Source organism: Microbacterium sp. GCS4, from assembly GCF_001262495.1.
Classification (GTDB): Bacteria; Actinomycetota; Actinomycetes; order Actinomycetales; family Microbacteriaceae; genus Microbacterium.
This window is the reverse complement of record NZ_LGYE01000004.1, coordinates 224,940-279,974: the sequence shown is the minus strand read 5'-3', so window position 1 is coordinate 279,974 and position 55,035 is coordinate 224,940. Positions and strand designations below refer to the sequence as shown.

The window sequence follows — 55,035 nt, the reverse complement described above, 5'->3', positions numbered from 1 at the left end:
CGGCTGTCTCCGCAGACTCTGCCCGAATCCGAACGACGCCTGCTCGCCCTGTGGGCAGCCGCCTGCGCGGAGCGGGTGCTCTGGCTGTTCGAGCGGGACGCACCCGACGACGACCGACCGCGCGACGCGATCGCCCGAGCCCGGGCGTACGGCCGCGGAGAACTCGACACCGCGGGCCAGATCCGCCGCCGACTCGAGGCGGGACGTGCTGCGGCGAGCGCGACGACCCCGGCGGGAGTCGCCGCAGCGCGATCCGCCGCCCAAGCGGCCGGTGTCGCTCACATGGGCGCGCACGCCCTCGGCGCGGCGGCCTACGCGATCGAGGCCGTGAGTCTCAGCGCGCCGGAGCAGGCCCCCGACGAGATCGATGCGCAGCTGCGTCTGCTCGACCACGCGTCGGCGACGGCTCTCGGTCGACTCCCCCTCCTCGGCGACGACGTGGCGGGGCCCCTCGGCCCGGGACTGCTGGCGCGAGGAGTCCGCGGCGATGCCGTCCGCGCGATCCAGGCACGGCTGCGACCCTGAGGACCGAACGCTCACCACTCCCACTCGAGCACGATGCTGCCCGGGCCGAAATCGAACTCGACATGCGACGCGCTGTTCCCGACGAGCGGCACGGTGAAGCTGCGCTCCGGTCCGTCCTCCTGCACGGTCACGACGCAGCGTCGGGGGAGGAACTCCGGATCGAAGTAGATGAACACGCCGACCTCGACCTCGGGGCGCACCGCGACCAGACCCTGCACCGTACTGGTCGCTCCGGGCTCGTATCGATGATCCGTCGTCTCCCATTCCGTCATCGCGATCTCACCCCGCTGCAGGGGAGAATGCAACCGCACGGTGGGCCGCACGAGCCGCTGCTGCCAGTCGACGACGATGTCGACCAGCTCGCATCCGATCAGCCCGCGGAGCACAGGGGCCGCCACCTCCGCCGGCTCGATGGTGGTGAACGCCGCGACCTCCTGGGCGCCGTCGATCCGCGCCTGCCAGGCGTTGCGAAGGACATTGCGCGTCAGCTGACCGCTCGCGTCGATGTACGAGATCATCATCGCCGACCGCTCGGACAGCTCACGCGAGGCTCCCTCGTCGGTGACCTCATTGTGGCCGAGGCCGACGAAGCTCGCGAACGGCACGTTGCGGTCCTCCGGCACCCGTCGACGTCGGGTCAGCAGCCCGGCCAGCGCCGCCTCCTTCAGACCCAGCAGCTCCTCCAGCTCGCGCACCACGTCCGCCGACGCGTCCGTCCCCGGCCGCCGGGCCCCCGACTGCCAGAGCGACAGCGTCGCGACGCTGACCTCATGGCCCCGATGCCGCAGACGCTGCTGCAGGCTGCGCAACGAGACACCCCGTCGCCGTACGGCGTCTCGCAGGGCATCGGCGAACTCCTGCGGCCCATGACCGGAGGGCGGCTCCTCGACAGCATCCACTTCGCGATCCCCTTCGCGTCAGAGACACGGCGTGTCCCCCGCCGATGCCCCGATTGTCGCAGACGCCGCGGCTTCAGCCCTGATTCAGCGTGCGCACGCCACACTGGAGGCATGCGGATCCTGGTGGTGGACGACGAGGTGCGTCTGGCGGATGCCGTGCGCCGAGGCCTCGAAGCCGAGGGCTTCGCGGTCGACGTCGCCCACGACGGCGTCGACGGCCTGTGGCGCGCGCGAGAGAACCGCTACGACGCGATCGTGCTCGACCTCATGATGCCCGGCATGAGCGGCTGGAAGGTCTGCGAGGCGCTGCGCGCCGAGGAGAACTGGACCCCCGTGCTCATGCTCACCGCGAAGGACGGCGAGTGGGACCAGGTCGAGGCACTCGAGACCGGCGCGGACGACTACGTCACCAAGCCGTTCTCGTTCGCGATCCTCGTCGCCCGACTGCGTGCCCTCGTGCGGCACGGAGCCGTCGCTCGTCCGACGATCCTCGAGGCGGGCGACCTCCGCCTCGATCCCGCTGCCCACCGCGTGTGGCGCGGCGACACCCTCATCCCGCTGACCGCCCGCGAGTTCGCGGTGCTCGAGCACCTGATGCGCCATCGCGGCCAGGTGCTGTCGAAGCGGGCGCTCATCGACGGCGTGTGGGACGACGACTTCGACGGCGACCCCAACATCGTCGAGGTCTACGTGGGCCATCTGCGGCGCAAGCTCGACAAGCCGTTCGGCCGCGAGGCGATCGAGACCATCCGCGGCGCGGGTTACCGGCTGGCGGCCGACGGTGGGTAGTCGCGGCTGGCGCTCCGTCCGCGGCAGGACGACTCTCGGCGCGACCGCCGTCGTCGCGGTGGCGCTGCTGGTCGGGGCGTTCACGTTCTACGGCATCCTGGGCGCCAGCCTCCGTTCCAACGCGGAGCGCGCCGCCGAGCAGCGCGCGGAAGAACTCGCCGATCGCCTCGACGGACCCGGAGGTCGCGAGATCGGCATGCTGGACGACGAGATCGTGCAGGTGATCGATCGCAGCGGAGCCGTGCGGGCCGCAAGCGAGGAGGCGCAGGATGAGAGGGGAACCTCGCCCCTGCCGTTCGGCGACGACCCCCGCACCGTGACGATCGACGACAAGCCGATGCTCGTCGTGTCGGAGGATCTCAAGGGCGACGAGACCCTCGTGCTCGCGGTGCCGCTCGACGACGACGATGACGCGTTGCAGACCGTCGCGCTGCTGCTCGCGGTCGCGGTGCCGTTGCTGCTCGTCCTCGTGGCGATCACGACCTGGCTCGTGGTCGGCCGGGCGCTCAGACCGGTGACCCGCATCCGCGAGGAGGTCGACGGCATCACCGCAGAGCGCCTCCACCGACGGGTCGAGGTGCCGGCGTCTGCCGACGAGATCGCCGCGCTCGCCACCACCATGAACGGCATGCTCGATCGGCTCGACGCCGCAGCGACCGCCCAGAGGCGGTTCGTCTCGGATGCCTCGCACGAGCTGCGCTCCCCGCTGGCGACGATCCGTCAGCACGCCGAACTCGCCCAGGCGCACCCCGCGACCACGAGCATCGGCGAGCTGGCCGAGGTCGTGTCGGACGAGGGCCTTCGGCTGCAGGGAATCGTGGAGTCGCTGCTGCTGCTCGCCCGCCTCGACGAAGGAGCGACGAGCCTCACGGAATCGGTCGACCTCGACGACGTCGCCCTGAGCGAGGTGCGGCGGCTCCGCGCGCGCGGTCTCGACGTCGACGGCTCGGGGATCCAGGCGGCGCGGGTGCACGCGGATCCGCGGTTGATGGGACAGCTGCTGCGCAACCTCGCCGACAACGCCGCCCGGCACAGCGTCGGGCGCATCGCGATCGGGGTGACGGAGTCCGCAGGGACCGTGTCCGTCACGGTCGAGGACGACGGACACGGCGTTCCCCCTGCGGAGCGCGAGCGGATCTTCGAGCGGTTCGTCCGTCTCGACGAGGCACGCAGCAGGGATGCCGGGGGCAGCGGCCTCGGGCTCGCGATCGCCCGCGGCATCGCCGGCGCGAGCGGCGGATCCGTGACGATCGACGACTCGCGCTGGGGCGGGGCGCGGTTCGTCGTCCGCCTCCCGTCGGCCTGACGCGGCCCCGCGCGTTTCGTCTCGCTCCGCTCGCTCAACGACCAGGCCCGCCTCCCCGGTCGTTGAGCGAGGAGCGCAGCGACGAGAGGAAACGCGCGCTCCGCATCCTGAAGACGCCTTCAGGTCGTTTCAGGAACGCTTCAGCGCTCCCCGGGCACCATCGGAGACATGAACGACAAGAACCCCACCCCGGACGAGTCCTCGACCCCGGATGCGCCGACGGTTCCCGTCGCCCCGGCATCCGACCTCCCGACCCAGCCGCAGACGCCGATCGCCGAGCAGCCCGCTGCCGAGCAGCCCGCTGCCGAGCAGCCCGCTGCCGATGCGACGCCCGCTCCGGCCGCCGCTCCGAAGAAGACGGGCCTCACCCGTGGCCTGCTCATCGGCGGAGGCATCGCGGCCGCCGTGATCCTCGTCGGCGGCGGCATCGCCGTCGGCGCCGCGATCGCGGACGAGCACGACGACGACCGCGCGCCGTTCTCGGACGGCCCGCGCGACGACGACCAGGACCGCGGCGACCGCGGTCAGGGCCAGGATGACCGACCAGGGGACGGTCCTCGCGACGACGGCCCTGGCGGGCCCGGCGCCGGCGGGCCCGTCACCGGCATCGGCTCCGACTCCGCCGACGAGATCGTCGAGATCGCGAACGCCGCGCGAGGCGCAGCCGACGGCGAGGTCACCTCGATCGACGCCAAGCGCGACGGATCCTGGGAGGTCCAGCTCACCGGATCGACCGGAGGCGAGACCGAGGTCCGCGTCACGGCCGACGGCACCGCGACCGTGGTGTCCTCCGACGACGAGGACGACGACGACACCGCCCCGACCCACGTGCTCGACGAGGCGGCCATCCGCGCCCTCGTCGCAGCCGCGCTCGACGAGGCCGACGGGCTCCTCACCGACCTCGACGCCGACGACGACACCTCCAGCCCCTACGACGTCCGCGTCGTGACCGACGACCGGCGCTCGATCGAGATCGACTTCAGCGCCGACTTCGCCGTCGTCGGGACCGACACCGACGACTGACCGGATGCCGCGGCGCACCGCCGGGCATCCGTCCCCTCCCCCCGGGGAACCGTGCCGCCGACCACCCGAGGTCGGCGGCACGGTCGTGCGCGGCGCCGTCGCCCGCGACTACGCTGGCACTCATGGCCACCCCCGAACCGACCGACGTGTCCATCGGCGGCGAGATGATCCGCCTCGGACAGTTCCTGAAGTACTCCGGGCTGCTCGACTCCGGCGGCGACGCCAAGGAGGTCGTGATCGACGGATTCGTGAAGGTCAACGGCGAGGTCGATCGACGGCGAGGACGCCAGCTGCACGACGGCGACCTCGTGTCATTCGAGGGCCGCACGGTCCGCGTCCGGCCCTGACCGCGCAGAACCCCCTCTTCGGCACGCACGCGTGTAACCCACGCCCCGCCCTGCGCGCAAGGCGTTTGCGGGCTCACGGCGGCAGATCGACCATGGACGCATGCCCGCCGTCCACGCCGCCCGCCCGATCGAGTCGTACGCGCCGATCGGCGACGGACGCACGGTCGCGCTGATCGCCGACGACGGGCGCATCGACTGGTTGCCGCTGCCGGGCCTCACCGATCTGCCGGTGTTCGCGCGGCTGCTCGACGACACGACCGGCGGATGCCTGGAGCTGCGGCCCGACGGGGACTTCCGCAGCACCCGGCGCTATGTGCCGGACACGAACGTCCTCGAGACGACGTTCACGACCGACGACGGCTCCGTGCGCGTGACCGACGCGCTCGTGTCCGGCGTCGCCGGGCGGCTGCCCTGGGCCGAGCTCGCGCGGCGCATCGACGGACTCGAGGGCCGCGTGCGGATGCGGTGGCACGTGCAGCCCGGATCCTCCCTGCAGACCGCATCCCCCTGGCTCGAGCGCACGGAGCACGGCGAGATCATCCGCAGCGGCGAGACCGCGCTCGCTGTGGTCGGCTTCGAGCACGGCCCCGCGAAGGCCGACGGAGAGGGCCACTCGGGGCCGGTGCTCGACGGCTCGTTCACGACCTCGCCGGGTTCCCGGCACCTGATCGCCCTCGCGGCCACGCACGACGAGCCGCTGCACCTCCCCGACCCGCACAACGTCGACGACGGCATCGATCGCACGATCGCGAACTGGCAGCACTGGTCGCGCGTGTTCTCGTACGACGGACCGTGGCGCGACATGGTGCAGCGCAGCGCCCTCGCCCTGAAGCTGCTCATCCACAGCCCCTCCGGCGCGATCGCCGCCGCGGCGACCACATCGCTCCCCGAGAACCCCGCGGGCGGCAAGAACTGGGACTACCGGCACGCCTGGGTGCGCGACCTGGCGTACACCGCGCACGCGCTCGTGCGGTTCGGTCTGCGCGAGGAGACGCACGCCGCCCTGTCGTGGCTGCTGCGCACGATCCGCGCCCACGGCTCGGACCTGCACGTCATGTACACGCTCGACGGCGGACTCGTCCCCGAGCCCACCGAGTACGACGTCTCGGGCTGGCAGGGCATCGGCCCGGTCGTGACGGGCAACCCCGCCGGCGAGCAGCTGCAGCTGGGCGTCTACGGCGATCTGCTGGCGATCTGCCGCACGTACGTCGACGCCGGCAACGTGCTCGACGTCGAGACCGGGCGGATGCTGTCGCGCATCGCCGACCGCACGTGCGACGTGTGGCGCAACCCCGACTCGGGCATGTGGGAGCTGCCCGAGGAGCGTCACTACACCTCGTCGAAGATGGGGTGCTGGAAGGCGCTGGAGGACGCGATCGCCCTCGCCGAGGCGGACGCGATCCCGGGCAATGCCGAGCGCTGGCGCGCGGAGCGCGAGCGCATCCGCTCCTGGATCGACGAACACTGCTGGTCGGAGGCGCGCGGAGCCTACGTCTTCTACTCGGGAAGCGACGAGCTCGACGCATCCGTGCTGCTGCACGCGCCGAGCGGCTTCGATCGCGGCGAGCGCATGTCGTCGACGATCGACGCGCTGAGCGTCGAACTCGGCGTCGGCTCGCTGCTCTACCGCTACAGCGGGGTGTCGGCCGAGGAGAAGACGTTCGTCGCCTGCGCGTTCTGGCGGGTCGAGGCCCTCGCGTGCGTGGGTCGCCACGACGAGGCGATCGAGCGCATGGAGAAGCTGCTCACGCTCGCGAACGACGTCGGGATCTACGCCGAGATGATCGACGCCGACGACGGCTCCGCCTGGGGCAACACTCCGCAGGCGCTCAGCCATCTGGCGTTCCTGACCGCCGCGATGACCATGCGCGAGGTCATGCCCGACGACCTGCTGCCCGACAGCTGAGCACCCACAGACCGACCACTGACCACCCACAGACCGGAAAACAAGGAGAGGACACACCATGTCTCGTGACCAGTACACCTTCGTGAACCCCGCCGAGCTCTACGCCGACATCCAGCCCGAGAAGCAGCACATGCCCGAGCCGGGCCTCGACGCCGACCTCACGCCGAAGGCGGACCTCGGCGAGGACAGCTACCGCGGCTCCGGCCGCCTCGCCGGCCGCAAGGCCCTCATCACCGGCGGCGACTCCGGCATCGGCGCCGCCACCGCGATCGCGTTCGCCCGCGAGGGCGCTCACGTCGCCCTGTCGTACCTTCCCGAGGAGCAGAAGGACGCCGACCGGATCGCGGGCATCGCCAGGGAGGCGGGCGTGACCGTCGCGCAGATCCCCGGAGACCTGCGCGACGCCGAGTACTGCCGCACGCTGGTGGCGGAGGCGGTGGGCGCTCTCGGCGGACTCGACATCCTGGTGAACAACGGCGGCAAGCAGATCTACCAGGAGTCGCTGACCGACATCACCGACGAGCAGTTCGACGACACGTTCAAGACCAACGTGTACGCGATGTTCTGGATCACGAAGGCCGCGCTGCCGCACCTGGCCCCCGGGTCGACCATCATCAACACGACGTCGATCCAGGCGTACTCGCCGTCCGGCATCCTGGTCGACTACGCGTCGACGAAGGCGACGATCAACGCCTTCACGAAGGGACTGGCCGACCAGCTCGCTCCGAAGGGGATCCGCGTGAACGCGGTCGCTCCAGGACCGATCTGGACCCCGCTGCAGCCGAGCGACGGACAGCCTCAGGAGAAGATCGACCAGTTCGGCGAGGAGACGCCGCTGGGCCGCATGGGACAGCCCGCCGAGCTCGCCCCCGCCTACGTGTTCCTGGCATCCGCGGAGTCGAGCTACGTCGCGGGCGAGACGCTCAACGTCAACGGCGGCATGCCGACTCCCTGAGTCGTCGCCGGCTCTCGACGCCCCGGCTGAGTTGCGACGCCCCTGCTCGTTCACGTGAACGAGCAGGGGCGTCGTCGTCCAGCGGGGGCGTCGGCATCAGTGTCGCGGATGCATGTCGGCGGGACGCGGCAGGATGGGGCCATGGCCGCCGACGGATACGACCTCGACTTCCTGCCCACCCCCGTGCCGCTCCCCCTGCCGTCGCAGGCGGTGCGGGAGCTGACCTATCCGCGCTTCACCGTGCTGCTCGATCCCGCACGTCGACTCGCGGCCGTCACCGGCGTCAACATCGACGGCGGGATGCTGCGCGAGGTGCCCCGCACGGGCGACTGGCGGCTCGACCCCCGCGTCGACGAGGACCAGCAGGCCGGCGCCGCCGTGTACGCCCGCAACGACCTCGACCGAGGGCACCTCGTGCGACGCCGCGACCCCGGATGGGGCGATGCGGCTGAGGCCCGCGCCGCCACGGAGGCGACGTTCTACTACCCGAACGCCGCGCCCCAGGCAGCCGGCTTCAATCAGTCGAAGGAGCTGTGGCTCGGGCTCGAGGATCATGTGATCGCGTACGCCGAGTCGACGGATCAGCGGGTATCGGTCTTCACCGCGCCCGTTCTCGGCGACGAGGATCCGCCATATCGCGGCATCCGCGTCCCGCTCCGGTTCTGGAAGGTCGCGGCCTGGGAGGGCCCGGACGGTCTGGCCTCCGCCGCCTTCCTGCTCGACCAGTCGGACCTGATCGACCTCGCCGACGGTCTGCGCGCCGCACCGCCGCTGGGCGGATTCCGCACCTTCCAGGTCCCGGTGGCCGAGGTGGGAGAGCTCGCCCGCATCGACCTCGGCGTGCTCGAAGGCGCCGATGTGCTCCCGCGGCGCACCACGGTCCGGCCCGTGGCACGGGTGCCGCTCACGACCACCGGCGACATCGTTCTCTGACACCGCCCGAGCGGGGTCACTCCGCCGGCAGGGTCGGCACGGCGATCCGTCGCGGCACGCGCACCTCCAGGCTCCAGCGTCCGCTCCGGTCGCCGACCTCGAGCTCACCGCCGAGGCTCCGCACCCGCTCCGCCATGCGCACCATGCCGTAGCCGCCGGGAGGGAGCCGATGGCGGTCGCCCTCGCCCAGGTCGTTGACCATCCGCAGTCCCACGAAATCCCGCTCGCTCGTGAAGCTGAGCTCGGCACGGCCGGGGCTCGCATGCTTCAGCGCGTTGGTCCCGGCCTCCCGGACGATGCGCGCGAGCGCCGTCGTGACCGGACGCGGAAGCTCCTCCGCCGTCAGATCGGCGCCCCGCAGCGCGACCACCCACCCCGCAGCGGTGAGCTCGTCCACCGCCTCGGACACCGCGGATCCCAGATCGCCGATCACGACGTTCTCGTCCCCGGGGAGCACGTCCATCTGCCCCAGCATCCATCGCAGATCGGCGAGCGCCTTGCGCGCGGCGGCCGAGATCGCCTCCTGCGACTGCCGCTGCGCGTCGGGCTCGGTAGAGCGCTCGAGCACGCTCGCGTGCATCGCGATGATCGTGAGGTCGTGCGCGAGGATGTCGTGCAGCTCGTCGGCGATCCGCTGCCGTTCCGCGTGCGCCGCCGCCTCCTCCTGCTCCGCACGCTCGGCGAGCTCCCGGGCCGTGCGCTTCTCGGACGTGATCGCCCAGCGCTGCAGAGCGCCCACGCCGATCGCGACGCCCGCGATGATCACGATCACGATCGTGCCACCGAGACCCAGGTCGCGCTGCGTGGACGCGGCCACCAGCAGCAGGACCATGTAGACCGCGGCGTAGCCGGCGACGATCGCCCGCGTGCAGCTGCGCGCGACGAGCCCCGCGGCCAGCGCACCCGCGAGCAGGGCCTGCGGAACGACGTCCAGCGGGAACGACAGCCCCACGGCGATCGGCAGCACGATCGCGCCGATCCGCGGCGTCCACAGGAACAGCGCGAACGCCGCGATGAGCACCATCTCGAAGGCGTCGCTGCCGAGGTTCGGCGCGGCCGACGGCAGGAGCACGTCGACGATCAGACCGATCACGATCAGGGCGCCGAGCACCCCGCGCTCGACCCTCGACAGCGGCGAGGATCCGACGAACAGGTCACCGACGCGGGGTGCGGTCAGCCGCCGTCCCGGGGTGCTCATGTGCCGTACGTCTCCTGACGCTCTCGCCGAGCGTCCAGGTTACCCCTGACAGATGCGGAGCAGCTTGCACAGCTCGGTGAACGGTCCCGCCAGCAGTCCCAGTCGAATTCCCATGTCCCCCATCCCTCCTGCGCCCGACTTTCGGGCGCAGGAAAGATTGTCCGTGCAGGCCGTCGCGCGTGGACACCGCCGATTGTCCGGAATCGGACCGGCCGTTCGTCCGGTCGGCCTGCGTGTTTCCGCACGATGCGTAGGCTGGTGATATGGAGACGGTTCGCGTGCTGATCGCCGACGACGAGACCCTCGTGCGCCGCGCGCTCTCCGTGTTCATCGAGGGCGAGGCGGGGATGACCGTCGTCGCCGTCGCGGCGGACGGCGCAGAGGCGGTCGCGATGGCCGCGGAGATCCACCCCGACGTCGTGCTGATGGACCTGCAGATGCCCCGCATGGGCGGTATCGAGGCGATCCGCCGCATCACCGCCGATCTGCCGGGTGCCCGCGTGATCGCCCTCACCACCTTCGGCACCATGGAGCCCGTGCTCGCCGCGCTGAACGCGGGTGCATCCGGATACCTCCTCAAGGACACCGACCCCGAGGACATCATCTCCGCGATCCGCGAGATCCACGCGGGCGGCGGCGTGCTGTCGCCGCGCGTCACGGAACGTCTGCTCTCCTCGATCCGCGAGGGCGTGGGCGCGGGGGCGGCGGCGATCACGCTCCCCGAGCTGAGCGACCGCGAGAGCGAGGTGCTGACGGAGCTCGCCCACGGCAGGTCGAACATCGAGATCGCCGCGGCCCTGCACCTCTCCCCGGGCACGATCAAGGGCTATCTCAGCTCCATCATGGCGAAGTGGGATGCTCGGGATCGCGTGCAGGTGCTGGTCCTGGCCGCGCGGGCCGGGTTGATCAGCTTCGCCCTCTGAACACGCTCAGAGGAGCGGCCGGTTGCGGAATCCCGCCCAGGCCCACGCGGTCAGCACGACCGTGAGTCCGAGGAGCGCGATCGACGCCGTCACCGGGGTCGCGCTGAGCAGATCCGGCTCGTTGGCCGCCGACCCTGCCGAGAGCGAGTGCACCATGGCATTGGCGGCCGCGACCGGGAGGTACTCGGCGACCTCCGCCAGACGCCCCGTCGCGAGGACCGCGAACCTCGCCGCGGGCTCGACGATCAGGATCCAGCCGAAGGCGATCGCCGCCGCCGCTCCGGCCGACCTCGTCAGGATGGCCAGCGCGGCTCCGATGATCGCGAAGCACGTCTGCGCGATCACGAACATGCCCGCGACCCGCCACAGGACCTGACCGTCGACCTCGGCGCCGGTCGGCAGCACGAGAGACGCCGCCCCCAGCGACAGCAGCGCGGTCGCCGCAGCCGTGCCCGCCGCGACGACCCCGATCACCGCGATCCGAGCGCCGAACAGACGACCGCGACGCGGGAAGAGCACCATCGTCGTGCCCGATGCCCCACGACGCAGGTCGCGGGAGGCGAGGAGGATGCCGAGCAGCACCGACACCGAGACCGCGAACGGCCCCCGTGTCATGGCGACCGTCACGGACGAGGTCACGGACTGCAGGAACGCCTCCGGGGAGGTCGAATCCCGTGTCATGGCGACGACCGCGGCGGCCATCCCCGCGCCGGTGACGAGCGCGATGCCGACGAGCACCCACAGGATGCGCATGGCGCTCACACGCAGCGCCTCGAATCGGACCTCGGTCATGGCCTGCCTCCGTTCGCGGGCGCGGTGAGGTCGAGGTAGACCTCCTCGAGCGTGGGGGTCATCTCCTCGAGCCGGGTGACGACGAGCCGACGTCGGCACGCCGCCTCGCCGATCACGCGCCTGCCGACGCCGCGCACGACGAGCTCGGTCGCCGTGCGTATCGTCACCTCGACGGCGCCCGCGCGCCGCAGCTCCTCCGCGAGCGTCACGGGCTCGTCGCACTCCACGAGCACATGGCTCATGACGGACGTCGCGAGGAACTCCTCGATCGGGGCGTCGGCGACGAGTCGTCCGGCATCCAGCACCACGACCCTGTCGACCAGGCGCTGCAGGTGCGCGAGGTGGTGCGAGGTGATGAGGACGGACCCGCCGCCGTCCGCGAACCGGCGGATCCGGTCGAGCATGACGGGCACCGCATGCGCGTCGACGCCGTTGAGGGGCTCGTCGAGCACGAGGGTGCGCGGGCCGCCGAGCAGCGCGCCCGCGAACGCCACGCGCTGCGTCTGGCCGAGCGACAGCGCGCCGATCCTCCGCGCAGCGATGTCGCCGAGACCGTGTTCTGCGATCGTCTCGTCGACCGCGGAGCGCGGTGCGCGGCGCGCCACCCGGATGAGCTGCAGGTACCGGCGAACGGTCCACGCCCGATCCAGGCCGCCGTCGTCGACGATGCTGCCGAGAGTCTCCCCCAACGGCTGCCGGGGCGCGGGGCGATCGTCGACCAGCACGTCGCCGCCCCCGCGGATCAGACCGAGCAGCAGTCGCAGGGTGGTCGACTTGCCCGACCCGTTGGGTCCGAGCAGGCACACGATCTCGCCGGAGCGCACGGCGAAGGACACGTCGGCGACACCGCCCCCACCGGGGAAGCGGTAGTCGGCGCCACGGAGCTCGATGCTCATCGGACCCTCTCCACGCCCGCGTCGAGCGACAGCGTCTCGTCGATCCGCAGCCCGGGAGGCACGGCGTGCGAGACGACGACGAGGAGGGCCTCCTCGGCCCAGCCGTTCATCTCCCCCACCATCCGCTCCGCCGACTCCGCGTCCACACCGTTGAAGGGCTCGTCGAGGAGTCCGACCGCGAAGCGTCCCGTCGTGCACATGAGGTACCACAGTCGCCGCGCCGTGCCAGTCGAGAGCGCCGAGGTGCGGGTGCCGAACCAGCGGTCGATGCCGTAGGCCCGTGCCCGCTCCAGGGGCTCGTCGCGGGTGACGCCGGCGAGGTCGGCCGCGAGCGCGAGATGGTCGAGCACGCTGAGGTGCGGATGCAGCGCCGGGGCCGCGCGGCAGACGCGCCGCTGCGCGCGCACCGCCGGGTGGTGGGCCTCCTGCCCGTCGACGCGGATGCTGCCGGCGAACGGTCGCAGATAGCCGGATGCGGCTTCGATCAGCGTCGACTTGCCCGATCCGTTCGGGGCGTCGAGCCGGACGATGCCCGGTCCGGCGAGCGAGAACGTGAGATCGCTGACCACCGGACGGTCGGGCGCGTACCCGACCGTCAGACCAGCGGCCTCGAGGGAAGGGCGAGAACGCGACGTCTCGTCACCCATGCGGCACCTCCCAGGGAGAGAACGGATGAGGCGACGCCGAGTGCGGCGACACCGGCGGCGGATGCCGCGAGGACGACGACCGCGAGCGCCGCGGACGTGATGACGCAGAAGACCCCGGCCGAGAGCGACGAGGGACTCGAGCCGTCGGCGCGCGGCGGCTCCGCGGGGACGATCGCGGCAGCGACCCAGGCGGCCGCGAGCGCCGAGAGCATCACGCCCACCGGCACGGTCGGGCTTCCGCCGAACGCGGCCGCGGCGATCGCGAGCGGCGCCGTGAGTCCCAGGCCGATGACGACGGCGACGAGCACGGGGGCGGCGGCCAGCGTCCAGGAGGATGCTCCGGCCTCCCAGCTCGCCCGCCAGCGGGGTGCGAGTGCCGCGGGGCCGATCCACCGGCTCAGCATCTCGGCGACCGTGAGGCCGAGCACGAAAGAGAGGACGCCCGACAACCGATCGATCGCCACCTCCGGCAGCTGCCATCCCGCCGCGGCGATCGTGGTCAGCTGAACCTCGGCCGCGGCGGTGCCACCCGCCCAGACGACGAACGCGAGACGGGAGAGCGCCGTCGCCCGCGGGAGCGGGGAGAGGTCGCTCAGCACGACCCCGATCCACACCCCCGCTGCCGAGCCCCGCAGGAGGCGCGACCGCGTCACGCGCGCCTCCTCCGACCGCACCGCGACGAAGTCGGAGCGGCCGACCGCGCGGAGCGCAGCAGCGGCGACGACGGCCGAGACCACGGCGCACGCCACGACGACCGACGCCACAGCGGTCCAGGATGCCGGCGCGACGGCATCCGTCGGGGCGATCGCCGTCGCGGCCGCGAGCCGCACCGCCGCCACGATCACGAGCCCCGCGACGACTCCGGCCGGGACTGCGACGAGCGTGCGCGGCCGCGCATGCGGATTCGCCCAGGCGGCGGTGGAGGCCGTGATCGCGAGCACCCCTCCGAGCACCGCCGCCGGCATCGCCGCGAGTGCGATGACCTCGGCGGTCGACGCCCCGGCCACGATCACCCGCGCCGCGACCCCGCTCGCGATTCCGCACACGAGTGCCCCCGTCGTCAGGAGGCGATCACGGCACTCCGCGAGGACGACGGCCCGGCGCGGGATGTCCATCGCGACGAAGAACCCGGCCAGCGGATGGTCCACGAGCTGCAGGCGGCGGGCCGTGAGGGACTCGCGCACCGCATGGAGGATGACGACGTAGGCGCCGATCGCGAGCGCGCCGATCACGACGACGCTCGGCCCGGTTGCGGGAAGCGCAGCGCTCACGGCATCCACGGCGATCGCCGACGCCACTCCCGACCCGCACAGGAGCAGCACCGCGCCGAACGCCTTCGCGACGCGGAACCCCGGGAGCGTGAGCCGCCATCCGAGGCCGTCCAGTGTGGTGGCGTCCTGGATGCTCCGAGCCACCCCTGCGGCGGTCGCGCTCACAGGCGGTCCTTCGTCACCGCCGCGCCCGCCTCTGTGCGGAGCATCAGGGCCATGGTCGCGAAGGCGATCGCGACGATCACCGCGGGCAGGTAGATCAGGAATCCGGGCTCGAGCGCCGCGGCACCCCAGCTCACCGCTACGGCGATCGCCGCCAGCAGGAAGGCGACCATGTCGAAGCCGAACCGCGGAGCGGACTGTGCGGCCACGACGGCGAGAAGCGCTGCGGCGAGCACCGCGGTCGCGATCACCACGATCGCCCCCGTGTCGAGCGCGCCGGACGTATCGAGGTCGCGCAGGACGGTGAGAAGCGCGTAGACCGCGAGCACCGCGATCAGGAGGGACGCGACGATGCGTCGCGACGAAGCGTAGAGGGTCTGCATGGGGGCTCCTGTGGTCGGGTGAGAGGGGCGGGTCAGAGGGGCGGGTCAGAGGAGGAACGAGATGGCGGCGACGACGACGAGCACCGCCACCAGGAGGATGCGACCGCGCAGTCCGCGGTCGCGGAGAGCGGGGCGCGTGCACGCCCACACCGACACGACCGCGACCAGCACCACGAGCCAGACGACGAGGAACGGCGAGTCCTTGGGCGCGGTGAGCCCGAAGGCGAGGGCCGTGAGCTGCACCGGCAGCGTCGCGGCGATCCCCACCATCACGGCGGGGCCGAGCGCGGGGCGCCGCCCCTTGCGGTCGGCGCGGCGGCCGGTCGGGACCATGACGCCGGCGAGGAGCTTCTCGTCGACCGTCGCGCACAGGAACAGGTAGATGATCTGGAACACCGCCGAGATCACCACGGCGAGCATCACCCCCATGCGCACCGCGAGCTCAGCGAGCGCGGGGTCGTCCAGACCGGCGGCGAGGTCGCGCACCTGGTCGTCGGCCGTGATGCGTTCGAGCAGCTGGCCGCTGAGACGGACGACCATCACGACGACGGTCGCGAGCACCGCCGCCCAGAGGATGAGCCGATCGGTCCTGCGGGGGGCCGCGGCGACGGCATCCGTCCGTGGAGCGGTGGAGAGCGGTGCGCTCATGTCAGATCCTTCGTGAGCTGATGATGGCGGTCTCGACGCCCGCCCCGACGACGATGAGGACGAGGGCGATCGCGAGGAGGAGAAGGGAGCCGGGCAGGGGTGCCAGGTAGCGGGCGAGCGGTCGCAGCTCACCGAGGCGCCGCGACGGGAAGAGCAGGGCGGATGCGGGGACCAGCCCCGCCGCCGCCGCGAGGAGCAGCGCGGGGAGCTCGATGATCGCGTACCCGATCACGGAGGCGAGGGCGGCGGCGAGTCCGATCTCCGTGGCCGCTGCCGCCGTGCTGGCCCCCACGAGGAAACCGAGGAAGGCGATCCCGATGAGCGAGCCGAGACCCGCCGTCAGGACCCCCGCGAACAGGCCGAGCGCCACAGCGGCGTTGCGCAGCAGGATCGCGAGGAACAGCGGCGTGTCCGGATCGCCGAGCGGAGCCGCGAGCGACCCGCCGCCGCCGGCGACCCGGCCCGACAGCGTCGAGTACGAGATCAGCACGGCGGCGACGAAGAGGACGAGGACGACCGCGAAGGCGATGCCGAGGCTGCGCACATCGAGTCGCCCCCGTCCGCTCATGACGGAGTCGTCAGGCAATCGCAGCCTTCTCGCCCCACTTGGTGATCGCCCAGCGCGCCGTTGCGACGACCGCGCCCGCGATGCCGCCCGAGACGAGCGCCAGGGCGATCGCGAGCACAGCGCCGCCGACCGAGATCGCGTTCACGATCTGGGTGGCCACGGCGGACGAGAGCCCGAACATGCCGGCGATGTACGCGGCGCTGAGCCCCGCGAGGACGATTCCGGCCGCCGCGACGATCGCGGCGACGGCGACGGTGCCGCGCGACGTCCGCGACTCTGCAAGTGAACTCTGCATGATCTCTTCTTCCTGTTGGGCCCGAGGGCTGTCGTTCGAGCCCATGTGCTCGAACGACAGCAGGTTCCCATCGGCGGAGATCGGGTCGGTAGGCCGATTGTCCGGTCCCGGTCGGCAAGACGTCCGGGCGGCACCGGGCCTGACATCGGAGGACCCGGGACTTGCGCCGCGCACCGCGTGGTGTCACGCTTGCGGAGCGGTCATTCGCGCTGCGATGCGGATGCCTGCGGCGTCGTCCCTATGACGACGCCAGGCGGGGCGCCCTTTCCGCCGCCTCCCCCGTGGTGGGGGCGTCCCGCCTGCCGCACGCTTTCGACAGTTCCGCCCCCGGGCGCAGGGCGCACCCGGGGGCGGAACCGTGTCGAGGTGATCGGCTACTGGAAGACGACCGCGTCGGAGACGTCGAACCCTCGCTCCACGCTCAGCGTGTAGGCGGCCGTTCCGGCATCCGGTGCCGGGAACGACCAGGTGCCGTCCGCGGCGATCGGGATCTCCGTGATGACGCCGGCCTGGTCGACGATGAGCGTCGCTCCCGGCTCGCCCGTTCCGGAGACCTGATCGGCCTCTGCGGCCTGCGCCGAGGTCGATGTCACGGCCGGGGCGGCCACGGCGAGCTGCAGCGTGTACCCGCCGGTGACGGCGAGACCCGCCTTCAGATCCGCGGCGAACGAGGTGCCGCCACCGCCGCCCGACAGGACGCCCAGGGCGGTCGTGCCGCGCATGAAGGGTCCGCCCGAGTCCCCGGGGAGCGAGACCGCGTCGGTGCGGAAGCCGTAGACCCAGTGGCATCCGGTCGGCACCGGGGTGACCTGCTCGCACACCTTGGTCCAGGATTTGACCTCGAGCACCGTGCCGCTGTGCATGCCGGACGTGCGACCGGAGCGCACGATGGAGTCGCCCACGCGGGCCTCGCCGACCGCCGTGACCGGGATCGTCGACGCGGAGAGGTCGCCGCTGGCCTCGGTGGTCCAGTCGGTCACGGCGGGCCGCAGGCGGAGCGCCGAGTTGGTGACGTTGATCGCGGCCACGTCGACGCTGGTCACGTCGCCGTTCGCGCCGGCCGTGCCGCCGGGTCCGCCCCACTGCGAGAAGGCGAACGTGCCGACGCTGCGTCCCGCGGCATCAGACCAGAACGCGGCGCCCGGACTGGAGTTCGGGTAGTACGCGGCATCGTCGCGCTGCGGCTGGGTGCGGTCGACCCGCTGACCGGCCGTACCGCAGTGCCCCGCGGTGATGATGGCCGGCGTGCCCGACGGCGACCAGGCGCTGAACCCGAAGGAGCACACGCTCGCACCGTCGATCGCGTAGCCCGCGCCCCCGACGATGTCGTTCGCCGCGAGCGCCTGGATCGGCTGGTCGTCGATCACGACCAGGTTCTCGTACGCGTCGAGCTCCGCCTGCGCGGCGGCGTCGAGCTGAGCGAGATCGGCGCGGACCACGACGTTGCCGGCTCCGTCCTGCGCGATGCTGTTGATCGCGTCATCCGTCGCGATCACCTCATCGACGAACTCCTCGTAGCCGGAGTCGTCGAGCGGTGCGGACTGCGTCGACACCTCCTCTGCGAACGCCGGAGCGCCGACGAACGCCGTCGCCCCGAGCGCCAGCACGATCGCAGCGGATGCCACGCAGCCCCTCGATCGCGCCGTCCTGCTGTTCCCTCTCCACGAAAGATGCACACTTCCTCCTCAGATATGAGCTTTCGCCAGTCCGAGGTCGCGACTCTGCGGCCTCGGACGATGCCTTGGCATCGGGGCCACCGTAAGTTTTTGGACGGAGTCTGAAAAGGGAACGCGCAGAGAACGGGAGAAGTTCCGGACATACGTCCGGTGGCTGCAAGGGGGAACGATCCCAGCGAGTCGATCTTTCCGGGGGGCTCATGCTGCCCGCGGCGGACGCGGCAATGCGTCAGGAGATCGAGAGCACTTCTTCGAGGATCCGGGCTGCTTCGGGGAATCGGGAGGGGTTCTCTCCGGAGTAATTGAGTCGGAGGTAAGGACCAGGGGATTCGGCCGGGAACCATTCGGCGCCCGGGGCGACGATCAACCCGCGGGTCTCGCAGGCGCTCGCGATCGCGGCGGGGCTCCTGCCATCGGGGAGGCGCACCCACAGGTTGAGGCCTCCGACGGGCACGGTGTCGAGATGCACGGATGGTGTGTGCTCGCGGAGGCTGGACGCGAGGAGGTCTCGCCGGTCTCGGAGGTGATCGCGGAAACTTCGTAGGTGGGTGCGCCAGGCGGGTTGGGTGACGACGTCGAGTGCAGCGGCTTGGAGGAGCCCGCTGACATACATGGACTCGGCGGCGCGATCCGCGAGGATGCGGTCGCGTGCGGGTCCGCGGGCGATGACTGCCGCGACGCGGATCGCCGGTGAGACGCTCTTGGTGAGCGAACGGAGATAGATGACGTGGCCGTCGTCGTCGTAGGCGGCGACAGGGTGAGGGTCGGCATCGATGCCGAGGTCGTGCGCCCAGTCATCCTCGATGAGGAACGCACCATGCTGGCGCACCGTCTCGAGGACCGCCCGGCCGGTGGATGGTGCCCAGGACACGCCCGTGGGGTTGGCGAAGGTGGGTTGTGCGTAGAACGCTCGGGCGCCGGTCCGTGCAAAAGCGCGGTCGACCTCGACAGGGTCTGGTCCGTGCGCGCCCGCGGGTATGGGCACGAGGGTGACGCCGGCTTGGTGGGCTGCGAGGATCGCGCCCCAGTAGGTCGGTGATTCGATGAGCAGCGGCCGACCGGCGCCGACGACTGCGCGGAAGATGGAACTCAGTCCGCTCTGGCTCCCTGAGATGATCAGCGCGTCCCGGGGGTTCGCTGACGCGACTCCCGCGGGTGCGGTGGAGGCGAGCTCAGCCGCGAACCAGGCTTGCAGGTCAGGCGCGCCGGCGGCGGGGGATCGCATCATGGCGGCCTCGGTCTTCGCGACTCGAGTCAGCGCGGTACGCACGAGGCGCTCGGGAAGCAGCTCTCGTGCGGGGTATCCCGAGTGGAGCCCGATCGCGTCGGGGGCTCCGGAGCGCTGTGTCGACGAGAGTGCGTGGCCGCGAGACTGCGGGGTGCCGAGCGGCGCGGTCTGCCAGCCGTAGTCCGCCGGCCGGACCGCTCGGGTGCCGCGCACGAACGTTCCCACGCCTGGCCGGGACTCGACGAGGCCGAGACCGATGAGTCGGCGCATGGCCTTCTGCACCGTGACGGGGCTCGCGCCGTACTCCGTCATGAGTGCACGGTTGGACGGGACTCGCGTGCCCGGGGATGCTGCTGCGATCCACGACCGCAGTCCGGCGACGATTCGATCACTGCTATCCTGGGTCATGTCAGAACAGAGTAGCGTTACTCACCCGCGTGCGAAAGTGCTACCCGGTCATCCGGGGTTGTGGTGGGGGCTGCTCGGGACCTTCGCCTTCTCGTTCACTGTCCCGCTCACGCGAGTGGCGGTCGGAGGACTCTCTCCTCTCCTCATCGGGTCGGGCCGCTCGGTCGTCGCCGCCACTCTCGCCGTGATCGCGTTGAGCGCCACCCGGCAGCGCTGGCCATCGGTCGCGCACTGGGTGCGGCTCGCCGTCGTGTCGGGCGGAGTCGTCGTCGGATTCCCTCTGCTCACGACCTTCGCCCTGACGACCGCGCCCGCCAGTCACGGGGCAGTGGTGATCGGGCTGCTTCCGGCCGCCACGGCGGTGATGGTAGCGATCCGAGGCAAGGAGCGGCCGGGTCGTTCGTTCTGGGTGTTCGCCGGGCTCGGCACGGGTGCCGCAGTCACATTCGCGGCCTTGCAGAACGGGGGCCTCGGTGAACTGCACCAGTCTGACCTCCTCTTGTTCGGCGCGGTGGTCGCGGCGGCGGTCGGGTATGCCGAGGGTGGTCTGCTCGCTCGGGAGCTCGGCTCCTGGCAGACGGTGTCATGGGCTCTGCTTGTCGCGGCCCCGCTGATGATCGTGTTGACGATCATCTCGGTCGCACAGCAGCCGCCTTCTGCGACTCCGGTGGAGTGGCTCGCGTTCGCGTATCTCGCGGTGGTGAGCATGTTCCTCGCGTTCTTCGCCTGGTACCGAGGGCTCGCGATCGGCCCGATGGCGCAGGTCAGCCAGGTCCAGCTCGTGCAGCCCGTGTTGAGCATCCTGTGGGCAGCTCTCCTGCTGCACGAGCGGATCGGGTGGGCGACCCTTCTCGGCGGGGTGGCGGTGATCGCCTGCGCGGGGCTGGCCGTGCGCTCCCGCCTCAGTCAGTCGATGTGATCCGAAACGAAAGAAAGGTGCCCTCATGTTCACAGGTCTCAGCGCGTTCCCCCTCACCCCGTTCCGAGACGACCGGCTCGACGCTGCCGCCTTCGGCGACCTCGTCGAATGGATCGCCCGCGCGGGCGTGGATTCGATCGGCGCTCTCGGTTCCACCGGAAGCTACGCCTATCTGACTGCTGCTGAGCGCGCCGAAGCCGCCCGCGTCGCGGTGGCAGCAGCCGGGGATGTTCCCGTCATCGTCGGGGTTGGCGCTGTGAGCACCCGCGACGTGCTCACACATGTCGACTCCGCTCAGCGCGCCGGTGCTGCCGGCCTCCTCCTCGCGCCGGTGACGTACCAACCCCTTACCGACGGAGAGGTATACGGCTTGTACGAGCGGGCCTCGGCGGACGCGGACATCCCGATCGTGGTCTACGACAACCCCGCCACGACGGGCGTCAGATTCACCGATGACCTCTACGCGAGCATCGCCCGTCTCCCGCACGTCGCTTCGATCAAGATCCCTGCTCTTCCCGACGACGAGCCCTCGGCGGAAGACCGGGTACGGCAGCTGCACGAACTCGTTCCCGGGGTGACGATCGGAATCTCCGGCGATGCGGCGGGCGCCCGCGGCCTGATCGCCGGCTGCGAGGCCTGGTACAGCGTGCTCGCCGGCATCCTTCCCGACACCTGCCTTGCCATCACGCGCGCCGCGCAGTCCGGCGATGTCCCCACCGCCATGCGGCTGTCCGAGGGTCTGGCCCCCGTGTGGGCGCTTTTCGACCGCCACGGGAGCTATCGCGTTGCGGCCGCGATCGCCGCAGAACGCGGCCTGGTGGTGCCCGAGGCCGTCCACCACCCGGTTCAGCCGTTGCGCGACGCCGACCGCGAAGCGGTGCGGACCGCCCTTGCCGGCCTTGGGGTCGTCTCATGACCGGCAACCCGCTCACCGAACTCACACTCGAGCAGCTGCGCACTCGCACCAGCAGGAAGTGGCGCACCTACTCTTCCGACGTGCTCCCGTTGTGGATCGCGGAGATGGACGTCGATCTCGCGCCACCGATCGTCGATGCCCTGACTGCAGCGCTCGCCCAGGGCGACACCGGATATCCCGCCGGCGAAGACTACGCCGATGCCTACCGCGGCTTCGCGAAACGGACCTGGGGATGGGATGTCGACCTCGCCGCCACCGCGTCCATGCCCGACGTCATGCGCGGCATGACCGCCCTCCTCGGCCTCGTCACCGCCCCCGGCGATGCGCTCGTGATCACCACACCCGTCTACCCGCCGTTCTTCGCGTTCGCTCGCAACGCCGGACGCCGCGTCGTCGAAGCACCACTCCACCCGGATGGTCGTGTCAACCTCACCAGTCTCGAGATCGCCTTCCAGAACGAGACCCGAGACGGTCGACGTGCGGCGCTGCTGCTGAGCAATCCCCACAATCCCACCGGCACCGTCCACACCGCCGCCGAGCTCACCGCCGTCGCGGGCCTCGCGAACCAGTACAGCGTGCGGGTCATCAGCGATGAGATCCATGCCCCACTCGTCCTCCCGGGCGCCACCTTCACTCCGTACCTCACCGTCCCCGGCGGGCAGACCGGCTTCTCGCTGGTCTCCGCCTCGAAGGGCTGGAACCTCTCAGGAATCAAAGCCGCTCTCGCCGTCGCAGGCACCACCGCCATCGACGACCTCACCCGCCTCCCCCAGGAAACGCGCCTCGGCGCCAGCCATCTCGGCAACATCGCCCACGCGGCGGCCTTCCGCCACGGCAGCGAATGGCTCGACGCGCTCCTCACCGGGCTCGATCAGAACCGACACCTGCTGCGGGAGCTCATCAGCGAGCAGCTCTCCGAGATCTCCTACCGCGACCCCGAAGCGACCTTCCTCGCCTGGCTCGACTGCAGTTCATTGCTCGCGAGACTTCAGGGCGAGACGCCCGGTGCCTTCTTCATCCGGGAGGCGCGCGTCGCCCTCAACGACGGAACCGGTTTCGGAGGCAGCGGCCACGGTTTCGTTCGACTGAACTACGCAACCAACCCTTCCATCATCCAGACAGCGATCGAACGGCTCGCGGCGGCGATCAGGCGACTCTGACCGCGCCACTCCGGCGAAGCCTGCCTGACCGCGGCACCGAAGAGTTACAGGCGGCTCAGTTGAAGTCGCCGCCGGGCGCCATGTCGGCGAAGCGCGAGTAGTGACCCTGGAACGCCACCGTGATGGTCGCGGTCGGACCGTTACGGTGCTTGGCGACGATGAGGTCGGCCTCCCCCGGGCGCACGTCCTTGTCGTAGACGGAGTCGCGGTGCAGCAGGATCACCATGTCGGCATCCTGCTCGATCGATCCGGACTCGCGCAGGTCGCTGATCGCGGGCTTCTTGTCCTGGCGCTGCTCGGGACCGCGGTTCAGTTGCGAGAGCGCGATGACCGGCACCTGGAGCTCCTTCGCGATCAGCTTGAGGCTTCGCGAGAACTCCGAGACCTCCTGCTGGCGCGACTCGACGCGCTTGCCCGAGGTCATGAGCTGCAGATAGTCGATGATGACCATCTTGAGGCCGGCGCGCTGCTTGAGCCGACGGCACTTTGCCCGGATCTCGACGAGCGTCATGTTGGGGCTGTCGTCGATGTACAGCGGGGCGTCGTTGATGCGTCCGCGGGTGGAGGCGACGGTGGTCCAGTCGCGAGGGTCGAGCGTTCCCTTGCGCATGTTCTGCAGCGGGATGGCGCCCTCGGCGCTGAGGAGTCGCATCGCGATCTCGCTCTTGCCCATCTCGAGCGAGAAGAAGATCGAGGGGTAGTCGTGGCCGATGGATGCCGCGCGCGCGAAGTCCAGCGCCAGCGTCGACTTACCCATGGCGGGTCGCGCCGCGACGACGATCATCTGCCCGCCGTGGAGGCCGTTCGTCAGCTCGTCGAGCTCCCTGAACCCGGTCGGGATGCCCGTCATCGAGCCGTCGCGTCCGTTGGCGGCCTCGATCTCCTCTATCGCCGCATCGACGGCGGTGGTGAGCGGAACGTAGTCCTCGGCCGTCTCCGACCCGGTGACCGAGTAGATCTCGGCCTGCGCGTTGTTGACGATGTCGGTCGCATCACCCTGCCCGTCGTAGCCGAGCTGGACGATTCGCGTCCCGGCGTCGACGAGACGACGCAGGATCGCCCGCTCCGACACGATGCCCGCGTAGTAGCCGGCGTTCGCCGCGGTGGGGACGATCGAGGTGAGCGTGTGCAGGTAGTCGGCGCCGCCCGCGCGGCTGAGCTCGCCCGTCTTGATGAGCTCGTCGGTGACCGCGACGACGTCCGTCGGCTCGCCGTGCGAGTACAGCGAGAGGATTGCCTCATAGATGAGCTCGTGCTTGGGGATGTAGAAGTCGGCGCCTTTGAGCGTCTCGATCACGTCGGCGACGGCGTCCTTCGACAGGAGCATTCCGCCCAGTGCGCTCTGCTCGGCGAGCAGGTCGTGCGGCGGGGTGCGTTCGGGCTTCCGCTGCCCTCCGAGGCGCTCCTCTGAGATGTCGGCGATCGACACGCTTCTCCCTTCGCTACGACGTTCCCCCGGTGCGGGACGCGACCTCGTCCCGCTGTGATTCCGGCCGGGAAGGACCGTCTGCGCAGCAAACCAGGAACTTCCGACATCGGGTCGCTGGACCACGCTACGAGCGCCGGTTTCCGGTCGCAACACAGCCTGTGGATAACCATGTGGAGAGCGTGCGGAGAAGTCCGGAGTGTCTGTGCAGAACGCATGTGGATAACCCCGTGGACTGTCGGCTGACAGAACTTTCTTTTTTGCTGAGACCTGGGGTTTTCGGTTTCCCCACCCTGTGGATGGGAAAGTGCTTCAACTGCACCTTGAAGGTTCGACACCGTGGGAAACAGATGTGCAGAACCTGGGGAAAGTCAAGTGGGGATTCCGCCGGGCGCGTCCTGTGTCCAGTCGATGGATTTATTGCGCGAGATGTCATCGATCCTGCGGCAAGTAGGGGTTTACATCGCGAGATGTCGGGAGTATCGTCGCCGACACATCGACGCAGGATGCATGCAACGAGAAGCTTTCGGGGAGGGAAGCCATCGTGAACGCTCAAGCAACCCGACGCGGCGTACCAGCCGTCGTCCTCTGGGGTGGCTTGGGAGCGCTCGCATGGGCCGCGATCACGGCACTCACAGGAGGCTCCTCGGCTCAGGCCGACGAGCAGTCCGATCCCTCCCTGCTGGGAGGCGTCAGCTCCCTCGTCAGCGAGACCGTCACGGCGGTCGGCGACACCGTCACCGCGGTGACCCAACCCGTCGTCACCGAGGTCGTCGCTCCCGTCGTGACCGAAGTCGTCGCCCCGGTGGTCACCCAGGTGGTGGCTCCCGTGCAGCAGGCGGCCCCCGCTGTCGTCGAGACCGTCTCCGACACCGTCGCCGAGGTCCCCGTCGTGGGACCGGCGGCGGCCCCCGTCGTCGAGGCCGTCGCGGACACCGCGCAGGGGGTCGTGGATCCGGTGACGGATCTGCTGCAGGAGGCTCCGGTCTCGCAGATCGTCACCCCCGTGCAGGATGCCGTCGCGGCCCTCCCCCTCGTGGGGACGCTGATCGACCGGCTCGGCGTGAACACCCTGCTGACGAGCGTCGTCGGCGTGCTCGACGACACGACCGCCCTCGTCGGCGGCGTCGTGGAAGGCACGGTCCCGCCGGTCCTCGAGGCGCTCGCGCCGTCCCGGCCTGGTGCCGTGGAGGACGATGTCGCCGCTATCGCCGCGCCGTCCTCCGTGATGACGGCCACGACTCCGCCCGCATCCGCTCAGGGGACCGCTGCGCCCACCGTGCGGCCGGCCTCGCCCGCCGCATCCCCGGCTATGAGTGCGCCCTCCGCCGGCGAGGGTCCGACTCTCCCGGCCTCCGGCGGCTCGCCGGCCGCGCCGGTCTCCTCGGTCGGCTCCGGCGGAGCATCCGTTCTCTCCCACGCTCGCACGAGCGACGTGGGCTTCTCACCGCTCCGTGCCGTGGAGCGGACCCCCGGCGCATCCGACGACGTCCTGCCGACGTCGCTGGTCGCCGACACCGACGTCTCTCCTGACTGACGTCCGTCGCGCCGTTCTCCGGAACGGCAGATGCCGTGCTGCGCGCGCACACATATCCACTCGCACGCACCCATCCAGACGCACACCACTGAAAGTCAGGAGAAGGTCATCATGCGTACTGTCATCAAGCGGCTCCTCTGGGGCACGCTCATCGCCGGCGGGGTCACCCTGTTCGGCGCGACCGCCGCCAATGCGGCGGAGACCTCGGGAGACGACGGACTGCTCTCGGGGACCCAGGCGGAGGCTCCGATCTCCGTCCCCGTCACGATCGTGGACAACGCGATCTCACTGCTCGGAGACTCCTCCGCGCAGCCGGCACCGGCCCCTGCACCCGCACCGGCCCCGGCCCCGGCTCCGGCACCCGCCCCTGCTCCGGCACCTGCACCCGCACCCGCACCCGCACCCGCACCCGCGACGAGCGGGGAGTCCGGTACCGCATCGGGCACGCAGGCGGTGGTCGACGTGACGCTCCCCGTGACGGTGAGCGGCAACGCGATCAGCCTGCTCGGCGACTCGTCGAGCGAGGCCGCGGCACCTGCCGCAGCGCCGGATCCCGCGGCGGCGGCACCGTCCGCGGAGATCACGACGAACGGCGTCGACGGACTGCTCTCGGGCACCCAGGCGCTGATCGACGTCGACGTGCCCATCACGGTCACCGGCAACTCGGTCTCGCTGCTCGGCGACAGCTCCCTTGAGGGACAGGATGCTGCGGCACCGGCATCCGCCCCCACCACGACGGAGTCGTCCGCACCGACCACCACGGGTGACGACGGCATCGCCTCCGGCACCCAGGTCACCGCACCGATCACCGCACCGGTGACGGCCGGCGGCAACGCGATCTCGCTCCTCGGCGACAGCTGGAGCGGCGGCAGCAGTGTGCCGGCGACACCGACCGGATCGACCGCGACCGGCACGGACGCCACGACCGGCGGTGAGGACGGTGTCGCGAGCGGCTCCCAGGTCACCGCACCGATCACCGCACCGGTGACGGTCGGCGGAAACGCGATCTCGCTCCTCGGCGACAGCGCGACCTCGGGCGGATCGGTTCCGGCCGCTCCGGCATCGGGCACCGCGCCCATGGCTGGCGGCACGACCGCGGGTGACGACGGCATCGCCTCCGGCACCCAGGTCACCGCACCGATCACGGCTCCGGTGAACCTCGGCGGCAACGCGATCTCGCTCCTCGGCGACAGCGCGGTCGACGGCGGCACGGCTCCGGCCGCGCCCTCGGGTTCCTGGATGCCGACGACCGAGGCTTCCACCTCCGGCGATGACGGGGTCCTCGGTGGCACGCAGGTCACCGCCCCGGTCACGGCTCCCGTGACCGCGACCGGCAACGCCGTGTCGCTGCTCGGCGACAGCTGGACCGACGGCGGCACGGCTCCGGCCGCACCGAGCGGATCGTCCGCACCCGCCACGGGCGCCATGACCGATGGTGAGGACGGCGTCGCCAGCGGCACCCAGATCACCGCACCGGTCACCGCTCCCGTGACCGCCACCGGCAACGCGATCTCCCTCCTGGGCGACAGCGCGGTCGACGGCGGCGGCGCTGCGACCGGCCCCGGCACCGACGGTGCGACGACCGGCGGCACCACCTCGGGTGACGACGGCGTCGCCTCCGGCACTCAGGTCACCGCTCCGGTCACGGCTCCCGTGACCGCCACCAACAACGCCGTCTCCGTCCTCGGAGACAGCGCGGTCGTCGGCGGTTCGGGCGTCGGCACGCCGGCGACGGAGGGCCCGACCACCGGTGGCATCACCACCGGTGACGACGGCATCCTCGGCGGCAGCCAGATCACCGCTCCGATCACCCTGCCGATCACTCTCGGCGGCAACGCCATCTCCGTGGTCGGCGACAGCACGGTCACCGATCCGGGCACCGACCCCGGCACCGACCCGGGAACGGACCCCGGCACCGACCCGGGAACGGACCCCGGCACCGACCCGGGCACCGACCCGGGCACCGACCCGGGCACCGACCCGGGCACCGACCCGGGCACCGATGACGGCACAACCGTCGGAGGCGCATCCACCGGCGGAGGGTTCGTGACCGCCGCGGGTTCCGCGCAGGGTCTCGCGATGACCGGTGACGCGTCGTCGACGGCGCTCACCGCCATGGCGCTGCTGCTCCTCCTCCTCGGAGGTGGGATGCTGCTGCGTCGCCGTCTGACCGCATAACCGCAAGGCCCCGGCGGCACAGGGCATCCTCGGGGGAGGAGATGCTGTGTCGCCGGTGCGCGGGCTCCAGCCCGCCGGTCCGACAGGGTCCCCAGCCCTCGCCGGCCGCTGCGGCGCCGCGCAGTCTGCGGATGCCCCGTGTCCCCAGCACGGGGCATCCGCCATGCCCTCCGGCATCCCTCTTCCTCTCCTCACCCCCGTGCCGACGCCCCTGCTGGGTGCCGACGCCCCGGTTCACTCACGTGAACCAGACGGGGCGTCGGCAACCAGACGGGGCGTCGGCAAGACGAGAACGGGAACGGGAACGGGGGGACACACAGAACGCCCCCTGTCCCGGAGGACAGAGGGCGTTCGACGGGACGTCGCGCTTACTTGGCGGCGACGACCTGCAGGGTGATGACAGCGGTCACGTCGTCGTGCAGACGGACCGTGGCCTCGTGCTCACCGGTCGACTTGATCGCCGACGTGATGTGCACCTTGCGCTTGTCGATCGAGCCGAGGCCCGCGGCAGCGACGGCGTCGGCGACGTCGGCGGTCTTCACCGAGCCGAACAGACGACCTTCCTTGCCGGCCTTGACCGCGAGGCGCACCTTGGCGGCCTCGATCGAGTTCTTCAGCGTCACAGCCTCGTCGCGGTCGTGGATCGCGCGCGCCTGACGAGCAGCCTGGATCGAAGCGACCTGCTTTTCGCCACCGCGGGTCCACGCCGTAGCGAAGCCCTGGGGGATGAGGTAGTTGCGGGCGTACCCGTTCTTGACCTCGACCACGTCACCGGCGCTACCGAGCCCGGCGACCTCGTTCGTGAGAATCAGCTTTGCCATGTCGCTACCCCTTACCGGCCTGCGCCAGCGTAGGGCAGGAGCGCCATCTCGCGTGCGTTCTTGATCGCGGTGGCGATCAGACGCTGCTCCTGCACCGAGACACCGGTGATACGACGGGCGCGGATCTTGCCGCGCTCCGAGACGAACTTGCGGAGGGTGGCGACATCCTTGTAGTCGATGACTCCGACCCGGATCGACTTCGCGGGAGCGGCGTTCTTCGCGCCCTTCCGCGGCTTGCGGCGGTCGCCGCTCGACTTTCCAGCCATTGTTTTTCCTTAGTTATGAGACGGATGCCGGAGCATCCGGAGATCCTGATTCAGAAGGGGGTGTCGTCGCCGAAGCTGCCCGGAGTGCTCCAGGCGTCCGCGCTGGTCGACGAGCCGGGCGTGGACCACGGCTCCTCCGACACCTGCTGCTGCTGCGCGGGACGGGACTGCCCGCCTCCGCCGCCGCCGTTCGACGCCGCACGGGTGACCTGCGCGGTCGCGTACCGGAGCGAGGGGCCGATCTCGTCGACCTCCAGCTCGATCGCGGTGCGCTGGTTGCCCTCGCGGTCCTGGTAGGAGCGCTGACGCAGACGGCCCTGCGCGATGACGCGCATGCCCTTGGTCAGCGAGCCCGCCACGTGCTCGGCGAACTCACGCCACACCGACGCGCGGAGGAACAGCGCTTCGCCGTCCTTCCACTCGTTGGCGGCGCGGTCGAAGTTCCGAGGCGTCGAAGCGATGGTGAAGTTCGCCACCGGCAGTCCGTTCTGCGTGTACCGCAGCTCGGGGTCGGCCGTGAGGTTTCCCACCACGGTGATGACTGTTTCGCCGGCCATCGGACTCAGGCCTTCGCAGCCTTGGCGGCCTTGCGGGCAGCCTTCTCTTCGGAGCGCTTGGCCTCGGACGCGATCATCGCCTGAGCCTCCTCCGAGCGGAGGACCTTGGTGCGCATGATCTGCTCGTTCAGCTTGAGCTGTCGGTCGAGCTCCTGCGTGGCCTCGCTCGTCGCGGTGAAGTTGACGACGGCGTAGATGCCCTCGTTCTTCTTCTGGATCTCGTACGCCAGACGGCGCTTGCCCCAGATGTCGACCTTGTCGATCGAACCGCCATCGTTGGTGATGACCTTGAGGAACTTGTCGAGCGTAGGAGCGACCTGGCGCTCGTCGACCTCGGGGGTCAGAATGACCATGAGTTCGTACTGGTGCGTCACTTACCCACCTCCTTCGGACTAGAACGGCTCCCGGGACTTTCCCGGGAGCAGGAGGGTGTGTGCACGTCATCCGCCCGGGTATCCGATGGATGCCGGAGGGCAGACAACCTGCTCAGTCTAGCGGACTTTCCTCTGCACTGCTGTCGGGCGTGTCCCCGCCGCCTGGCATGCTGGTGTGGTGCGCGTCGAGACCACGTGCACACGACCGAAGGGGGAAATGCGCATGCGCGTCACCAAGATCGGCGCCGGGATCGTCCTGGCCGCCGCCATCATGCTCACCGGCTGTTCGGCTCCGGCCGCCGAGGAGCCCAAGGACGACACGTCCACCAGCACCACCGAGGAGACCACGGCACCCTCGTCCGACTGCCCCGAGCTCACCGAGGGCGCGACCGTCGACGGGACCGAGCTCGGCACCTGCATCACTGAGGCGATGACCGACACCGAGGGCTATGCGGCCAAGATGACGGTGCTCGGCATGGAGACCACTGCTCAGTACGACCCGGCGACCGAGGCCGTCGCGTGGTCGACGCCGATGGGCTCCGTCGTCGTGATCGGCGACGACGCCTGGGTCAAGTCGTCGACGAGCGAGTGGCAGGTCGCGGACGCGAACTCGTCCGACCCGATCGTCGCCGGCCTCAGCCAGGCCGCGGCGACCGCGAACGAGGCAGACCCGGCGGTCGCGGCCGCCGGCCTCTCCGGCGAGTTCACGGTGACCGGCACGGGCTCGCGCCTGGGTCAGGACGTGTACATCCTCACCGGCACGATGGAGCAGGACGGTGTCTCGGTCGACATGACCTACGAGGTCACCCCCGATTACGTCGTGCTCGCGACCACCGGCGCCACCGAGGCCGCCGGTCAGTCCATCGAGACCTCGCTCGAGATCACCGAGTGGGACGCCAAGCAGGACATCGTCGCCCCGATCTGATCGGAGCGCGACGAGGAGGGCCGGGGCACGATGTGCCTCGGCCCTCTCTGCGTCTATGAGTGCCGGGCTACGGGCGCCGCCGGGCGGTGCGGATCACGAGGTAGATGAGGTACACGCCGCCCAGCACGAGGGTCACGACGCCGACGGGGAGCGCGTGCTTCGGCACCGCGTTCTGCCCGATGATGTCGGCGAGCGACAGCAGCGTCGCACCCATGAGCGCGGTGGCCACCAGGTGCGCCGTTCCGTTCCGCACGACGAGCCGCGCCAGGTGCGGGGCGGCGAGCGCGATGAACGCGATCGGCCCCGCCACGGCCGTCACGACGCCGGTGAGGCCGACCGCGATCGCCACGAGCGCCGCCTTCGTCAGCGGCATCCGACCACCGAGTGCGGAGCCGAGGTCGTCGCCGAGCTCGACGAGCCACAGCCCGCGGCGCGCGCACGCGAGCAGCACGAGAAGCCCGAGGACCACGAGGATCGGCAGTGCCGCCTGCGTCCACCCGACGCCATTGAGCGATCCGGCACCCCAGATCGCGGCGGAGATCGCGACCTCCAGTCGAGCGCGCAGCAGCATCCAGGCGTTGAGGGCGGCGAGCACCGCGCTGACCCCGATACCGACGATCACGATGCGGTAGCCGAGAGCACCGCGGCCGGCGACGAGCAGGGCGACGAGCCCGGCGGTCGCGAATCCGCCGAGGATCGCACCGATGGCCACGCTGAACTGCGAGGCCCCACCCGTCGTGATGACGAGCAGCGCGCCGGTGTAGGCACCGGTCGTGAGGCCGATCACATCCGGGCTGCCGAGCGGGTTGCGTGTGATGGTCTGGAAGATCGTGCCCGACAGGGCGAGCGCGGCGCCGAACACCACGGCGGCGAGCGCGCGCGGGAGCCGCCAGTCGACCACGACCATCCGCACGCCGCCGTGCGTCTCGAACAGCGCCTGCACCACCCGGATCGGCGAGAGCACGGTGTCGCCGATCGAGAGGCTCGCGAGGAACGACACGACCAGTGCGGCGACCAGCGCGGCCATCGCGATGCGACCCCGGCGGTCCAGCGGGCGGCGGGCTCGGCGGATGACGCTGCGGGCATCCGCGGCGGTGCGGCCGGAGACGGTCACAGCTGCACCGGCTTCTTCCTGCGGCCGATCACGATCAGGAAGGGTGCGGCCACGAAGGCCATGACGATGCCGACGGGCACCTCCTGCGGCGCGATGATCACGCGTCCGACGACATCGCCGAGCACGACCACGATCGCCCCGATCACAGCGGCCAGCGGCACGACGACCTTCTGCGAGGAGCCTGCGAAGCCGCGCGCGATGTGCGGGGCCGCGAGACCGAGGAACGCGACGGGACCGGCCAGCGCGGTGGCGGTGCCTGCCAGCAGCGTGATCGCCACGACCGCGGCGGTGCGCAGGGGGCCGATCTTCACACCGAGCGCGGCGGCGGTGTCGTCGCCCAGGGCGAGCACGTCGAGGCTGCGCGTCATGAGCAGGGCGATCACGAGCCCGAGCGCGATCGCAGGCCCCGCGAAGGCGAGCAGCGAGAGGTCGCGTCCGGCGAGGGCTCCGGACTCCCAGCTGCGCATCTGCAGGAACGCGGTCGGGTTGAGCAGCACCAGGGCCGTCGTGATGCCGCCGAGCACCGCGGCGAGCGCGACGCCTGAGAGCACGAGCGTCACCGGGCTTCCGCCGCCCGCGGCGCCGAGAAGCACGACGCCGATCGTCGCGATGAGGGCCCCGAGCAGCGCGAACAGCATGAGGTGCGGGAAGTCGCTCACCCCGAGCGCTGCGACGGCGAGGGCCACGGCGACCGAGGCTCCGGCGTTGACCCCCAGGATGCCGGGGTCGGCGAGCGCGTTCCGGGTGAGCGCCTGCATCACGGCCCCGGCGGCGCCGAGCGCGAGACCGACCACGATGCCGAGAACGGTCCGGGGGATCCGCGATTCACGCACGACGAGCTGCAGGTCGCTGCCGTCGAAGCGCGTGACGGCGTCGACGACCGTGCCGAGACCGATCATCTTGGTGCCGACGGCGAGCCCGACCACGGCAGCGGCGGCGAGCGCGAGGAACGCGAGCACGACGACGAGCGCGATCCGCGCGGCGGAGTGCCGGCGCGGATCGCGTGTCGTGCGTGCGGCCGTCGTCACTCGGCGGTGCGCGCCGGTCCGTTGCCGGCGACCGCGTCGCTCAGGGCGGGCACGAGTGCGTCGAGCACGTAGGGCAGGCTCAGCGGCGAGGTGAAGTAGATCGCCCCGGCGGTCACGCCGTCGGTGTACACGACGGACCCGCTCTGCATGGCGCGGAGCGCGGTCACGAAGGCCTCGCCCTCGAGCGCGGTGACGTCCTCTTCCTTCTCGGTGCCCCAGATGAGCACATCCGCGGCGTTCAGCACGTCGAGGTTCTCGACCGGGATGTAGGCCTGGCCGCCGGACTCGTCCTCAGGCGCGTACGCGTCGATGTCGGCGGGGATCGTGAAGCCGAGGTCGGTGAGGAAGTCGGTGCTGAGGCCGTCCTGGTAGGCGATGGCCGAACCGTCGTAGATCGCGTTCTGCAGGAACACGGCCGGCGTGCCGGAGAACTCGGGGTGCGCGGCCGCGGCATCCGCGAACTGCTCCTCGATGCCGTCGACCAGCTCCTGCGCTTCGTCCTCGAGGCCGACGGCCTTGCCGATCTGCAGGGTCTGCACGTCCCACGGCTCGAAGTACATGGAGTAGTCGCCCGAGTGGGCGACGGTCGGCGCGATCTCGGAGAGCCGGTCGAAGTCCTCCTCGGTCATGCCGGCGTTCGTGCCGATGATGAGGTCGGGCTCGAGCAGCGCGATCGCCTCGAAGTCGAGTCCGTCGCTCGTGGTGAGGACCTCGGGCTCGGAGTCTCCGCGGGCATCGTCCGCCCACGGCCAGGAGGCGAAGTCGTAGTCGCCGTACCAGTCGGTCACGCCGACCGGCTTCACGCCGAGCGCCCACAGGGTGTCCTGCTCGGTGTAGCCGACCGAGACGACGCGCTTCGGCTGCTCGGAGATCGTCGTCTCGCCGTAGGCGTGCTCGACCGTGACGGGGAAGGCGTCGGCGGCGACCTCGGGCAGGTCGGCGTCGGCGCCGTCGGTCGCAGGGCTGCAGGCGGTGAGGGCGGCCGCGGTCGCGACGGCGGCGAGGAGGGCGGCGAAGGCCCGGGTACGGATGCGGGGCATGGCGGAACCTGTCAGTCGAGATAAGGGTTGCCTAAGCTTATCCACCACGCGTCTGCGCGCGCCATCCGCGTCTCTGCCCGGCTCAGGCGGCACCCCGAGTCAGGTGGCGACCACACCCCGGCGTCGCCGCTCCGCGGCCACGAGCGCCACGACGACGAGACCCGGCGCGATCACGATCAGCGGCGGCAGCATCCACACCACCACCACGCTCACGCCCAGTCCGAGGAGCACGAGCACGTCGCCGATCGGATCGTCGAGCAGGAGGTCGCGACCGGCCTTCCACAGCGCGCCCCACCGAGCACCCGGCTCCCACAGCGCCGCTGTACGCAGCGCGGCGAGCGCGACGACCGCCGCCAGCACTCCGCTCACAATCCCGAGTGCGGTACCGCCGGGCAGCAGCCCCTGCATTCCCGCGAGAGCGTTGAGCAGCAGCATCCCCACCACGACGACGGATGCCGCACCGAACCACCATCCCGAGCGGATCGCCTGCCAACCGAGCGTCAGCAGACGCCGCACGGAATCGGTCTCGTGCTCGAGGTGCGCGTCGAGGTGCCGCGCCCCGGCCGCGACCGCCGGGACGATCGTGACCAGCGGCAGCGACAGCGCCGCGACGCCGAGGCCCACGACGAGCATCTCCCCGAACGCGCCGAGCCGCGCCCCGCCGAACGCCGCGGACTCGCGCCGAGCGCGTGACCGCACCCCGCTCATCCCTTGAGCCCCTCGGTCGCGACGCCCGACACCAGGTAGCGCTGGAACGCGAGGAAGAACAGCACGACGGGCAGCAGCGCGAGGATCGCCATGGCCATCTGCGCACCGTAGTCGCTCGTGGAGGTCTGGTCGACGTACAGGCGCAGCGCGAGCGGCATCGTGTACATGCCCGGATCCTTGAGGTAGAGCAGCGGTCCGAAGAAGTCGTTCCACGACCAGATGAACGCGAAGATCGAACTCGTCACGAGGGCGGGCTTCATGAGCGGCAGGATCACGTACGCGAACGTGCGCACGTGACCGGCGCCGTCGATGCGGGCCGCCTCGTCGAGTTCGCGCGGCAACCCGCGGATGAACTGGATCATCAGGAACACGAAGAACGCGTCGGCCGCGAGGAACTTGCCCAGCAGCAGCGGCCAGTAGGTGTTGATCATGTCGAGCTGGTTGAACACGATGTACTGCGGGATGATCACGACGTGGAACGGCAGCAGCATGGTCGCGATCATGCAGAGGAAGAAGAGCTTGCTGCCGCGGAACCGGATCCGCGCGAACGCGTACGCCGTGATCGAGCACGACAGCACCACGCCGAGCACCGAGGCCACCGCGAGGATCAGCGAGTTCACCACGAAGGTCCAGAACGAGACCCCGCCGATGCCCGACAGCGCCTTGGCGTAGTTGTCGAAAGAGAAGCTCTCGGGAATGAGGCTCACCGAGCCGATGATCTCGTTGCCCGGCTTGAACGACGACATCACCATCCACACGGCCGGGTACAGGATCACCACCAGCACGGCGATCGTCAGGACATGGAAGACGGTCGAGCGGAGAGCGCTCCGCCGACGGTGGCCGACACCCGGGCGGCGTCGCCCGCCCTGGGCCGGATCGGTCGTGATGAGCTCGGTGTGCGTGACGGTCGTGGTCATCTCTCGTCTCCCGCGTAGTGGACCCAGGCCTTCGAGCTGCGGAACAGGATGATCGTGACGATGCCGACGGCGATCACGAGCACCCAGGCCATGGCCGAGGCGTACCCCATCTGGAAGTCGCGGAAGCCGCGCAGGTACAGGTACAGCGTGTAGAAGAGCGTCGACCCCGCTGGCCCTCCGCTGCCGTTGGAGATGATGTACGCCGAGTTGAACACCTGGAAGGCGTGGATCGTCTCGAGCAGCAGGTTGAAGAACAGCACGGGCGACAGCATCGGGATCGTGATCGAGAAGAAGCGCCGCACGGGGCCTGCGCCGTCGACGGATGCCGCTTCGTAGAGCTCCGCCGGCACCTGCTTGAGCCCGGCGAGGAAGATCACCATCGGCGCGCCGAACTGCCACACCGTCAGCAGGATGAGCAGCGGCAGCGTGCGAGCGGGATCGCCGACCCAGCCTCCCTCCGACGCGGGCGGTCCGCCGAAGAACGAACCGATCTGGGCCACGATCCCGTTGTCGATGAACATCGCCTTCCAGACGATCGCGATCGACACGCTGCCGCCGATGAGCGACGGCAGGTAGAACGCCGACCGGTAAAAGCCCTGACCGCGACGCGGCGCGTTCAGCAGCATCGCGACCCCAAGAGCGGCGACGAGCTTGAGCGGGGTGCCGACGAGCACGTAGATGCCGGTGACCTTGACCGCCTGGAGAAAGTTCGGGTCGGTCAGCATCCGCGTGTAGTTGTCGAGGCCGACGAACTCGGGATCGTTGAAGAGGTTGTAGTCCGTGAACGACAGCGCGAGCGACGCGACCATCGGGCCGGCGGTCAGCGCGAAGAAGCCGATCAGCCAGGGGCTGAGGAACATGTAGCCCGCGCGCGTCTCCCGCCGGGCGCGCACGTTCTTCGTGCGCGCCCGGACCGGGGCGGCGGTGGCTGCAGGAGCAGTCATGAGGGTGTCATCCTTCCTCCTGCAGCCGGGCGCGCCCGTGCGGCAGGTCGTGCGTGAGGGTCAGCCGAGGACCAGCGAGATCTCGGAGAACAGCTCCTGCGCGAACTGCTTCGTCGTCAGGTCGCCGTAACGCAGCTGCTCGTGCAGCTCGCCCCACTTGGCCTCGATCGTGCCGTAGCCCGCGGGCAGGATCGGGTAGCTGGCGGTGAGCTCGTCGTCGACCGAGGCGAGGTAGTCGAGGTTCACGGTGTCGGCCGGGGTCTGGTCGATCGCCGCGCGACCCTCCTCGGTGGGAGGCGTGCCGAGCGAGGTGCCGAAGACCTTCGCGACCTCGGGCGAGGTGGTGAGGAAGTTCACGAACGCCGCGGCGGCCTGCTGCTGGTCGGAGTTCTTCGCGACGCTGAGCAGCATGCTCGGCTTGGGCGCGAGCACGTGCTCCTTCTCGCCCTTCTCGAGCGGCGGCTGCACCATGCCGATGTTCTCGGTGCCGGCATCCGTCATGCCCTGCAGGACCGTGGTCGAGAAGTTGAACCAGATCGCGGCCTCGCCGGCCAGGAACCCGCCGCTCGGCGACAGCGCGACGCTGCGCTCGACCGGGTAGAACTCCCCGTCCTCACGCAGCGACGATGCGCTGTCGAGGTAGTCGACCACGTCGTCCTCGTCGAACGCGGGCGTACCGTCCTCCTCGAACACGGCATTGCCCGACTGCATCAAGTGGTAGATGAAGTTCGGCAGTCCGCCCGTGTAGTCCTCGGCGCCGTAGATCTTCGGATCGGATGCCGCGCCCGCGGCGTTGACCTCGAGGATGAAGTCGTCGAGCTCATCCCACGTCATGTCGTCGGTCGGGTAGTCGATGCCGTACTGGTCGAGGAGGTCCTTGTTGTACATCATCGACCAGGCGTTCGTACCGAGGGGGACGCCGACGAGCTGGTCGTCGACCGTGCCGGAACCCAGCACCTGGTCGGTGATGCCGTCGAGCGGCAGCAGCGAGTCGCGGTAGGGCGAGAGGTCGGCCAGGAGGCCCTTGCTCGCGTACTCGCCGAGGTAGCCGGCATCCATCATCACGACGTCCGGGAGCGATTTGCCCGCGGCCTCCGTGTTGCGGGCGGTCCAGTAGTCGCCCCAGGCGTTGAAGTTCCGCACGACCTCGACGTTCGGGTACTGCTCGTTGAACAGCGCGACGACCTGCTCGAAGCGATCGGCGCGGTCCTCGTTGCCCCACCACGAGAAGCTGATCTCGGCGGTGGTGTCCTCGTCGAACGTGATGTCCTCGGGGGCGGCGTTCGAGCCCCCTCCCCCGCCGCATCCGGCGAGCACGAGCGTGACGGCGCCCGCGAGGGCGACCAGGGCGGGCAGTCTCTTCTTGGTCATGTGGATTCTCCTCATTGAGTGGCTGTGCGTTCGGGTAGGGGGTCAGGCGCTCGGCGTTCCCTGGATCAGGGAGCGGAGCGTCTCGATGGGGAGCTTGGGCTCCCGCGTCTCGGTGAGCAGGCCGTTGCGCTCCTGCATGGTGTCGGTGAGCTGGGTCCAGCACCAGCCCGACAGACCGCGCGCCCGGCCGCGGTGGCCGCGCGTGCCGGACTGCACGGCGCCGAGGATGTCGGCGATCATGCGCGTGTAGTCCTCCGCGCCTGCGGCCTCCGAGTACCCCCAGGCGTCGTCGGGGCTCGCGTCGACCGCCCACTTCACGCCCCCGAACTCGGTGAGCAGCACGGGCTGGCCCTCGTCGGTCGTGCCCGGCAGTCGGATCTGCCGCCCCGCGGGGCCGATGCCGGAGATGTAGGCGCGCAGAGCCTGCTCGTCCACGTCGTAGCGGTCGGCGAGCACGCGTCCGTCGGCCTCGTAGTCGTGCAGGGTCCACAGGTCGGAGGTGCCCAGCTCCCAGCCGTCGTTGGAGATGACGGGCCTGGTCGGGTCGAGCGCCTTGGTGAGCTGGTAGAGCCCCTCGGCGAAGGCGCGCTGGTCGGCGCGCGAGGCGATGTGCTGCACGCCCCAGCTCTCGTTGAGCGGCACCCAGGTGACGATGCTGGGGTGGGCTCGGTCGCGCATCACGGCCTCGGTCCACTCCGCCGTCGTGCGCTGCACCGCGCGTGGCGTGAAGGTATAGGTCGCCGCCATCTCGCCCCAGACCAGGAGTCCCAGTCGGTCGGCCCAGTACAGGAACCGCTCGTCCTCGATCTTCTGGTGCACGCGCACGGAGTTGAAGCCCAGCTCGGCGATCAGCTCCGCCTCGCGGCGCAGCGCCTCGGGCGAGGGCGCCGTGAGGTGCGATTCGGGCCAGTACCCCTGGCTCAGCACGGAGCGCAGCGTGACCGGACGGTCGTTGAGCAGCAGTGCGCCGTCGGCCCACGCGACGCTGCGGAGCCCGAGGTAGCTCGCGACGGCATCCGTCACGACGCCGTCCTGCTCCACGCTCACCCAGGCGTCGAGCAGGGTCGGCTGACCCGGACGCCACAGCAGCTGCTCGTAGCCCTGCCCGTTGGTCTGCCCCGTGAGCGGCAGCGTGAGCGCGGTCGTGTCGCCGGTCACGCGCACGCTCGCGGCGGCGAGCTCGCGCCCCTCGTGGGCGATGCGCACGTGCACGACGCTGTCCCCGGCGCTCTTCAGCGCGACGTCGACCGTGACGGTGCCGGCCGACAGGTCGCTCGTCCAGTTCACGCCGGTGACGTGCTGCGGGGCCACCGATTCCAGCCACACGGTCTGCCAGATGCCGGTCGTGCGGTGGTACCAGATCGTGTGCGGGTGCTCCTCCCAGTCCTGCTTGCCGCGGGGCTGGGCGAGGTCGTGCGGGTCGTCCTCTGCGCGCACGACGATCACGTGCGATGCGGATGCCGGATCGAGCGCATCCGTGATGTCGACGGCGAAGGGGGTGTGGCCGCCCTCGTGCGCGCCGACCGTGCGTCCGTCGACCCACACCGTGGACCGGTAGTCGACGGCGCCGAAGTGCAGGATCGCGCGGGCGCCGTCGCGGTGGCCGATCGACTCGAGCTCGGCGTCCGTGAGGTCGCGGCGGTACCAGACGACGGGGTGGAAGCCGGTCGCGCCGATGCCGGAGGCGGGCGACTCGGGCGGGAAGGGCACGCGGATGCGGTCGGGCAGCTGCCGTCCGTCGTACCAGCGCTCACGGAGGCCGAGGTCGGTGTCGTCGTGCGCGAAGCCCCACTCCCCGTCGATCTCGAGGTACGAGTCGCGGACGAGCTGCGGACGCGGACGCGCCGTCTCCAGACTGCTCGCGCGGACGGTCTCGATCGCTCGGTCGGTGTCGTGCTTCACCACGGGTGCGGCTCCCTCTTCCGGCGCTCGGCGCCGGTCTTCGTCATCGAATGCGTTCTCCGTCGTCGGAGATGGAATGGGAAAACGTTTCCCGTTCAACGTTGAAGGACACGATAGTTCCACGTTGAACTATAGTCAACTGTGAAGCGACGACCGGGTGTCGGTCGCTCCAGGACGGACCTCCGTCCAGCAGGGAGAAGACAGCATGCCCCGAGTGACCCTCGCCGACGTCGCCGCCCGCGTCGGCGTGAGCGCCAAATCGGTGTCGAACGTCGTGAACGGCACGGGCTGGGTCGGCGACGAGGTGCGGCAGCGCATCCTCACCGCGATCGACGAGCTCGGCTACCGCCCCAACCTCGCCGCGCGCCAGCTGCGCAACGGCCGCAGCGGGCTGATCGCCCTCGTGCTGCCCGACCTGCGCGAGCCGTACTTCGCCGAGTTCGCCGCGCAGTTCGTCACCACGGCGCAGGCGCGTGCGCTCACGGTGCTGATCGCCCAGACCGGCGCCGACCGCACGGCAGAACTCGCCATGATGGCCGGCGAGGGCTTTCCCGCGCTCGACGGCATCGTCATGAGCCCGCTCGCGCTCCGCCCGGGCGACCTCGACGAGCGACCTGCCTCACCGCCCCTCGTGCTGATCGGTGAGCAGGCCGAATCGCTGCTGACGCCCACCGTGCATCACGTCGGGATCGACAACGTGTCGGCCGCCGCCGCGGCGACCGCGCACCTCATCGCGCAGGGCCGCCGGCGCATCGCCGCGGTCGGAGTGCAGGAGTCCGGGCCCACCGCGACCTCGCGTCTGCGGTTCGACGGGTACCGGCAGGCCCTCGCCGACGCCGGGATCGCCGACGATCCCGCGCTGTACGCCACGGTCGAGCAGTTCAACCGCGCCGAGGGGTCGATGGCAGTCGAACGGCTGATCGCCAGCGGCACCGACTTCGATGCGCTGTTCTGCTTCAGCGACAGCCTGGCCCTCGGCGCCCTGTACACGCTCGGCACCCACGGCATCCCGGTGCCCGACCGGGTGCAGGTCATGGGCTTCGACGACATCGAGGAGGGACGCTTCCACATCCCCGCGTTCTCGACCGTCGACCACGGCGTCGAGCAGGCGGCATCCGCGATCCTCGACATCCTGCAGGACCCGCGGGCGGTGCCGGGGTCGCACCACGAGGTGCCCCACCGCCTCATCGCCCGCTGATTCAGCCGAGGACGGGTGGGATCTCCGACCAGGCGAGGCGCTCCTCCGCCGAGGGAGCCTCAGGGATGCGGCCGGCACCATCGGGCTCGGGAATCGCCGCGAGGAGGGCGCGGGTGTACGGATGCTGCGGCGCAGCCCACACGCGATCGGTCGGCCCCGATTCCAGCACACGCCCCGCGAACATGACGAACGTGCGGTCGGCGATGCGCCGCACGACCGCCAGGTCGTGCGAGATGAACAGCATCCCCGCACCCGACTCGGCGACCAGGTCGCGCATGAGACCGGCGACGCTCGTCTGGGTCGAGGCGTCGAGCGCCGAGATCGGCTCGTCCGCGACGAGCAGCGAGGGTCGCGCGGCGAGCGCCCGCGCGATCGCGATGCGCTGCTTCTGACCACCGGAGAACTGGTGCGGGAACCGCGTCGCGACGTTCGAGGGCAGACCGACCCGCTCGAGCCACTCCGCGACGGTCGACCCGGCCTCGCCGCGGGCACGAGCCGTCGCGATGCCGTCGGAAATCTGGTCGCCCACTCGGCGGCGGGGGTTGAGCGAGGTCGACGGGTCCTGGAAGACCATCTGGATGCCGGTCAGCGCGAGCGCGCGGCGACGGATGCCGAGCGGGGTGACGGGAGCGTCGCGGAACAGCACGGCGCCGCCCGCGAGCTTCTCGATGCCGACGACCGCGCGGGCCAGGCTCGACTTGCCGCTGCCGGACTCCCCCACCAGCGCGACGGTCTCGCCGGGGGCGACCTGCAGCGACACCTGGTCGACGGCGACGACGGGCGGATTTCCGGGGTAGCGCACCGACACGTCGCGGGCGTCGAGGACGGCGACCTCACTCATCGGCATCCTCCTTCTCCTCGGTCTCCTCAGCGGGAGCCACCGGGTCGCCCACCGCAGCATCCGGCACCGCTTCGATCCGAGAGCCGGGGAGCGCCGCGAGCAGTATGCGGGTGTACTCGTGCTGCGGGTCGCGGAACAGCGTCTCGCGATCCGCGCGCTCGACGATCTCGCCGTTCTTCATGACGGCGACCTCGTCGGCGATCGCGCTCATGACGCCGAGGTCGTGCGTGACCAGCAGCACCGCGAGGTTGCGCTCGGTCGCGAGATCGCGCAGCAGCCGCAGGATGCCGGCCTGCACCGTGACGTCGAGGGCCGTGGTGGGCTCGTCCGCCAGCAGCACCTCGGGATCGCAGGCGAGGGCGCAGGCGATCGCTATGCGCTGACGCTGTCCCCCCGAGAACTGGTGCGGGTAGCGCGACAGCGCCCCCTCCGGGTTCGGCACCTGCACGGTCTCGAGCAGCTCGATCGCCCTGGCCTTGGCCGCGGCTCCCCGGAGACCGAGGTGCACGCGCATGTGGTCGGTGAGCTGCCGCCCCACCGGCAGCTGCGGGTGCAGCGACGCGGAGGGATCCTGGAAGACCATCGCGACGCGTTTTCCACGGATGCGGTTGAGCGAGCGACGCCGCAATCCGAGCAGCTCCTCCCCCGCGAGCGTGATCGAGCCGCCGGTGCGGGCGGTGCGCGGGAGCAGGCCCAGCACCGCGAGCGAGGTCAGGGTCTTGCCCGATCCCGACTCCCCCGCGAGGCCGTGGATGCGTCCGGCGTGCAGGTCGAGCGAGATGCCGTGCACGAGCGGGCGGCCGATCGCGATGGTGAGGTCGCTGATGCGCAGAGCGGGAGCGGTGGCGTTCATGCCGATGCTCCCTTCGCAGAGGCCGCGTGGTCGGCCTGCTTCTCGTGCGTGACCTCGGCCGTCGGGTCGAGCACGTCGCGCATCGCGTCGCCGAGGAAGTTGAAGGCGAGCACGACCGTGAGGATCGCGAGACCGGGGAACACGCCCAGCCACCACGCGTCGAAGTTCTGCATGGCCGCCGAGATCATCGAGCCCCATTCCGCGGTGGGCGGCTGCGCGCCGAGGCCCAGGAACGACAGTCCCGACAGCAGCAGGATCGCGGCGCCGATGTCGAGCGTCGCGAGCACGAGCATGGGCCCGGCGATGTTGGGCAGGATGTCGACGAACAGGGTCCGCAGCGGCGAGTGCCCGAGGAGGCGGCCGGCGATCACGTAGTTCTGGCCGCGGAGACCGATCACGATGCTGCGGGTCACACGCGCGTACTGCGGCCAGGAGACGACGATGGCCGCGATCACCGCGTTGAACAGCGAGGGACCGAGAGACGCCGCGACGACCATCGCGAGGATCACGGTCGGGAACGCCATGAACAGGTCGGTGATGCGCATGAGCGTCTCGTCGACCGCGCGGCCGAAGTAGCCGGCGACCGCGCCGATCACGGTGCCGATCACCATCGCCGCGATCACGAGCATCAGCGCGAGCGGCAGGCTCACGGTCGCGCCGGTCATGAGGCGCGAGAAGATGTCGCGGCCGTTGCCGTCGGTGCCGAGGAGGGTGTCGACGCCCGGCTCCTGCAGGCGCGGCAGCACCTGGGCGTTGGGGCCGTAGGGCACCCACCACTGCGCCGTGAACGCCACGATCACCCAGGCGACGGCGATCACGGAGCCGATCACGCCGAGCGGGGTGCGCCAGGCGCGGGGCCAGCGGAACCGGAACCGCCAGGGCCCGGATGCCGAGTCGATGCGGCTCATGCGATCCTCACTCTCGGGTCCAGGACGCCGTAGAGCAGGTCGACGACGAAGTTGATGAGGAGGTAGATGACGCCGACCACGAGACCGACGCCCATGATGCCCGGGAGGTCGAGGTTCGCGGCGGAGTTGTACGCGTACGTGCCGAGCCCCGGCCAGGCGAACACCGACTCGACGAGCACGGTGCCCGACAGCAGCGAGCCGAAGGCGACTCCCACGACCGTGAGGATCGGGAGGGATGCCCCGCGCAGCACGTAGCCGACGATGACGCGCATCGCGGGAAGCCCCTTGGCCCGGGCCGCGCGCACGTAGTCGCTGCCCAGCACCTCGAGCACGGAGGTGCGGATGAATCGGGTCAGCAGGCCGATCGTCACGAGCGACAGGACGATGACCGGCAGCGCGAGGTGCGCGAGGGCGTCGAAGAATCCGACGCCGTCGCCGTTCAGGAGGTAGTCGACCGTGTAGAGGCCTGTCACTCGCGGAGGCGGAGTGATCGACGGGGAGATCCGCCCGGAGCCCGGGGCGATCCGCAGCTCGAGGAAGAACACGTAGAAGCTGACGAGCGCGAGCCAGAACGTGGGGACGCTGAGGCCGACGAGCGTCACGACGCGGATGACCTGGTCGGTGACGAGCCCGCGCCGGTAGGCGGCGAGCGTGCCGAGCACGACGCTGACCGCGAGGCTCAGGATGATCGAGGCGATCGCGATCTCGATCGTCGCGGGCACCGCGGTGGCGAGGTCGCTGGTGACCGGGCGTCCGGTCACCAGCGACGTGCCGAGGTCCCCGCGGAGCAGGTTCCCCATGTAGATGACGTACTGCACGAACAACGGCTGGTCGAGTCCGTTGGCCTTGATGAAGGCCTCGCGCGTCGCGGGGTTCTGCGACGCGCCCTCACCGAGCGCCGCCGAGACCGGGTCTCCCGGCACCAGGTTGGTGAGCAGGAACGTGACGATCGTCACGCCCACCAGAAGGAGCAGGGAGGTCCCGGCCCGGCGCAGCAGGTAGCCGACGAGCGGCGACCTGCGGCGCTGCGCCTGGCGTTGCACGGCCACCGTCGTCATGCGTCAGAGCCCTCTCAGCCGGCGGGCTGGATCTCGGCGATGTCCATCTCCCACACCGAGTTGTACACGGCGCCGGTGACGGCATCCGCCGTGGCGATGTTGCGACCGGGCACGATCAGCGGCACGAACGGGCCCTCGGCCTGCATGGCCTCGGCGAACGCCGTGAAGGCCTCGCTGCGCTGCGTCTCGTCGGTCGCGGCTGCAGCTCCGGCCGCGATGCCCGCGATCTCCGGGTTCGCCTCGGCGGCCCAACCGGCGCGCAGGCCGACCTTCAGTCCGGGGGCGAAGGGCAGGAAGTTCGCCGAGTCGGCGTAGTCCGGGCCCCAGAACCACAGACCGAAGCCCTCGGTGCCGTTGACGTACGCGTCGAGCTCGGTCGCGAACGGAGCGGGGGCGAGCTCGACCGTGATGCCGGCGTCCTCGAGCTGCGCCTGGACGCGCTCGGCGAGCGGGGTGAACTCGACGCCGCCGACCGGGTAGTCGTTCGGGAACTGCAGCTTCAGCGTCTGGCCCGTGTAGCCGGCCTCGGCGAGCGCGGCCTTCGACTTCTCGAGGTCCTGCTCCACGCCGCTGTCGAGGGCGCCCTCGAAACCGGGAGGGATGACGCCGGTGGCCTGCACCGCACCGGCGCCCGCGAGTTCGAGCAGCGCGTCGTAGTCGAGCGCGTAACGGATCGCCTCGGCGATCTTGACGTTCGCGAGGTCTCCGGCCACGGCTGAGGACTGGTTCAGGAGCAGGAAGATCGTCTGGCCCGAGGGGACCGACTCCACCTGGAGGCCGTCGCCGAGACCCGCGACCTGGTCGCCATTGAGGTCCATCGCGACCATCGAGTCGCCGCCCTTGAGGTTGGCGAGCTGCGTGGCGCTCTCCGAGACGTTACGAACGACGACGCGGTCGTAGCCGGCCTCCTCGTCTCCGTCGTACTCGTCGCTCTTGGTGAGCACGACCTGCGAGGAGAGGTCGAGCGTGTCGAGCACGAACGGACCCGAGCCCGCGGACTCGCCGTCGAGGAACTTCTGGGCCGTGTCGGTACCGTCGGTCGCGCCGCCGTTCTCGATCACGACGTCGGAGTTGAGGATGCCGAGGGCCGGGTTCGCGAGGATCGCGGGCAGCTGCAGCAGCGGGGTCTCGGACGTGATCGAGATCGTCTTGTCGTCGACCTCGGTGATCGTCAGGCCCGTGAGGAGGAAGTTCGGCTTCGCATCCTCCATGCCCTGGATGCGCTGCAGCGAGAAGACGACGTCCTTCGCCTCGATCGGCGAGCCGTCGGAGAAGACGCGGTCGCCCTCGAGCGTGAAGGTGAACTCGGTCGCGGCGTCGTTCTGCACCCACGAGGCGAGGCCGGGGACCGGGGTCGAGACGTCCGAGCCCTCGAAATCGACGAGGGTCTCGTACAACGCCTTCGCGATCATGTTGCCGGTGGGGTCGTAGCTGTGACCGGGGTCGGCGGTCTCGATCGAGAACGCCGTGTCGATCACGAGCGATCCGGACGAGGAGCCGCCATCGCTGGTGTTCGCGGAGTTGCCTCCCGAGCAACCGGCGAGCGCGAGGAGCGCGACCGCTCCGATCGCGATGACGGACGTGCTGCGACGTGACGACATGGGGGCCTCCCAGGGCGAGGGTTCATCGGGTGCGGACGTCCGAGAAGTGGACGACCGGTGATCAGATTCGCATCATATGGGACTATGTGTCCAGCGAGGATGCGATGGTCATCAAGGTCTGTCCAGTATCTCGCCGAGGAGGAGACATATGTCCAGTAAGGGCGCCACCGGGTCGCAGCATTCTGGACGAAGTGCCACTCCTCTGGACGACATCGCCTACAGAATCCTCGACACGCTGCGCGATAACGGTCGGATCTCGATCGCGGCGCTGGCCGAGAAGGTCGGGATCTCCCGCGCGAACGCCTACACCCGGGTGGAGTCGCTCATGCAGGAGGGGGTCATCACGGGTTTCAGCGCCACGGTCGACCAGGCCAAGGCCGGACTCTCGATCGGCGCCCTCGTGTTCGTCACCGTGCACCCGCAGGCCTGGGCGTCCTTCCGCGAGCGCGTGATCGAGATGCCCGACGTCGAGTGGTGCGCGATCACCACCGGCGAGCACGACGCCATGCTCCTCATCCGCGCCGTCGACGTGAGCGGCGTGCACGAGTTCTCCACCGGCGTGATCGCGCAGCTGCCCGAGGTTCGCACGGTCGTGAGCGTGGTCGTGCTCGACGAGGTCGTCCGGCGCGCGTTCCTGCTGCCGACGGACCTGCCCGAGCGTGACATGACCGTGCCGCTCGGGATGACGCGCTGGACACCGGCCTCCCCCGGGCGGGACGCGCTCCCGCCGCGCTGAGCACCGGGGTCAGATCGCGCGCAGCCGTGCCGCCTTGCGGTCGTCGATCCCCCCGCGCCAGCCGGACAGCGGGGGTGGGATGTCGGAGCGTGGGCCTCCCGTCCAGGCATCCGCGATCTCCCGGCGCGACACGAAGCGATCCCAGCCGGGAGCGACGCTCCCCGGGAGCGCTCCGAACTCCGACAGGCCGATGAGGATGCCGTAGCGCTGGTACCTGTCCGTGCCGGGAAGGATCCGAGCACGTGCCACGGCCTTCTCGAGGTCACTCGGGCGCGTACCGGACGGCAGCGCCGCGATCAGGCCGAGCAGAGCGCGCATCCGCTCGGAGTCGTCGGCCGTCGGCGTCGGAAGCCCCTCAGCGACGGCCGCCTCGAGATCCGGGAGGTGGTGGTGGGGCTGCTCGTTCCATGCCCAGCCGAGCGCGATGCGCAGCAGCACCTCCGTGACGTCCTTCGCGCGGGGCGGAGCGACAGTCCGATATTCATTCCATATCGGAATATCGCGCGCTGAGCGTCAGGCGGTGGGGACCTCTTCGCACACGCTGAGCTGCGGGAGGCCGTGCATCTCGTAGTGCTCCACGAGACGGATCAGCCCGTCGTCGGTGAGCTCGAGCTCGCTCTCGCCGTCACCGGTCACGACCGTTCCGTCGGCGACGAGCACGTGGACGAACGAGACCCAGATGGTGTCGGCCGTGCGGGTGCCGACGAAGCGTCCGAACGTCACGGTGTCACCCGAGTAGTCGCCCCAGATCGCGCCGTCCTTCTCCCGATACACGAACTCGCTGGGCCCCTCGGGATCGACCGCGGATGTCGTGGACGACACCATGCGGAACCGGCGGCCGTCGAGCGAGGGGATGGATGCTGTCGAGGTCACCCTCCGATTATGAGGGACGCCCCACACGGCCTCGGGCGCCCATCGTCAGGGGTCTCGCGCACTCGTGCGGGTGCGAGGTCCGTCGAGACGAAACGCGTCATCCCGGCATTCCGGAAGTGCTTTCGTCCATCCGTCATTCGAGATCGAGGCGCAGCAGACCAGGGAGGTGCGCGGTCTGGCCGCGCACCGCGAGCAGGAAGTCGGCGTAGTCCGGCGTCATCTGCACGCGCGAGGATCCGAGCACCATCGTGCGGGAGCGTCCGCTCGCACGCTCCAGCTTCATGCGCCGGACCGGGTAGCCCGTGGGCGTGAGCCAGATGCGGGTGAGCTGCACGAAGGGCACGTCATCGTCGTCCAGCCGCAGGCCCTGCGGACTCACGCCGATCCGCGCGGGGATGCTCGCGAGCACGCGTCGACGCTGCAGCGCACCGATCAGGAGTCCGATGCCGGCCACCCCGGCGAACGGCACGATCATCACGAGCGCCGAGAGCTCGCTGTCGAGGAAGCCGGGGGTGAAGGCGAACGCGAGCGCGGCCAGCGCGGCGGCGAGCGCGATCACCGCGCCGACGGTCAGCCCGGTCGCGAAGCCGCGCTCCTTCGAGGTGTCGACCGCGAAGGACGTCGGCAGGTGCGCGCGCGCCCGCGCCGCCTCGATCGGATCGGCGGCCGGCGGCTCGTCGATCGGATTCAGCACAGCCATGAGCTCGTTGAAGTCGGTGCGGGTGAAACCGGGGAGCTCGACGGTGATCTCCCGCCCGCCGCTGTACACGAGGAGGGCACGGGTCACGCCGCTGCGCAGCCCGTTCGTGCGGTGCTCGGTGATCTTCGAGCGGAACGCCGTCGTCGCACGCTCGAAGATCTCGCGGTTGCCGCCGCGACCGACTTCCACGTGGGACGGATGCACGGCGATGCGCACGTTGCGGAACCAGAAGATGCCGAGCCAGACGGCTGCCGTCAGGGCGACGGCCACGACGAGCACGATGATCCCGCGCGTCTCGACGTCCATCTGCCGGGGAAGGAACCGCGGCAGGATGAACAGCGTCGCAGCCGACAGCACCACCGTCAGCACCACCGCGCTCACGACCGCACGCGCAGGATGACGTCGGAACACGCGCCCGCTCGACACCACCGAGACCCCATCGACCATGCGCACTCTCCCCCGGGCTCCGGACTTTCCTCTGGCACAGTAGCGCTCCGCGGACCCGGCCGCACCACCGGAGGGATGCGCGGGTAGCGTGGTCCGCATGCAGTGGACCTCCGACATCTCGACCGGCGAGTGGCTGCGCGGGCTGCTCGACGATCCGTGGAACGCGTCGATGCACAGCGTCGTGCCGCACGGGTACCCCGCGTACGCACGCATCCTGCATCCCGGAGCGGTGCGCTCACTCCCCGACCAGGCGGTGCCCTCGCCGGAGGACTGGGTGCGACTCCCGCTCGCCGAGCAGAACCGGCTGATCGCCCTGTTCCACGACGAACCTGCGACGTGGGCCTCGACGGCCGCCGCCTTCGGCACCGAGGTGCATCCACTCGCGCAGTGGCAGCGTCTCGTGCGCACTCCCGTGGACGGCGACTGGCGCACCCGCATCGCCCCTGACGGACGCGAGTTCACGGCACCCATGGAGGGCGAGCTCGCCCCCGAGGTCGTCGCTGCCGTCGCCCGTCATCTCGTCGCGCACACCACCACGCCGGACGCCGGGGCCGCGGCGCTCTGGGAGGGTTTCGGCGGACTTCTCGGCCACCTCGGGCACACCCCCTCGCGGGCGTTCCTCACGTTCGACGACACGAGCACCGAGGACCCGCACCACCAGGCGATGCTCGACCGCAGCATCCATGATCCGCTCAACAACGCCTTCCGGAAGCCCACCTGGCAGGAGGGCATCCTGTCGCGAGAGGTCTCGGAGGGGCCACGGCTCGAGTTCCTCGACCGGGCGTACGTGCTGTTCGAGGCGTCCGCCCGCGAGTTCTCGTCGCCGGACTGGGTGCTCGACGCGCCCTGGCGCGACCTCCCCGGCGAGGAGCACGGCTTCCCGCCGAGCGCGCAGAGCCCTAACATCCTCTGGCCCGAGGACCGCGCCTGGGTGATGGTGAGCGAGATCGACTTCGACTCGACCGTCGTCGCCGGATCGGCCGAGCTGGTCGAGGCGCTGTGCGCCGACCCGGCGCTCGAGGCTCTGCCGCTGCGCGAGGGCGCGGAGCTCGGCTGGGACGCCGACGACGTCAACCGCTGACGCTCGTGACGCCCGCCGTGTCGGTGCCCGGCGCTACTGTCGCCGCATGGCGGAGCCGGTGCAGCAGTGGTGGGCGAGAAGGCAGTTCTCGCGCGGGCTCGACGTGCCCTACGAAGTGGGGACGTTCCGCGTCGGCTGGGCCGCCTACCCTGAGCTGATCCGGCAGTACCACCCCGAGCTCAACCACGGCGTCGTCCTGTCGCAGATCCCGCTCGCCGCCGATGTGCTGCTCTGCTGGGAGTGCGCCCTCGGGCACCGCTTCGCGGCCACGCCCTCCGAGCAGCGCGAACGTCCCGGTCGGGTGCGGCGACGATCGGCGTGGTGCCCGGAGTGCTCGGCGCTCGCCCGACCACAGCCCGTCGTGCTCGGGGAGGCGCGGGCGATACCCAGGGCACCGCGACGACGAGAGCCCGCGCTCTGCACCAAGACCCCCGATGTCCCGACGGGCACGGCGTTCGCGAGCGCGTGCGCACCGAAGCCGGCGTCGGCCGCCGAGGGGCGCCTGCGAGCGGAGCTCGTCTCCCGCCTGCTCTTCGACACCGGCGCGAATGCCGTGAAGGTCGCCCGTCCGTTCTTCCGGCACACCGAGGTGTGGCCCGACATCGTGCTGCCCGAGCTGCGGATCGCGGTCGAGTACGACACGGTCGGCCGTCACGGCCTCGAGCACGTGGGAAAGCGGCAGGATGCGGATCTGCGAAAGGACCGGGCGCTGCGCGCCGCCGGGTGGGAGGTCGTGCGCATCCGCACCGGAAGGCTCGAGCGCCTCGGCCCGCACGACCTGCAGATGTCGTCTGTCGGCGCGACGGGAGTCACGCGACTGCTCGACGTCTTCCGCGACGTCCGCGGCGACCTCCTGGTGGACGCCTATCTGCGGTGACGCGATGCATCCGAGGTGTGGGGGTGGGTGCTGTTGGGGATCAGCTGCCCACCCCATCCCCCCTCGGGATCAGAAGAAGATCTGACTCTCCCTCCGCAGGACGGTCGAACCGTCCACCACGCGTGGTCAGCTGGGGACTGACGAATCAACGCGTATGGGGCAATGCTATGCCTGCGAACGTTGCACGGAATTGCGCCAACCGATCTCGTTCTTGCGTTCGATTAACCGGTTCGAATCCCGCATCCGCGCAACCGATTTCACGCTCAGATTCGTGCATATGCGGAGAATCTGCTCGGACCACGGCACTGCTCCGACGAGGCCGGAGTCAGCGCATGAGCGCGACGCGTGCGTCGGCAGTCCGCAGGTACAGCGTGCGCTGCGCATCGGGGAAGCGGGTGAAGCCGAACCGCTCGTAGAACGGCACGACGTCGTCGGTGATGGCGTGCACGATCACGGCGTGGATACCGATGGTCTCGGCGGCCTCGAGCGCGCGAAGCGTCGCATGCTGCAGGAGGGACGCGCCGAGACCGCACCCGGCGAACTCCTCGTCGACCGCGAGGCGGCCCAGCAGCACCACCGGGATGGACGAGGGCATGCCGGCGGAGAGTGGTGCCGCCCCATCCCCGCGATCGATCGCGCTGGAGGAGAGACAGTAATAGCCTGCGACGCGCCCCTCCCGGGTCACCGACGCCATGGTGCGGGAGGCGCCGCTCCGCTCGTTGCGGCACGCGCGACCGCGGAGCCAGAGGTCGAGGCTCTCCACCCCGCAGCGGAACTCCGAGAGCACGTCGCCGGTCGCGAGCGGACGCGGGGTCAGGAACTCAGTCAACGAAGACGGATCCGCGGTTCATCAGCTCACGCAGGCCGTCTACCGACCGCGCCGGACGATCCATCACCTCGAGGAAGGCGTCGAACCGCACCGCGTCCACCCGCAGCCGACGCTCGCGCTGGATCACCTCCTGCGCCCGCTCGACGAGCGCGGACGAGGAGAAGTCGGTCACGGATCGCCCCTCGATCGCAGCCGCCTCCTCGATCGCCTCCTTCTGCTCGGCCGTGACACGGAACTCCAGGCGAGCGTTCTTGAGCGATGAGGAAGGAGTCATGACTTGAGTGTACGGCAGATCGCCGTACGTCAACGCGTGAGCGCGAAGTAGTCCAGTTCCGCCTCGTTGAGCATCCGGGAGCGGATCAGGAACCTCATCCCCGTCGGCCCCTCGACCGAGAACCCCGCTCCTCGCCCCGGCACGACGTCGATGGTCAGATGCGTGTACTTCCAGTATTCGAACTGCGACTCCGACATGTACACCTCGACGGGCGCGTCGAGTCCGACGTCCAAGTCGCCCAGCAGCACGTCGCTCGGGCCGGTCAGGAACATCCCGATCGGGTAGCACATGGGCGAGGAGCCGTCGCAGCATCCGCCGGACTGGTGGAACATGAGCGGCCCGTGCTGCGCCGTGAGGTCGCGGATCAGGGATGCCGCGGCATCCGTCACATCCACGCGCTGGTACCGGCCGATGCTGACCATCACGTTCTCCTCTCATCGGGCGTTTCGTCTCGCTCCGCTCGCTCAACGACCGGGGCGATGATGCCTCGGTCGTTGAGCGAGGAGCGGAGCGACGAGACGAAACGCGTTCCGCTCCTCTGGATCAGAAGAAGCCCATGGGCCCGTCGGCGTACGAGACCAGCAGGTTCTTGGTCTGCTGGTAGTGGTCGAGCATCATCTTGTGGTTCTCACGGCCCACGCCCGACTGCTTGTACCCGCCGAACGCGGCGTGCGCGGGGTACTGGTGATACGTGTTGGTCCAGACGCGTCCCGCCTCGATCGCCCGACCGGCACGGTAGGCCGTGTCGCCGCTGCGGCTCCAGACCCCGGCGCCGAGCCCGTAGAGCGTGTCGTTCGCGATCGAGATCGCGTCGTCGTAGTCGTCGAACGAGGTGACCGAGAGCACGGGCCCGAAGATCTCCTCCTGGAAGATCCGCATGTCGTTCGTGCCCTCGAACACGGTGGGCGCGACGTAGTACCCCTCGGTCAGGTCGCCGCCGAGGTCGACGCGCTCCCCTCCCGTCAGCAGCCGGGCGCCGCCCTGCTTCCCGATGTCGATGTAGCTGAGGATCTTCTCCAGCTGGTCGTTCGACGCCTGCGCGCCGATCATGGTGGCAGGATCCAGCGGATTCCCCTGTACGACCTTCCCGACCCGTGCCAGGCCGTCGGCGAGGAAGCCGTCGTAGATCGACTTCTGGATCAGCGCCCGCGAGGGGCACGTGCAGACCTCGCCCTGGTTGAGCGCGAACATCGTGAAGCCCTCGAGCGCCTTGTCGTAGAACGGATCGTTCGTCGAGCGCGCGACGTCCTCGAAGAACACGTTGGGGCTCTTGCCTCCGAGCTCGAGCGTGACCGGGATGAGGTTCTGCGAGGCGTACTGCATGATCAGGCGACCCGTCGTGGTCTCGCCCGTGAAGGCGACCTTGCGGATGCGCTTGTGCTGCGCGAGCGGCGCCCCGGCCTCGATGCCGAAGCCGTTGACGATGTTCACGACGCCGGCCGGCAGCAGGTCGCCGATGATCTCGAACAGGAACAGGATGGATGCCGGGGTCTGCTCAGCCGGCTTGATGACGATGCAGTTTCCTGCGGCGAGCGCCGGCGCGAGCTTCCAGACCGCCATGAGGATCGGGAAGTTCCACGGGATGATCTGGCCCACCACCCCGAGAGGCTCGTGGAAGTGGTACGCCACGGTGTTCTCGTCGAGCTGGCTGATGCCGCCCTCCTGCGCACGCAGCACTCCGGCGAAGTAGCGGAAGTGATCGATCGCGAGCGGGATGTCGGCGGCGAGCGTCTCGCGCACCGGCTTGCCGTTCTCCCAGGTCTCGGCGACCGCGATGCGTTCGAGGTTCTGCTCGATGCGGTCGGCGATCCGGTTCAGGATGACCGAGCGCTCGGCCGGGCTGGTCTTGCCCCAGGTCTGGAACGCCTTCCACGCGACGTCCACCGCACGGTCGACGTCCTCGACCGTGCCTCGGCCGACCTCGGTGAACGGCTTGCCGTTGACCGGGCTCACGTTCTCGAAGTACTGGCCCTTCACCGGCTCGACGAACTCGCCGCCGATGTAGTGGCCGTAGCGCGGCCGGTAGTCGGCGATCGATCCCTGCTGGCCGGGCGCCGCGTACACGGCGGAGGCGGGTGCGGCTGCGACGTCTTCTTCGACGATGGTCATCGGTGACTCCTTCGACGGGCCGCGGCTCCGGTGCTCTGCGGCTGATGCTCCGACGGTAGGTCGGCGAACGTTGCGCCGCCGTGCGCAACGTTGCGACGGGTTGCGAGGCCGATCGCGGGCGGAGAAACGGAGGTCAGCCGCGTTCGAGGCGTTCGATGCGCGTGACGAGTCCGGCACGCCTGGGCGATCGTGCGGGCAGCATCTCGAGCGCGAGGCGCAGCGCCTCGGCATCCGCCTGACCCTCGGGGATCTCGGCGTAGGCGAGCAGCACGTCGAGGCTCGCCTCCGACAGCATGACCTCCCGGAGAGCCGCGCGCACCGTCTCGCGGAACTCCTCCACCCCCGGCGAGGTCGACTCCGGCAGCACGGGGCCGCGGTAGGCGGTCAGGGCCACGCGGTGCGCTCCCCGGTCGAGGAGAGAGAGCACGTCGTGCGCGTCGGTCTCGAGCGGGACGGCGAGTCGGTACGGACGGGACTCCGGCACGAGACTCGGCGCGTGCTTCTCGAGCACCTTGCGCAGACGCACCATCTCGGGGCGGAGAGTGTCCGGCGATGCGTCCGCGCCGTAGACGAGCTCGCTCAGCCGCTCCGCGGACAGGCCTTGCCGGTGCAGCGCGAGCATGAGGAGGATCGCCGCGTGGCGGGCGCTCAGCTCGATGACCGACTCCTCCAGCTCGGTCTCGGTCTCGAGTCGGGCGCGGTCGCGACCCAGCACGTGCAACGTCGCCCGCGTCGTGGGCTTCGGACGGGAGGCCATCGTGGTCGCCCG

At 70.4% G+C, this 55,035-nt stretch carries 57 protein-coding genes (2 of these 57 running past the window's edge); 19 read left to right on the top strand and 38 right to left on the bottom strand.

What is annotated here, in order from left to right:
• Positions 1-525, top strand: the 3' portion of a protein-coding gene (locus tag AKH00_RS15340; protein WP_235556804.1) for a putative immunity protein. The gene continues 18 nt to the left of window position 1, outside the view; 525 of the gene's 543 nt are visible here — the last part of the coding sequence; its start codon lies off the left edge, out of view; its stop codon occupies positions 523-525.
• 11 nt (positions 526-536) lie between these two features.
• On the opposite strand, the gene AKH00_RS15335 is transcribed toward AKH00_RS15340, so the two are convergent.
• Positions 537-1,424 (bottom strand): hypothetical protein, encoded by an 888-nt coding sequence (locus tag AKH00_RS15335; RefSeq protein ID WP_050723608.1) that lies wholly within the window; start codon positions 1,422-1,424, stop codon positions 537-539.
• 111 nt (positions 1,425-1,535) lie between these two features.
• Between AKH00_RS15335 and AKH00_RS15330 the strand changes: the two genes are divergently transcribed.
• The 7 genes from AKH00_RS15330 (at position 1,536) to AKH00_RS15300 (ending at position 8,683) form a co-directional block, all read left to right on the top strand.
• Positions 1,536-2,213, top strand: a complete 678-nt coding sequence (locus tag AKH00_RS15330; RefSeq protein WP_050723607.1) for a response regulator transcription factor — start codon at positions 1,536-1,538, stop codon at positions 2,211-2,213.
• Positions 2,206-3,519, top strand: a complete 1,314-nt coding sequence (locus AKH00_RS15325) for a sensor histidine kinase (protein ID WP_050723606.1) — start codon at positions 2,206-2,208, stop codon at positions 3,517-3,519. The genes AKH00_RS15330 and AKH00_RS15325 overlap by 8 nt, the downstream gene beginning before the upstream one ends.
• A gap of 168 nt (positions 3,520-3,687) precedes the next feature.
• Entirely contained in the window at positions 3,688-4,542 is an 855-nt protein-coding gene (locus AKH00_RS15320) for a hypothetical protein (RefSeq protein ID WP_235556808.1), read from the top strand.
• Positions 4,543-4,664: 122 nt separating this feature from the next.
• Positions 4,665-4,889 (top strand): RNA-binding S4 domain-containing protein, encoded by a 225-nt coding sequence (locus AKH00_RS15315; RefSeq protein WP_050723605.1) that lies wholly within the window; start codon positions 4,665-4,667, stop codon positions 4,887-4,889.
• Positions 4,890-4,989: 100 nt separating this feature from the next.
• Entirely contained in the window at positions 4,990-6,795 is a 1,806-nt protein-coding gene (locus AKH00_RS15310; protein ID WP_050723604.1) for a glycoside hydrolase family 15 protein, read from the top strand.
• 58 nt (positions 6,796-6,853) lie between these two features.
• On the top strand, positions 6,854-7,750 hold the full coding sequence (locus tag AKH00_RS15305) for an SDR family oxidoreductase (protein ID WP_050723603.1): 897 nt from the start codon (positions 6,854-6,856) through the stop codon (positions 7,748-7,750).
• A gap of 141 nt (positions 7,751-7,891) precedes the next feature.
• A complete protein-coding gene (locus AKH00_RS15300) occupies positions 7,892-8,683 on the top strand; it encodes a DNA/RNA non-specific endonuclease (protein ID WP_050723602.1) in 792 nt (263 codons plus the stop codon).
• A 16-nt stretch (positions 8,684-8,699) separates the two neighbouring features.
• Here the strand turns inward: AKH00_RS15300 and AKH00_RS15295 are convergent, their stop codons facing one another.
• On the bottom strand, positions 8,700-9,881 hold the full coding sequence (locus AKH00_RS15295) for a sensor histidine kinase (RefSeq protein ID WP_050723601.1): 1,182 nt from the start codon (positions 9,879-9,881) through the stop codon (positions 8,700-8,702).
• A gap of 263 nt (positions 9,882-10,144) precedes the next feature.
• Between AKH00_RS15295 and AKH00_RS15290 the strand changes: the two genes are divergently transcribed.
• On the top strand, positions 10,145-10,804 hold the full coding sequence (locus AKH00_RS15290) for a response regulator (protein WP_050723600.1): 660 nt from the start codon (positions 10,145-10,147) through the stop codon (positions 10,802-10,804).
• Positions 10,805-10,810: 6 nt separating this feature from the next.
• Here the strand turns inward: AKH00_RS15290 and AKH00_RS15285 are convergent, their stop codons facing one another.
• The 10 genes from AKH00_RS15285 to AKH00_RS15240 all read right to left on the bottom strand — a co-directional run bounded on the left by AKH00_RS15285 (position 10,811) and on the right by AKH00_RS15240 (position 19,778).
• Positions 10,811-11,596: a hypothetical protein gene (locus AKH00_RS15285; protein WP_050723599.1), complete on the bottom strand. Its 786-nt coding sequence runs from the start codon at positions 11,594-11,596 to the stop codon at positions 10,811-10,813.
• Complete coding sequence (locus AKH00_RS15280; protein ID WP_050723598.1) at positions 11,593-12,492, bottom strand: ATP-binding cassette domain-containing protein; 900 nt, start codon at positions 12,490-12,492, stop codon at positions 11,593-11,595. The genes AKH00_RS15285 and AKH00_RS15280 overlap by 4 nt, the downstream gene beginning before the upstream one ends.
• Positions 12,489-13,139: an ABC transporter ATP-binding protein gene (locus tag AKH00_RS15275; protein ID WP_050723597.1), complete on the bottom strand. Its 651-nt coding sequence runs from the start codon at positions 13,137-13,139 to the stop codon at positions 12,489-12,491. Before AKH00_RS15275 ends, AKH00_RS15280 begins: the two co-directional genes overlap by 4 nt.
• Positions 13,088-14,575: a hypothetical protein gene (locus AKH00_RS15270; RefSeq protein WP_050723596.1), complete on the bottom strand. Its 1,488-nt coding sequence runs from the start codon at positions 14,573-14,575 to the stop codon at positions 13,088-13,090. The genes AKH00_RS15275 and AKH00_RS15270 overlap by 52 nt, the downstream gene beginning before the upstream one ends.
• Positions 14,572-14,955: a hypothetical protein gene (locus AKH00_RS15265; protein ID WP_050723595.1), complete on the bottom strand. Its 384-nt coding sequence runs from the start codon at positions 14,953-14,955 to the stop codon at positions 14,572-14,574. The genes AKH00_RS15270 and AKH00_RS15265 overlap by 4 nt, the downstream gene beginning before the upstream one ends.
• 45 nt (positions 14,956-15,000) lie before the next feature.
• Positions 15,001-15,603: a hypothetical protein gene (locus tag AKH00_RS15260; protein WP_050723594.1), complete on the bottom strand. Its 603-nt coding sequence runs from the start codon at positions 15,601-15,603 to the stop codon at positions 15,001-15,003.
• A gap of 1 nt (position 15,604) precedes the next feature.
• Positions 15,605-16,189: a stage II sporulation protein M gene (locus AKH00_RS15255; RefSeq protein WP_200903873.1), complete on the bottom strand. Its 585-nt coding sequence runs from the start codon at positions 16,187-16,189 to the stop codon at positions 15,605-15,607.
• Complete coding sequence (locus AKH00_RS15250) at positions 16,182-16,466, bottom strand: uberolysin/carnocyclin family circular bacteriocin (protein WP_050723593.1); 285 nt, start codon at positions 16,464-16,466, stop codon at positions 16,182-16,184. The genes AKH00_RS15255 and AKH00_RS15250 overlap by 8 nt, the downstream gene beginning before the upstream one ends.
• Positions 16,467-16,840: 374 nt before the next feature.
• Positions 16,841-18,091 carry a S1 family peptidase gene (locus tag AKH00_RS15245; protein ID WP_050723592.1) on the bottom strand — a complete coding sequence of 417 codons (1,251 nt, stop codon included), beginning with the start codon at positions 18,089-18,091 and terminating at the stop codon, positions 16,841-16,843.
• A gap of 280 nt (positions 18,092-18,371) precedes the next feature.
• Positions 18,372-19,778 carry an aminotransferase-like domain-containing protein gene (locus AKH00_RS15240; RefSeq protein WP_050723591.1) on the bottom strand — a complete coding sequence of 469 codons (1,407 nt, stop codon included), beginning with the start codon at positions 19,776-19,778 and terminating at the stop codon, positions 18,372-18,374.
• Here AKH00_RS15240 and AKH00_RS15235 point away from each other — a divergent pair.
• Genes AKH00_RS15235 through AKH00_RS15225 form a run of 3 tightly spaced genes read left to right on the top strand, consistent with a single transcriptional unit; the run spans position 19,777 to position 22,773 of the window.
• Positions 19,777-20,697, top strand: coding sequence for a DMT family transporter (locus tag AKH00_RS15235; RefSeq protein WP_050723590.1), 921 nt, complete (start codon positions 19,777-19,779; stop codon positions 20,695-20,697). The two genes, AKH00_RS15240 and AKH00_RS15235, sit on opposite strands and share 2 nt — an antisense overlap.
• A 25-nt stretch (positions 20,698-20,722) precedes the next feature.
• Entirely contained in the window at positions 20,723-21,613 is an 891-nt protein-coding gene (locus AKH00_RS15230) for a dihydrodipicolinate synthase family protein (protein WP_050723589.1), read from the top strand.
• Complete coding sequence (locus tag AKH00_RS15225) at positions 21,610-22,773, top strand: MalY/PatB family protein (RefSeq protein ID WP_050723588.1); 1,164 nt, start codon at positions 21,610-21,612, stop codon at positions 22,771-22,773. Before AKH00_RS15230 ends, AKH00_RS15225 begins: the two co-directional genes overlap by 4 nt.
• Before the next feature lie 55 nt (positions 22,774-22,828).
• Here the strand turns inward: AKH00_RS15225 and dnaB are convergent, their stop codons facing one another.
• Positions 22,829-24,202, bottom strand: a complete 1,374-nt coding sequence (gene dnaB / locus AKH00_RS15220; protein WP_050723587.1) for a replicative DNA helicase — start codon at positions 24,200-24,202, stop codon at positions 22,829-22,831.
• A gap of 541 nt (positions 24,203-24,743) precedes the next feature.
• Here dnaB and AKH00_RS15215 point away from each other — a divergent pair.
• Both AKH00_RS15215 and AKH00_RS15210 read left to right on the top strand, forming a co-directional pair.
• The gene (locus AKH00_RS15215) at positions 24,744-25,736 is read left to right on the top strand and encodes a hypothetical protein (protein ID WP_050723586.1); all 993 of its coding nucleotides are present in this window, start codon (positions 24,744-24,746) and stop codon (positions 25,734-25,736) included.
• Between the two features lie 111 nt (positions 25,737-25,847).
• Entirely contained in the window at positions 25,848-27,914 is a 2,067-nt protein-coding gene (locus AKH00_RS15210; protein ID WP_161804407.1) for a beta strand repeat-containing protein, read from the top strand.
• Between the two features lie 368 nt (positions 27,915-28,282).
• Here the strand turns inward: AKH00_RS15210 and rplI are convergent, their stop codons facing one another.
• The 4 genes from rplI to rpsF are packed head-to-tail and all read right to left on the bottom strand — an operon-like array spanning position 28,283 to position 29,932.
• Complete coding sequence (gene rplI / locus AKH00_RS15205) at positions 28,283-28,735, bottom strand: 50S ribosomal protein L9 (RefSeq protein WP_050723585.1); 453 nt, start codon at positions 28,733-28,735, stop codon at positions 28,283-28,285.
• A gap of 11 nt (positions 28,736-28,746) precedes the next feature.
• Positions 28,747-29,001, bottom strand: coding sequence for a 30S ribosomal protein S18 (gene rpsR / locus AKH00_RS15200; RefSeq protein ID WP_017203799.1), 255 nt, complete (start codon positions 28,999-29,001; stop codon positions 28,747-28,749).
• 50 nt (positions 29,002-29,051) lie between these two features.
• The gene (locus AKH00_RS15195) at positions 29,052-29,558 is read right to left on the bottom strand and encodes a single-stranded DNA-binding protein (RefSeq protein ID WP_050723584.1); all 507 of its coding nucleotides are present in this window, start codon (positions 29,556-29,558) and stop codon (positions 29,052-29,054) included.
• Positions 29,559-29,563: 5 nt separating this feature from the next.
• A complete protein-coding gene (gene rpsF / locus AKH00_RS15190; RefSeq protein ID WP_050723583.1) occupies positions 29,564-29,932 on the bottom strand; it encodes a 30S ribosomal protein S6 in 369 nt (122 codons plus the stop codon).
• A gap of 223 nt (positions 29,933-30,155) precedes the next feature.
• On the opposite strand from rpsF, the gene AKH00_RS15185 reads away from it, so the two are divergent.
• Complete coding sequence (locus AKH00_RS15185) at positions 30,156-30,857, top strand: hypothetical protein (protein WP_235556803.1); 702 nt, start codon at positions 30,156-30,158, stop codon at positions 30,855-30,857.
• A gap of 67 nt (positions 30,858-30,924) precedes the next feature.
• On the opposite strand, the gene AKH00_RS15180 is transcribed toward AKH00_RS15185, so the two are convergent.
• The 8 genes from AKH00_RS15180 to AKH00_RS15145 all read right to left on the bottom strand — a co-directional run bounded on the left by AKH00_RS15180 (position 30,925) and on the right by AKH00_RS15145 (position 39,884).
• Positions 30,925-31,971, bottom strand: coding sequence for a FecCD family ABC transporter permease (locus AKH00_RS15180; RefSeq protein ID WP_050723581.1), 1,047 nt, complete (start codon positions 31,969-31,971; stop codon positions 30,925-30,927).
• The gene (locus AKH00_RS15175; protein ID WP_235556802.1) at positions 31,968-32,999 is read right to left on the bottom strand and encodes a FecCD family ABC transporter permease; all 1,032 of its coding nucleotides are present in this window, start codon (positions 32,997-32,999) and stop codon (positions 31,968-31,970) included. The genes AKH00_RS15180 and AKH00_RS15175 overlap by 4 nt, the downstream gene beginning before the upstream one ends.
• Complete coding sequence (locus AKH00_RS15170) at positions 32,996-34,039, bottom strand: iron-siderophore ABC transporter substrate-binding protein (protein WP_050723580.1); 1,044 nt, start codon at positions 34,037-34,039, stop codon at positions 32,996-32,998. Before AKH00_RS15170 ends, AKH00_RS15175 begins: the two co-directional genes overlap by 4 nt.
• 99 nt (positions 34,040-34,138) lie before the next feature.
• On the bottom strand, positions 34,139-34,747 hold the full coding sequence (locus AKH00_RS15165; protein WP_050723579.1) for a hypothetical protein: 609 nt from the start codon (positions 34,745-34,747) through the stop codon (positions 34,139-34,141).
• On the bottom strand, positions 34,744-35,664 hold the full coding sequence (locus tag AKH00_RS15160; RefSeq protein ID WP_082297675.1) for a carbohydrate ABC transporter permease: 921 nt from the start codon (positions 35,662-35,664) through the stop codon (positions 34,744-34,746). The genes AKH00_RS15165 and AKH00_RS15160 overlap by 4 nt, the downstream gene beginning before the upstream one ends.
• Complete coding sequence (locus AKH00_RS15155) at positions 35,661-36,608, bottom strand: carbohydrate ABC transporter permease (protein ID WP_050723578.1); 948 nt, start codon at positions 36,606-36,608, stop codon at positions 35,661-35,663. Before AKH00_RS15155 ends, AKH00_RS15160 begins: the two co-directional genes overlap by 4 nt.
• Before the next feature lie 60 nt (positions 36,609-36,668).
• Positions 36,669-37,979 (bottom strand): ABC transporter substrate-binding protein, encoded by a 1,311-nt coding sequence (locus AKH00_RS15150; protein WP_050723577.1) that lies wholly within the window; start codon positions 37,977-37,979, stop codon positions 36,669-36,671.
• 42 nt (positions 37,980-38,021) lie between these two features.
• Positions 38,022-39,884 (bottom strand): glycoside hydrolase family 2 protein, encoded by a 1,863-nt coding sequence (locus AKH00_RS15145; RefSeq protein WP_235556801.1) that lies wholly within the window; start codon positions 39,882-39,884, stop codon positions 38,022-38,024.
• Positions 39,885-40,086: 202 nt separating this feature from the next.
• On the opposite strand from AKH00_RS15145, the gene AKH00_RS15140 reads away from it, so the two are divergent.
• On the top strand, positions 40,087-41,079 hold the full coding sequence (locus tag AKH00_RS15140) for a LacI family DNA-binding transcriptional regulator (RefSeq protein ID WP_050723576.1): 993 nt from the start codon (positions 40,087-40,089) through the stop codon (positions 41,077-41,079).
• A 1-nt stretch (position 41,080) separates the two neighbouring features.
• On the opposite strand, the gene AKH00_RS15135 is transcribed toward AKH00_RS15140, so the two are convergent.
• The 5 genes from AKH00_RS15135 to AKH00_RS15115 are packed head-to-tail and all read right to left on the bottom strand — an operon-like array spanning position 41,081 to position 46,340.
• Positions 41,081-41,920 carry an ABC transporter ATP-binding protein gene (locus AKH00_RS15135; protein WP_050723661.1) on the bottom strand — a complete coding sequence of 280 codons (840 nt, stop codon included), beginning with the start codon at positions 41,918-41,920 and terminating at the stop codon, positions 41,081-41,083.
• Positions 41,913-42,773, bottom strand: a complete 861-nt coding sequence (locus AKH00_RS15130) for an ABC transporter ATP-binding protein (protein WP_082297673.1) — start codon at positions 42,771-42,773, stop codon at positions 41,913-41,915. The genes AKH00_RS15135 and AKH00_RS15130 overlap by 8 nt, the downstream gene beginning before the upstream one ends.
• Positions 42,770-43,681 carry an ABC transporter permease gene (locus AKH00_RS15125; protein WP_050723575.1) on the bottom strand — a complete coding sequence of 304 codons (912 nt, stop codon included), beginning with the start codon at positions 43,679-43,681 and terminating at the stop codon, positions 42,770-42,772. The genes AKH00_RS15130 and AKH00_RS15125 overlap by 4 nt, the downstream gene beginning before the upstream one ends.
• Entirely contained in the window at positions 43,678-44,739 is a 1,062-nt protein-coding gene (locus AKH00_RS15120; RefSeq protein ID WP_050723574.1) for an ABC transporter permease, read from the bottom strand. Before AKH00_RS15120 ends, AKH00_RS15125 begins: the two co-directional genes overlap by 4 nt.
• A 14-nt stretch (positions 44,740-44,753) precedes the next feature.
• Positions 44,754-46,340, bottom strand: a complete 1,587-nt coding sequence (locus AKH00_RS15115; protein WP_050723573.1) for an ABC transporter substrate-binding protein — start codon at positions 46,338-46,340, stop codon at positions 44,754-44,756.
• 148 nt (positions 46,341-46,488) lie between these two features.
• On the opposite strand from AKH00_RS15115, the gene AKH00_RS15110 reads away from it, so the two are divergent.
• The gene (locus AKH00_RS15110; RefSeq protein ID WP_235556800.1) at positions 46,489-47,076 is read left to right on the top strand and encodes an Lrp/AsnC family transcriptional regulator; all 588 of its coding nucleotides are present in this window, start codon (positions 46,489-46,491) and stop codon (positions 47,074-47,076) included.
• Between the two features lie 9 nt (positions 47,077-47,085).
• Here the strand turns inward: AKH00_RS15110 and AKH00_RS15105 are convergent, their stop codons facing one another.
• From AKH00_RS15105 to AKH00_RS15095, 3 genes are all read right to left on the bottom strand, one after another.
• Entirely contained in the window at positions 47,086-47,514 is a 429-nt protein-coding gene (locus AKH00_RS15105; RefSeq protein WP_050723572.1) for a hypothetical protein, read from the bottom strand.
• Between the two features lie 75 nt (positions 47,515-47,589).
• Positions 47,590-47,949: a hypothetical protein gene (locus AKH00_RS15100; protein WP_235556799.1), complete on the bottom strand. Its 360-nt coding sequence runs from the start codon at positions 47,947-47,949 to the stop codon at positions 47,590-47,592.
• A 133-nt stretch (positions 47,950-48,082) separates the two neighbouring features.
• Positions 48,083-49,096 (bottom strand): hypothetical protein, encoded by a 1,014-nt coding sequence (locus AKH00_RS15095; protein WP_050723571.1) that lies wholly within the window; start codon positions 49,094-49,096, stop codon positions 48,083-48,085.
• A 97-nt stretch (positions 49,097-49,193) separates the two neighbouring features.
• On the opposite strand from AKH00_RS15095, the gene AKH00_RS15090 reads away from it, so the two are divergent.
• Positions 49,194-50,177: a hypothetical protein gene (locus AKH00_RS15090; RefSeq protein WP_050723658.1), complete on the top strand. Its 984-nt coding sequence runs from the start codon at positions 49,194-49,196 to the stop codon at positions 50,175-50,177.
• A 46-nt stretch (positions 50,178-50,223) separates the two neighbouring features.
• Entirely contained in the window at positions 50,224-51,054 is an 831-nt protein-coding gene (locus AKH00_RS15085; protein ID WP_050723570.1) for a zinc-ribbon domain-containing protein, read from the top strand.
• Between the two features lie 325 nt (positions 51,055-51,379).
• Here the strand turns inward: AKH00_RS15085 and AKH00_RS15080 are convergent, their stop codons facing one another.
• The 5 genes from AKH00_RS15080 to AKH00_RS15060 all read right to left on the bottom strand — a co-directional run.
• On the bottom strand, positions 51,380-51,883 hold the full coding sequence (locus AKH00_RS15080) for a GNAT family N-acetyltransferase (RefSeq protein WP_050723569.1): 504 nt from the start codon (positions 51,881-51,883) through the stop codon (positions 51,380-51,382).
• Complete coding sequence (locus tag AKH00_RS15075) at positions 51,876-52,157, bottom strand: type II toxin-antitoxin system TacA family antitoxin (RefSeq protein ID WP_050723657.1); 282 nt, start codon at positions 52,155-52,157, stop codon at positions 51,876-51,878. The genes AKH00_RS15080 and AKH00_RS15075 overlap by 8 nt, the downstream gene beginning before the upstream one ends.
• Before the next feature lie 29 nt (positions 52,158-52,186).
• Positions 52,187-52,579, bottom strand: coding sequence for a DUF779 domain-containing protein (locus AKH00_RS15070; RefSeq protein WP_050723568.1), 393 nt, complete (start codon positions 52,577-52,579; stop codon positions 52,187-52,189).
• A gap of 121 nt (positions 52,580-52,700) precedes the next feature.
• Positions 52,701-54,266 (bottom strand): acetaldehyde dehydrogenase ExaC, encoded by a 1,566-nt coding sequence (exaC, locus tag AKH00_RS15065; protein WP_050723567.1) that lies wholly within the window; start codon positions 54,264-54,266, stop codon positions 52,701-52,703.
• 133 nt (positions 54,267-54,399) lie between these two features.
• Positions 54,400-55,035 carry the 3' portion of a GAF domain-containing protein gene (locus tag AKH00_RS15060; RefSeq protein WP_050723566.1) on the bottom strand. 687 nt of this gene lie beyond the right edge of the window, so the window shows 636 of its 1,323 coding nt (coding positions 688-1,323); its start codon lies off the right edge, out of view — the gene reads right to left on this strand; it ends in the stop codon at positions 54,400-54,402.

Excerpts from the sequence above, each read along its gene's own strand:
- AKH00_RS15330 (WP_050723607.1), top strand. The coding sequence starts at position 1,536 with ATGCGGATCCTGGTGGTGGACGACGAGGTGCGTCTGGCGGATGCCGTG.
- AKH00_RS15320 (WP_235556808.1), top strand. The coding sequence starts at position 3,688 with ATGAACGACAAGAACCCCACCCCGGACGAGTCCTCGACCCCGGATGCG.
- AKH00_RS15315 (WP_050723605.1), top strand. The coding sequence starts at position 4,665 with ATGGCCACCCCCGAACCGACCGACGTGTCCATCGGCGGCGAGATGATC.
- AKH00_RS15310 (WP_050723604.1), top strand. The coding sequence starts at position 4,990 with ATGCCCGCCGTCCACGCCGCCCGCCCGATCGAGTCGTACGCGCCGATC.
- AKH00_RS15305 (WP_050723603.1), top strand. The coding sequence starts at position 6,854 with ATGTCTCGTGACCAGTACACCTTCGTGAACCCCGCCGAGCTCTACGCC.
- AKH00_RS15300 (WP_050723602.1), top strand. The coding sequence starts at position 7,892 with ATGGCCGCCGACGGATACGACCTCGACTTCCTGCCCACCCCCGTGCCG.
- AKH00_RS15295 (WP_050723601.1), bottom strand. The coding sequence starts at position 9,881 with ATGAGCACCCCGGGACGGCGGCTGACCGCACCCCGCGTCGGTGACCTG.
- AKH00_RS15290 (WP_050723600.1), top strand. The coding sequence starts at position 10,145 with ATGGAGACGGTTCGCGTGCTGATCGCCGACGACGAGACCCTCGTGCGC.
- AKH00_RS15285 (WP_050723599.1), bottom strand. The coding sequence starts at position 11,596 with ATGACCGAGGTCCGATTCGAGGCGCTGCGTGTGAGCGCCATGCGCATC.
- AKH00_RS15280 (WP_050723598.1), bottom strand. The coding sequence starts at position 12,492 with ATGAGCATCGAGCTCCGTGGCGCCGACTACCGCTTCCCCGGTGGGGGC.
- AKH00_RS15275 (WP_050723597.1), bottom strand. The coding sequence starts at position 13,139 with ATGGGTGACGAGACGTCGCGTTCTCGCCCTTCCCTCGAGGCCGCTGGT.
- AKH00_RS15265 (WP_050723595.1), bottom strand. The coding sequence starts at position 14,955 with ATGCAGACCCTCTACGCTTCGTCGCGACGCATCGTCGCGTCCCTCCTG.
- AKH00_RS15260 (WP_050723594.1), bottom strand. The coding sequence starts at position 15,603 with ATGAGCGCACCGCTCTCCACCGCTCCACGGACGGATGCCGTCGCCGCG.
- AKH00_RS15250 (WP_050723593.1), bottom strand. The coding sequence starts at position 16,466 with ATGCAGAGTTCACTTGCAGAGTCGCGGACGTCGCGCGGCACCGTCGCC.
- AKH00_RS15235 (WP_050723590.1), top strand. The coding sequence starts at position 19,777 with ATGTCAGAACAGAGTAGCGTTACTCACCCGCGTGCGAAAGTGCTACCC.
- AKH00_RS15240 (WP_050723591.1), bottom strand. The coding sequence starts at position 19,778 with ATGACCCAGGATAGCAGTGATCGAATCGTCGCCGGACTGCGGTCGTGG.
- AKH00_RS15230 (WP_050723589.1), top strand. The coding sequence starts at position 20,723 with ATGTTCACAGGTCTCAGCGCGTTCCCCCTCACCCCGTTCCGAGACGAC.
- AKH00_RS15225 (WP_050723588.1), top strand. The coding sequence starts at position 21,610 with ATGACCGGCAACCCGCTCACCGAACTCACACTCGAGCAGCTGCGCACT.
- AKH00_RS15210 (WP_161804407.1), top strand. The coding sequence starts at position 25,848 with ATGCGTACTGTCATCAAGCGGCTCCTCTGGGGCACGCTCATCGCCGGC.
- rplI (WP_050723585.1), bottom strand. The coding sequence starts at position 28,735 with ATGGCAAAGCTGATTCTCACGAACGAGGTCGCCGGGCTCGGTAGCGCC.
- rpsR (WP_017203799.1), bottom strand. The coding sequence starts at position 29,001 with ATGGCTGGAAAGTCGAGCGGCGACCGCCGCAAGCCGCGGAAGGGCGCG.
- AKH00_RS15195 (WP_050723584.1), bottom strand. The coding sequence starts at position 29,558 with ATGGCCGGCGAAACAGTCATCACCGTGGTGGGAAACCTCACGGCCGAC.
- AKH00_RS15185 (WP_235556803.1), top strand. The coding sequence starts at position 30,156 with ATGCGCGTCACCAAGATCGGCGCCGGGATCGTCCTGGCCGCCGCCATC.
- AKH00_RS15170 (WP_050723580.1), bottom strand. The coding sequence starts at position 34,039 with ATGCCCCGCATCCGTACCCGGGCCTTCGCCGCCCTCCTCGCCGCCGTC.
- AKH00_RS15165 (WP_050723579.1), bottom strand. The coding sequence starts at position 34,747 with ATGAGCGGGGTGCGGTCACGCGCTCGGCGCGAGTCCGCGGCGTTCGGC.
- AKH00_RS15160 (WP_082297675.1), bottom strand. The coding sequence starts at position 35,664 with ATGACCACGACCGTCACGCACACCGAGCTCATCACGACCGATCCGGCC.
- AKH00_RS15155 (WP_050723578.1), bottom strand. The coding sequence starts at position 36,608 with ATGACTGCTCCTGCAGCCACCGCCGCCCCGGTCCGGGCGCGCACGAAG.
- AKH00_RS15150 (WP_050723577.1), bottom strand. The coding sequence starts at position 37,979 with ATGACCAAGAAGAGACTGCCCGCCCTGGTCGCCCTCGCGGGCGCCGTC.
- AKH00_RS15140 (WP_050723576.1), top strand. The coding sequence starts at position 40,087 with ATGCCCCGAGTGACCCTCGCCGACGTCGCCGCCCGCGTCGGCGTGAGC.
- AKH00_RS15135 (WP_050723661.1), bottom strand. The coding sequence starts at position 41,920 with ATGAGTGAGGTCGCCGTCCTCGACGCCCGCGACGTGTCGGTGCGCTAC.
- AKH00_RS15130 (WP_082297673.1), bottom strand. The coding sequence starts at position 42,773 with ATGAACGCCACCGCTCCCGCTCTGCGCATCAGCGACCTCACCATCGCG.
- AKH00_RS15125 (WP_050723575.1), bottom strand. The coding sequence starts at position 43,681 with ATGAGCCGCATCGACTCGGCATCCGGGCCCTGGCGGTTCCGGTTCCGC.
- AKH00_RS15120 (WP_050723574.1), bottom strand. The coding sequence starts at position 44,739 with ATGACGACGGTGGCCGTGCAACGCCAGGCGCAGCGCCGCAGGTCGCCG.
- AKH00_RS15115 (WP_050723573.1), bottom strand. The coding sequence starts at position 46,340 with ATGTCGTCACGTCGCAGCACGTCCGTCATCGCGATCGGAGCGGTCGCG.
- AKH00_RS15110 (WP_235556800.1), top strand. The coding sequence starts at position 46,489 with ATGTCCAGTAAGGGCGCCACCGGGTCGCAGCATTCTGGACGAAGTGCC.
- AKH00_RS15095 (WP_050723571.1), bottom strand. The coding sequence starts at position 49,096 with ATGGTCGATGGGGTCTCGGTGGTGTCGAGCGGGCGCGTGTTCCGACGT.
- AKH00_RS15090 (WP_050723658.1), top strand. The coding sequence starts at position 49,194 with ATGCAGTGGACCTCCGACATCTCGACCGGCGAGTGGCTGCGCGGGCTG.
- AKH00_RS15085 (WP_050723570.1), top strand. The coding sequence starts at position 50,224 with ATGGCGGAGCCGGTGCAGCAGTGGTGGGCGAGAAGGCAGTTCTCGCGC.
- AKH00_RS15075 (WP_050723657.1), bottom strand. The coding sequence starts at position 52,157 with ATGACTCCTTCCTCATCGCTCAAGAACGCTCGCCTGGAGTTCCGTGTC.
- AKH00_RS15070 (WP_050723568.1), bottom strand. The coding sequence starts at position 52,579 with ATGGTCAGCATCGGCCGGTACCAGCGCGTGGATGTGACGGATGCCGCG.
- exaC (WP_050723567.1), bottom strand. The coding sequence starts at position 54,266 with ATGACCATCGTCGAAGAAGACGTCGCAGCCGCACCCGCCTCCGCCGTG.